Raw genomic sequence first — 57,370 nt, forward strand, 5'->3', positions numbered from 1 at the left:
CAGGTGAAGGCCTGGCGTATTTTGCACACGGGTTTCCGGCGACCGTTGGGCTCGTATGGGCGGGTGTTTGCGGTGGTGCGGGGGTTGGTGTTTTTGGCTGCTGGTCACCCCTTATGAATAATCCTCACTGGTCGAGCATCTCACGAACCATTGGAATAACCTGGGTTCCGTACAGCTCAATCGCACGCATCGAATACTCATGCGGCAACGGACCATTAGAGAACTTGAGATCAAAACGATTCAAACCCAAATCCTTAACGGTTTGCGCAATTTTAGTTGCCACGGTTTCAGGTGAACCCACATACAGCGAGCCGTGCTGAGCTTCGTTTTCAAACTCCACAACACCGGTGTTGCCCCAGCCGCGCTCGCGTCCAATCCTATTTCGGTTGGTAATCCAGTGCTCACGTAGCTGTTCTTTCGCTTCTTCATCGGTATCAGCAATGTGACCAGGTGAATGCACCGCAACGGGCAACTGGTCCTGCCCCAACTGATCATTCGCGCGCTTATACAAATCAATAAAAGGCTTAAAGCGGGAGGCAGGGCCACCGATAATCGCAAGCATCAACGGAATTTTGTACTGCGCCGCGCGAACCACAGATTCAGGGCTACCACCCACAGCAATCCACTGCTTCAACCCGTTTTCAGTACGCGGATAAATCTCTTGATTTTTCAGCGGAGTGCGGTCACCGGGATTCCAGGTCAAAGGTTCTTCAGTGACGATGTGGCTAAAAAGCTCCAATTTTTCAGAGAATAGCTTCTCGTAGTCGCCCAAATCGTATCCAAAAAGCGGGAAGGACTCGGTGAATGAACCGCGTCCTAGAACCACCTCGGCACGCCCGCCACTCATCGCGTCGATGGTGGCAAAACGCTGGTAGACACGAATCGGATCATCGGAGCTCAGCACCGTAACGGCTGAGCCCAAATGGATGCGATCGGTCGTGGTGGCGAGCCCCGCCAAGATGGTGTCGGGCGCGCTGACAGCAAAATCCGGGCGGTGGTGTTCTCCAATACCAAAGAAATCCACGCCGACGCGGTCAGCAAGTTGCCCCTGCTCCACCACGTTGCGGATAACCTGCGCCTGGTGCAACGGATTGCCGTCGGTATCAACGGTGACATCGCCGAAGGTATCTAAGCCCATCTGCAGCGGCATCTGATCGACCGGCGGCAGGTTTTTATTGTGTTCTGACGTAGACATTTTTCTCTTTCACCGAATGCTTTATGTTTCTACATTTACCAGAACACTCAAGACAATTACTTTATTGCGAAAGTTTTTTGGGCGTGTTTTAGCGCAAAAAACTACCCGATTCCGTGCTTTTTATCCGATTTTTTCGGGTAATCTGCACAGAACCGGGTAATTTTTTGAAAGTTCTAACGCTCCGGGCGGTACAAGACCACAGCCTGCGAACGCTTACGCGCAGGCGGACGCTTGCCGCGAGTAATACGCACAATATCGCCAGAAAGCCCAGCAGCGAAAATACGCGAGGATTCCTGCAAACGCATATTCAGCCGCTCAACCTCATCCATGAGCTCTTCGTTGCGCGATTGCAGAGCATCCACCTGATTCTCCAGCTGCATAATGCGCTTGATCCCCTCAAGCGAAACACCGTTCTGTGAGAGATCCTGAATCTGCTGCAGTTTATCAACATCGCGCTGCGAATAGCGGCGGGCGCGACCGGATGCACGCGATGGCTGAACCAAACCTAGACGGTCATACTGACGCAGAGTCTGCGGGTGCATGCCCGCTAGTTCAGCCGCCACCGAAATGACAAATACCGGGCGGTCTGATTCGTAAGCCATAGTTTACTGCCCCGCCTTCCGCATCAGCTCTTCGCGAGGATCACCCTGCGGTGCGAGTTCCACGAACTTCGCAAAAGCCTCCTGAGCTTCATCGCTGAGGTCGGTGGGAAGCTGAACCTCGGTGATGACCAGCATATTGCCGGTACCGGTCTTGGTTTTGAATCCGCGTCCTTTTGCGCGCAACTTCTGCCCCACGGGTGCGCCAGCAGCAAGACGCAACTTCACGCCCTGACCATCAAGTGTCGGTGCCTTGATAACAGCGCCGTTGATAGCTTCTTCCAAAGTCACGGGCACACGCACAATGACATCGTTTTCATCGCGCTCAAAGACTGATGATTTCTGCACGTTCACGGTGACAATCAAGTCACCAGCGCCGCCGGGGCCGGGCTGGCCTTTGCCTCGCATACGCACCTTCTGACCGTCCTTGATGCCAGCAGGAATCTTGACCTGCACACCGTTGCCGTCGCCACCACGCACATTCAGAGTGTGACCGTTGTATGCCTCTTGCAGAGTGATGCTGGTCTGTGCAGTAAGGTTTGCGCCCTTCGGCGGTGCCTGCTGGAAGCCGCCGAAACCACCACCACCGAAGCTTCCCCCGCCGAACATGCCACCCAGCAGATCGTCGATGTTGATGTTCTGGCCACCACCGGTGGAGAACCCACCGGGGAACCCGCCGCCACCGAAGCCACCTGCACCGCCAGGGAAGCCCCCGCCGCCAAAGCCTGCAGCACCGTACTTACGAATCTGATCGTATTCCTCGCGCTGCTTCTTATCGGAGAGCACATTGTAAGCCTCAGCAACCTCTTTGAACTTAGTCTCAGCGGTCGTATCGCCAGGGTGCTGATCCGGGTGGTACTTACGTGCCAGCTTGCGGTATGCCTTCTTGATGTCAGCATCTGAGGCGTCCTCGGAGACGCCTAGTGTCTTATAAAAATCTTGGTTCAGCCAGTTTTCACTTGCCATGTTGTAGCGTCTCCTTACGCCTCGTAGGTTATCTCTTTTAAAATCTTGGTATTTATCTTAGTTTTTGGTTTATTTGCGCGGGCAAACACCTGCGATCAACATCCCTTTATGCCAGACCCGACCAGTTAATCGCAGGTGCCTTGCCCACACAGACAGTACGTCTAGTCAACAAACACTGCTACCCAGCTCGCGACGCGTGTGCATCAGCAGTCATGCTCGCTCCAGCAACAACTTTATCTTTCAACAATGGGCGGGCTCGAATACTCGAACCCGCCCACCGTCTTCTATACGCCCAAGCCGTGCGATGCGGGAGTTCCGCAAGCCAGCTGGCTCAGGGCTGGCGTTCAAGGGATGCTGGCGACGCGGGACTCCCGCATCGGCATTGCCCTCTCACCGCCCATTGAGTTGTCGCTTACTCAGCTACCGCCACAGCCACCTGAGCGGTGCGTACTACACGCTCGCCCACTTTGTAGCCGTTGCGCAGAACCATTGATACCTGATCGGGTTCAACTTCTGAGGTCGGCTGCTGAAGCACAGCTTCGTGAACCTGCGGGTCGAAGTTCTCACCCACGGTACCGAATCGCTCAAGGCCCTGTTTTTTGAGGGTTTCTTCGAGCTTGTTGGCGATTGAAGCGAACGGGCCGTCTTCAAGGTCGCCGTGGTTGCGTGCTGCATCGATATCGTCAATGACGGGCAGCAGGGCTGCTACAACGTCAGCGATTACGTGAGTGCGCAGCTGCTCTTTTTCGCGTCCGGTACGGTTTTTGAAGTTAGTGAATTCTGCCTGAAGGCGTCGGAGGTCTTCAAGACGCTCAGTTGCAAGCTGTGCATCTGCAGACTCGGTGTCTGCGGCTTCCTCCTGGGCTTCCGCCTCGGGTGCAGCGTCTTCTGCTACACCCGAGTCGGTGACACCTTCGGCCTCGGGGTGACCTTCAGCGGCGGGTGCGTTGAACGCTTCTTCAAGCGGGTCAACGCCCTCAGGCTGGTTGTCGGTGGGCTCGTTGGTGTTTTCAGCCATGATTAGTTCTTCTTTTCGTCTTCGTCGTCGATTACTTCAGCATCTACTACGTCGTCGTCTTCAGCCTGTGCGCCTTCTGCGGTTGCGGCGTCAGCCTGAGCCTGTGCGTAGAGTGCTTCGCCGAGCTTGGTCTGTGAAGCCTGCAGCTTTTCGAATGCTGACTTCACTGCATCGTCGTCATCGCCTTCAAGTGCTTCCTTCAGCGCGTCTACGTCGCCCTGAACTTCGTTCTTGACGTCCTCAGGCAGCTTGTCGCCGTTTTCCTTGAGGAGCTTTTCGATGGAGTATGCGGAGTTTTCAGCAACGTTGCGGGTTTCAGCTGCCTCGCGGCGTGCCTTGTCCTGCTCTGCGTGTGCTTCTGCGTCCTTGACCATGCGCTCGATGTCATCCTTGGACAATGAGGTGCCGCCGGTGATGGTCATTGACTGCTCGGTGCCGGTGCCCTTGTCCTTAGCGGAGACGTGGACGATGCCGTTTGCGTCGATGTCGAAGGTAACTTCAATCTGGGGTACGCCCTGGGGTGCAGGTGCGATGCCGGTGAGTTCGAAGTTGCCCAGTGACTTGTTGTCGCGGGTGAAGTCGCGCTCGCCCTGGAATACCTGGATGGATACTGAGGGCTGGTTTGCTTCAGCGGTGGTGAAGGTCTCAGAGCGCTTGGTCGGGATTGCGGTGTTACGCTCGATCAGCTTGGTCATGATGCCGCCCTTGGTCTCGATACCCAGTGACAGCGGGGTGACGTCGATCAGCAGAACGTCCTTGCGCTCACCCTTCAGAACACCTGCCTGAAGTGCTGCGCCCATTGCTACAACCTCATCGGGATTGACGCCCTTGTTGGGTTCGCGGCCGCCTGAGAGTTCCTTGACAACTTCGGTGACTGCGGGCATACGGGTTGAGCCACCAACGAGCACGATGTGCGCGATGTCTGAAACTGATACTCCAGCTTCCTTGATGACGTCGTTGAAGGGCTTCTTGGTGCGGTCGATCAGGTCTGAAGTCATGTCCTGGAACTTAGCGCGTGAGAGCTTTTCGTCCAGGTGGATGGGGCCTTCAGGGGTTACTGACAGGTACTGCAGTGAGATGTTGGTTGAGGTAGCTGAGGAGAGTTCCTTCTTAGCCTGCTCAGCTGCTTCGCGCAGACGCTGCAGAGCGATCTTGTCCTTGGACAGGTCAGCGCCGGTCTTGGACTTTACCTGCTCGAGCAGGAAGTCAACGATGCGCTGGTCCCAGTCGTCACCACCGAGGCGGTTGTCACCTGCGGTTGCGCGTACCTGAATGGTTGAGAAGCCGTCTTCGTCCTTGCCAACTTCGAGCAGTGAGACGTCGAAGGTACCGCCACCGAGGTCGAAGACGAGAATCAGTTCGTCTTCGTTACCCTTGTCCAGGCCGTATGCCAGTGCTGCTGCGGTGGGCTCGTTGACGATGCGCAGTACGTTGAGGCCTGCGATTTCGCCAGCTTCTTTGGTTGCCTGACGCTCAGCGTCGTTGAAGTATGCGGGAACGGTGATAACAGCGTCAGTGACGGTGTCGTTCAGGTATGACTCTGCGTCACCCTTGAGCTTCATCAGGGTACGAGCTGAGATTTCCTGAGGGGTGTACTTCTTGCCGTCGATGTCGGTGGTCCAGCTGGTACCCATGTGACGCTTGACGGATGCGATGGTGCGGTCAACGTTGGTGACTGCCTGACGCTTTGCAACGTCGCCTACGAGTACGTCGCCGTCCTTTGAGAAGGCAACAACTGAGGGGGTGGTGCGAGCGCCTTCAGCGTTCGCGATAACGGTGGGTTCGCCACCTTCGAGTACTGATACAACTGAGTTGGTAGTACCGAGGTCAATGCCTACTGCACGTGCCATGGTGTTTATCCTTTCGAGATATTTTTTCTTTTCTAGAACTTGTGCAAGTTTTCTTGAGCCGTCTTAGCTCAACTTCGCTTGCTTCGATATCCAGTCTGCCACTTTTTGAGCGAATGTCAATAGATTTGAGTCAACTTAACTCAACTTTTATTCAATATATCGACTCAAGAAACACGATTTGAGGTTTCCTGAGCGCCCACAAGCCCTGATTTGGCGGGGTTTTAAGGTTCAGCGGATTAACAGGAAAATATTTAAGGACGCGTGTTGCGCCGCAGGTGAACAGGCGGCGTCTTACACCTCCGTCTTCGCTGGACACGCGGAGAAAAGGGGCGCTCCCGCGCCCTGACGCGAAAGCACCCCTTATCTTTAATGGCGAAAAAGTACGCCCTTACTTCTTGATTTCTTCACCGCCGAGCTCGTCCAAGAGCTTGTTCTTGACGCTATCGTCGGCATCACCCACGATGCCCCAGTTATCGCCGCGAAGTGCCCAGCCGTCATTAAAACCTTCGTTCTCAAGTTCCTTGAGAAGATTGTTGTCCGACTCAGCTTTCTGGTCGCCTGTGTAAACTCCCATGACCATCTTGGGCTCGGCTTCTTGAGTTGTAGCCGCTGACATCAGTGCCTCCATAGAAGTGAAGTCAACGTCTGAACACAGGTAGACGTTTGAGGGATCCACGTTGTTCTTCTTGAGGTCTTCTTCCATCGATTCTTTAAGAATGGTGTCTGAAATAGTGTTGCACTTATCGGCGGAAGTATCGCTTACAGATTTGTCCATGGCAGCTTTAAACTCATCCATGCCTTTAACTTTGTCGCCGCGGCCCAAGAAGAACCAGAGCGCGAGGGCAAGTAGCGCTAGCAACAGAAGTAAGCCCACAAGCAGTCCGATAAGAAGACCTGTTTTCTTTTTCTTCGGTTGCTGATCATCATAGGGAGCGTGCGAGCCGTGCTGTGCGCCTTCAAACTGATGCTGATCGTCAAATGGCTGGTGACCCGCAGGAGCTACACCACCTTGAACAGGTTGCCCATTCTGCTGGTTGTATGGGGCACCATTGCCAGTTGCCGCCTGAGCATTGTGCTGGAATTGCTCGGGATTTTGATTGCCTTCTCCATGCTGCGGAGCGGAATTCTGCAGGTAATCTGCATTATCAGGATGCTGGGGGTTCAGAGGATTCTGAGACATGATGAACTTTCTAAGTGGGGGATTATGCCTGCACCGGTTACCCGGCAGGGCATGTATACGTATGTATGTTTTTAGTAAATCATGCTTGCTTTTCCCACCAAAGAGTCCATAGGACAGAGTCTGGTTTATGACGCCCGCGCTCCCCTGACTGCGGCAGCGTCTGGGAAAAATTAAAACTAAAGCCCCGCTTTCTGCTGAATGAAAGCGGGGCTTCTAGTTACCTTCGAGAGCTGTATCGAAGCATCGGGAGACATAAGGCGTAGCGCAAGGCACATGTGTGAGTGCCGGTTGTGCGTATGGGTGCTACGCGCTCCCGTTATAAAAGTGTGTGCCTTGTTAGGTTACACTCAGCCGGAGCAAATTGCACGCTCAGCTTGCCGTGCACGCATAAAAATTTACATTACTGCATATTGTTCAACAATATGCTCGTTATGCTCTATTCGCCGTGTTTCTCGTCCGTATCAACCGGCGCAGAGGCATCGAGCCCCAACCGCTTACGCTCTTCTGCAATAATCGCGTCAATAGGCCAGGTACCGTCCACCTAGAGGCGAGCGCCGTCGTAGGTCACGATGGCAACGCCGCCTTCAGCCTTCCATCGCGCCACGTTTTCTTCGCGAGCAACACCGTGCGCGATAAACACAGCTAGGTCAGAGAATTTCTCAATCTCACGCCCCCAGTTGATCACCACGGATGCTGGACAAACCACCACAAAGTGGGTCTTGTCCTTAGCCTTCAGGTGGGCCAGCGCGGCAATGGACTGCATGGTTTTGCCCAGCCCCATTTCGTCGCCCAAAATCATTTTCTTTTGCGCCAGCATGAATTTGGCGCCGTAGGTTTGGTAGCCGCACAAGGTGGCGTGCAGGTGGGTGGTGTCTAGCGGGTATTTGCGGATGCGCTCCACCGTGCGCGCATCCAGTAAGCCGTCGTCCTAAAGCAGGTCGTTGTCGAGATAGCGCGCTAGAAGGGTCTGGTATTCGGCGGGGTTAGCGGTGTACTGTGCCCATGCTTGATCGGGAGTGAGTCATTGAGCTCCGGCGACGCTGAGATTCTGGTTTGCTTCGCACCAGGCGAGGTCGTCTACAAACTGTTGCAGGTCGTCGGTGTCATCGCTGTAGGCTACGTAGAAGGGTGAGGACGCGGGCACGGGTTGGGCGAGCAGTGGCTGGTAGGAGCGCAGGCGGGCAAGCAGGTCTGAATCTGAGAAGGTTGCGTCAATATCGCGTAGACGGTGCAGTGCCACCAGCATGCGTTCGGCATCGGGAGTGCGCACTTCACCGACGGCTTCTTTCTCGTAGCTCATGGATTCATCGAGCAGGCGGTGGGCTACCGCAATAATTTGAGCGGCGGTTGATTCGCCTACGCCAGGCACCTGTGTGAGGCTGTGAACATCGTGAGATAGTACGTCGTTGACGGTTGCAATGCCTGCCTTAGCCAGCGGGGCTGTACGCACCGATCCCTGCGTTAGTTCACGCAGTTTGTCCACGGGCACATCGCGCAGGGTCAGGCGAGCGCGCTCTTCTTTGAGGGCGACCATGTCGCCTCTCATACCACCGATAAGATGTTTGCGCTCCTCGGTATCGATTGTCGCCACCACGCGATGGAAAGCCTGCACACGATAGGTGGGAATTTCTGTCCAGTTGACCTTCGGCCACTGCTCCCCCGCAAAACGCGCAAGTTCTTGACCGGTAGCGTCCTTGAGTCCAAAGGCGTTTGTGGCAAAAATCTGTGCTGGGTCAGAAGTGCCGATCTCTACGTTGGCTCGGGCAACGAGCTGTCGCATGGTTTGCACAGTAGCGTCTGCCTCGGCAAGACGCGTTTGAAGGTCGAAGGACGCCGCGTCCGCCGCTTTCTTTTTCTGCCCGCCAAAGATGCGGGTCATAAATCCGCCTGAGCCGGCACGGATGGCGTCCAGCATAAACTGCACGTTGTGGCCCATGGATGCGCCCGCACTCAGCGCCTGTATCGCGGGTTCTCCTTGCTGCTGCCACCACGCTTTTCAGCGAACGCGTTGGCGTTATCAACTATCTCGGGGTCAAGCGGGGCGAAGGTCAGCATGGAACCTGCATAGTCACGCGATAGCGATGAAAAACCCAGCGGTACAGGTCGCTACAATACATTCAGAACATAGCGGCTTCGCTGAGCCAAGTCGATGAGCTCTTGTCCGGCATCAAGCAGGGGCTGATTCATGGGGACTCCTGAATAAAACGGTGTGCCCTTATTATGCCTTCCCTGAGTGCCGGCAACCATGCCGCGACGCCCTAAAACGTGTCAAGATAGAAACATGACATATAAAGTAATGACCGTATGCACCGGCAACATTTGTCGCTCACCCACCGGCGAGTTCTTACTGAAGGACGCCGCTAAGAAGGCAGGTCTGGATGTAGAGGTTGACTCTTCAGGTATTTCCAATGAAGAAGAAGGCAATCCTATTGACCGCCGTGCAGGCAAGGTGCTCACTGAACTCAATATCAACACTAGCTCTCACACCGCAAAGCAGTTCAAGAAAAGTGATTTTGAGTCGCACGACCTGCTCATCGCTATGGATCTGAACCACTACCGCTCTTTGCAGCGCATGGCGCCCACCGATGAGGCCGCGCAGAAGGTTCACTTGATGCGCGAATTCGACCCCGCAATGGAGGGCAAAGACCACGGTGATTTGGGCATCTATGATCCCTGGTACGGCGATGAAAAAGATTTTTACATCACCTACGAGATGATTCGCGACGCGGTTCCCGGTGTTATTGAGTACATCAAAGCGCAGAGTTAGAGCTGATGAAACTATCTGCAACACACACTGCACATTCGACCCACCAGTTTTGCACAATTCTGGTGGGTTTAGTGCGTGAGCTGATGCGGTCACGCAACGGGGGTGCGCCGCTGATTATTGCTCTTGATGGGCGTTCGGGTTCGGGTAAAACCACGCTGACGGAGGCCGTGAGGCAGGCTCTTGTACAAGAGGGAATCAGCCCCGATATTTTTAGACTCGATGACACCTACCAGGGGTGGACGGGGCTCTCCCCCGCTATTACCCAGTGGCGCGGCAACAGCACAGCACTCAAGCAGGGTAAAGCTGTTCAATGGAATGGTTGGGATTGGTCAAGCAGTCAGCCTACCGGCCCGTTTACACTCACCATCGAGGCGTTAGTAGCACCACGCGTCCTTGTGGTCGAAGGTGTTGGTGCACTTGCCGGTAGCGCAGATATTAGATGCTGGATCGAGCAAGATACCACCAGCCGCAAGCGCGATGCCCTACAACGCGACGGCGACACCTACCGCCCCTTTTGGGATCTGTGGGCAGAACAAGAAGAGCAGCTCTTCGCCCATTACCGAAAGTGCTACCAAAAATGTGACATATTATACGAGCGCTAATTTAGGTATTTTCACTGTAAAATAAACAGGCACGTTTTCAAGAATTTCCCGAATAAAGGACAGCAGTGAGCACCCACGCGCATCATAAAATTACGCCCCTCGTTTTGGTAGTCCTCGCATCGCTGACCGCTGTAGCGCCGCTTGGTATCGACATGTACCTCGCAGCGCTACCTGCAATTTCAACAGACCTAGGAAGCACCGCGTCCCGCGCGCAGCTGACCCTCACCGCTTTTATGGTGGGCATGGGTATCGGCCAGATTTTTATTGGCCCCATGTCTGACAAAATTGGACGCATCCGCCCGCTCTATGTAGGCGTTGTGCTCAGCACCCTCTCGGCCCTGGCATGCTACTTCGCACCCACCGTAGAGTTCCTGATCGCCGCGCGTTTTCTCATGGGCGCATCCGGCTCATTCGGCATGGTGCTCGCGCGCGCTATCGTCACCGATTCCACCCGCGGGCTGCAAACCGCAAAACTCATGGGCATCCTCATGATGATCAACGGCTTCGCGCCCGTCCTCGCCCCGCTCATCGGCGGCTTTGTGCTCTCTTTCGGCACCTGGCGCACCATCTTCATTGTGCTCACCGTCTTTATGGCGCTTTCTGCCCTGTCAGTTTTCATCTTTGTGCGAGAATCCCTGCCTGTTGAGCGCCGCCAAACCGGCAGCATTCTCAGCACGTACAAGGGCATCGGTCAGGTTATTAAAATCCCGCGCTACCGCGGATTCATGCTCACCATGGTGCTCGGTTTCGGCACGCTCTTTGCGTATGTATCAGGATCTACCTACGTTCTGCAGAACGTTCTGGGACTTTCTCAGACTCAGTTCACCTGGGTCTTCGGCGTGAACTCACTCGGCATTGTGGGTATGAGCTCGCTGGTAACCTACCTGGTAGGACGCGTCTCCCAGCGCAAGATGCTGGTCTTTGGCGTGCTCATGCTGCTACTGGTCAGCGTCGCCATCACCATCTTGTTCAGCATTAAAATCATGCTGGTACCGACCCTCATTCTGCTTTTCTTGACCACCTGCTCCGTAGGTCTGATTTTCAGCAACGCGAGCGCCCTTGCCATTGTGCAGGCACGCCATTTGGCGGGTTCAGCATCATCACTGATGGGTGCTGTGCAGTCCGTTGTCGGCGGTATCGCATCCCCGCTGGTCGCTCTAGGCGATGCGGACGCTTACATGCCCATGGCATTCACAATGCTCGGCTTTGCCGTTTTGACTGCGCTGGCGCTCTTTACTACTCCGGTAGCTCCCGGCGACTGGACCAAGCAGGGAGCAGAAGAATACGCGCGTCGTGCAGGAGAAAAGCTGTAAGTCGCATCGGCTCTTATCCGGGCTAAAAAGTACTCCCACAGTGCGAAAGTACTGACGCTAGTGTCAGTACAAACGCATTGTGGGAGTAATTTTTATATCTGCCGGTAGTCTCTGAGCACTAGAATAAGGTCATGAGCACTACCGTAGTTTTACTCTCAGATACTAACCCGGCGGGCGTCATTGCCGACGCATCAGCCCCGCTGATTAACATTGAAGATCAAGGTCTTACCCGTGGTGACGGCGTCTTTGAAACCATGCTCGCCGTCAACCGTAGCGTCCGCAAAATTGATGCTCACCTCACGCGTCTTGCCGGTTCAGCTCGTCTTCTTGAGTTGCCGATGCCTTCTGAGAAGCAGTGGCAGGACGCGATTGCCACCGCCTTGAAAGAAGCAGAGGTCGGTGCGCGCACACCTCTGGGCGAAGAGCATACCGTCAAGCTGATTATCTCGCGCGGAACCGTTGAAGAAGGCCCGCATGCATGGGTAACCGTAGCTCCTTCCTCTGCCAAGGTCCTTTCGCAGCGTGAGGAAGGTGTGAAAGCCATGTTGCTACCGCGTGGCCACGACCCGGCTGAAGATTCCGCCTATCCCTGGCTGCTGGCAGGTGCAAAAACACTCTCGTACGCCGTCAATATGTCGGTACTTCGCTACGTTAAATCCCGCGGCGCAGACGACGCTATTTGGGTCACGGACGAGCGACGCATCCTTGAAGGCGCAACCAGCTCAGTGATTGTTGCAAAAACAGTGAACGGCGTGAAAACCCTATACACTCCTGAGCCGTCCCACGGTATTTTGCCGGGTACCACGCAGGGAACAATTTTCAACGGCGCTCGTGAGAACGGCTGGGAGCTAGGCTTTGGCCCGCTCTACCCACAAGATCTCTTAGAGGCGGACGGCGTGTGGCTGGCGTCCTCCGTGCGTTTGCTGGCTCCGGTGACGCACCTTAACGGCACAAAAATTGCCGTTGATGCCGACACTACTCACGAGCTATTAGGCTACCTCGCCAATAACTAAGCCCATTTAGCATATGGCGAAAATACTGCTCCCACCAGATATTTTTCCAGCTGGTGGGAGTAGCGTTTTAAGTACACAGATATAACCGCATGAAGGAGACTCATGTCTATCACCGTTAAAGCTCTGCAGAAGACCGGCCCCGATCAGCCGTTCCAGGTTGCTGATATTGAGCGTCGTAACCCTCGCGAAGACGACATTGTTATCGACATCAAAGCAGCAGGTATCTGCCACTCCGATATTCACACCATCCGTAACGAATGGGGTGAGGCACACTTCCCGCTGACCGTTGGTCACGAGATCGCGGGCGTCGTTGAGTCCGTGGGCTCCAAGGTCACTAAGTTCAAGGTGGGCGACCGCGTAGGCGTTGGTTGCATGGTTAACTCCTGCGGCGAATGCGAACAGTGCCAGGCTGGCATGGAGCAGAACTGCCTCAACGGCAACGTTGGTACCTACAACTCCAAGGACGTTGACGGCACCATTACCCAGGGTGGCTACTCACAGAAGGTTACCGTCAACGAGGATTTCGCGGTTACCATTCCCGATTCCATCGATTTTGATGTTGCAGCTCCCCTGCTGTGCGCTGGTATCACCACCTACTCACCGCTGGCACGCTGGGGCGTCAAAGAAGGTCAGAAGGTTGCTGTTCTAGGCCTTGGCGGTCTTGGCCACATGGGTGTTCAGATTGCCGCTGCGATGGGCGCTGAGGTCACCGTTCTTTCACGCACCTTGAAGAAGGAAGAGGCAGCGAAGAAGCTCGGTGCAACCCGCACGCTGGCAACCACCGAAGACGGCTTCTTTGAAGACCACAAGGGCGAATTTGACCTTATTCTCAACACCATTTCAGCCCCCGTTGATTTGGATGCCTACCTCGGTTTGCTCAAGCCCCGCGGCATCTTCTCAACCGTAGGTCTTCCCCCCGAAGCCCTTGAGCTTCACATGGGACGCCTGATTGGCGGTGGCAAGGTGCTCACCGGTAACAATATCGGCGGCATCGAAGAAACCCAGGAAATGCTGAACTTCTGCGCTGAGCACGGTATCGCATCCGTCATTGAAAAAATTTCAGTGGATCAGGTTGATGAATACTACGACAAGGTAGTTGACGGCGACGTCATCTTCCGCGCGGTTATCGACACCGCAACTTTCGAAAAGTAAACCTTTTCGTTAGCGCTATCTAGGGCTTCGAGACTCATCTGTTCAGGTGGGTTTCGGAGCCCTTTTGTGTGCGAGCTAGCAACGGATAATGTAACGCTTTGCTGGGGTTCCAGCTGTTTTTCTAAGATAGAAAGTACATCAATTCAGCACACTGACACGCAGGTAGTAACAGGCACTCACGTATGTATAACCTTCTACTTGCCATCATTTATCTCGCCTTTATTGGGTTGGGGCTTCCCGATTCTTTGCTCGGTGCGGCCTGGCCTGCCATGTATAAGGATTTCGATGCGCCGCTATCGCTAGCAGGCCCGATCGCCATGATTATTTCGGTGGGTACGATTGTCTCTAGTTTGCAAAGTGACCGCCTCACTAAGCTCTTTGGTACGGGCAAGGTAACGGCGCTCAGTGCCGGTTTGACCGCCATTGCACTCTTTGAGTTTTCAGTTTCTGATTCGGTGCTGGAGCTGTGTCTGTGGGCGATTCCCTACGGGCTGGGTGCTGGCAGTGTGGATGCCTCCATTAACAACTATGTGGCGGTGCATTACAAGAGCCACCATATGAGCTGGTTGCACTGTATGTGGGGACTGGGCGCGGCTGTTGGCCCCTACATTATGGGTGCTGTTCTTGCTGGCGGCGGTAGCTGGAATTCCGGGTATCGTGCGGTGACACTCATGCAGGTAGCGTTGACTGTCATTTTGCTCCTGAGTGTTCCGCTCTGGAAGGATTCTCGCGCAGCAGTTGCTAGCGATGAGGCATCGGCTCCTCCGGCAAAGCCGTTATCCCTGCGTCAGGTCATTGCTTTGCCCGGCGCCAAGGCCCTTGCGATTTGTTTCTTTTGCTACTGTGCCGTTGAGACCACCGCGATTTTGTGGGCTAGCAGCTATTTCTCTTTAGCACGCGGCACGTCTGCCGATACCGCTGCCACCTACGCGGGCATGTTCTTTGTGGGCATTACGATAGGACGCGGTGTAAGCGGCTTCGTGACGATGAAGCTCAGCGACGCGTCTATGATTCGCTTAGGCCAGGCAATTTTAGGTGCGGGTATTTTCGTGATGATGCTACCGTTCAGCGATGCGGTGTCATTGGTTGGTCTGGTGCTGATTGGTTTGGGTTGCGCACCCATTTACCCCTGCATTATTCACGCGATTCCCAGTATTTTTGGGGCTGATAAGTCGCAGGCAGTGATTGGTGTGCAGATGGCGAGCGCCTATGTTGGTCCGCTTCTGATGCCGCCGCTATTCGGTGTGATTGCGAATAATGTGTCGGTGGTGCTTCTGCCCGCATTTTTGTTGGTGTTGACGGTGCTCATGGTGCTTATGCACGAGAAACTCTTGCGCGGTACAAAAGCGCTCGAGAGCTAGACTCGGGGGCTTTTAGAAAGAGCCGAAGACCAGTTTCAGAGTGCCTGCGTACAGTGAGATTGAGTAGGCGATGACTGGAATAGCCAGCCAGGTGAGAGCAAACACTAGGTCTTTTGACGAATGAGTCGGTACTCTCGCCCATGTCCTTTGGCCTGCGCCAAAGCCACGGGCTTCCATGGTCATGGCTAGTCGGGTGCCGCGACGTATTGCTTGAACGAGCAGGGTGAAGACCTGCCCGCACACGCTTTTCGCGGTTCCCAGTACACCGTTGCGTGCCCCTACGCCGCGGGCGCGTCGTGCAGCTCCTAGCGTGTTCCATTCGCTGAACATAATGCCGACCAAGCGCAGTGCAGCCAGTGCCGCCAGCACAAATCGGGCGGGCAGTTTATAGGTCTGCGCCAGTGAGTCGCCCAGGTCGGTGGGGTCGGTGGTAAGCATCAGCATGAGGGCGGGCATGGTCATGGCGAGCCCGCGCATCATAATGCCCACACCGGATGCGAGTGAGCCGGTTGTGATGGTGATATAGGCAAAATCGAGCAGAACAGTGCCGGTTTTCTCTGCCAAAATGGCGGTGCCCCAGCCTGAAAGTAGCGTCGCGAGAAGAATCGGCCAAAAACGCGCCAGGAGGTTGAAGGGTTTAAAACCTGCGATCACCAGCGCAATCATCTCTAGAACCAGCGCAACTGTGCCGGTGACCGCGTCCACGGTGAAAACCAGCAAAAGCGTGACGACGGTGGCCACTAACAACTTGATACCGGGATTGATCTTGCCCAGCCAGGTGTTGTATTCGGGGCGAGCGTCAAAGATATTGATGCTCATGAATGAGTTCCTAGGTAAAGGGTACGACCGCCGAGAGCTTCAACGAAGTCCAGGTCGTGGGTGACTGAGACGACGGCTGTTCCCTGCGTCATGAGTTCGTGGAGCAAATTCACGAGCTCTGCCCAGGTGTTGGCGTCCTGTCCGAAGGTTGGCTCGTCAAGAATGAGGATGCGCGGTGCAGTTGCCAGCGCGGTTGCCACGGACAGTCTGCGTTTTTCACCGCCGGAGAGCGTGAACGGGTTGGCATCTGCTACGTGGTCTAGGCGCAACCGGCGCATGAGCGCCTCGGTACGTTGTGCCAGGTCTTTTTCGTCAACAGCTTGTTTGCGTGCTTTTGCGACCTGGCGCGGCCCGAACTCTAGTTCGGCGCGAACATTTGCCGTTAGAAACTGGTGCTCAGGCTCTTGGAAGACGAGGCCGATGCGGCTTACCAGCTCTTCGGGTGACCAGGATGCGACGTCCCAGTGAGCGCTGTCGCGTAGCTCATCGGTGGCGTAGAGAATGCCGTTGGCAGCTAGCTGTAATCCGGCAAGGGTGAGGGCCAGCGTTGATTTTCCGGCGCCGTTCACGCCCATGATGCTCAGGTGCTCCCCGGCGTTCACGCTCACATCGATACTGTCGGTGACAGGACGCAACGGTAACGGAAGGCTGACTGGCTCAGGTGAACGAGCTAATTTCTTGCGCGCACGCATCATCTTGCGGGTGGGCTGTTCACGCGTTACCGCTAGGGCGCGTCCGCGCAAAAGCTCGGCGCCTGCACCGGCTCCACTGTCAGAGGCACGATGCGCGGTTGAGGCCTGCGGTGAGTAGTCCGGCACCCATACGCCAGCGGCGATGAGCTCATCGCGCGCGTCCACGAGCACTTGGTCAGGCGAACCGTCATGGCTAATGCCACCACCGGGGCTCAGCACAATCACACGATCCATGAACTGTGCCCACACGCTCACGCGGTGTTCGATAACGATCATGGTTGCACCTATAGCGCGCTGGGCAGCTATCACGGCATCGCGGACTTCAAGCACGCCTTCGGGGTCGAGGTTAGCGGTGGGCTCATCCAGCAGGAGCACGCGCGGTTGCATGGCGAGAATACCGGCTAGACCTAAGCGTTGTTTCTGGCCGCCAGACAGCGCCGATGTAGAGTGCTCCAGCAAAAGCTCGCCCAAACCCACCGCATCAAGCGAAGCTCTGACACGAGGCCAAATCTCATCGCGCGGCACCTGCAGATTTTCCGGACCGAACGCAACATCATCGCCCACTTTCGCAAGGATCACGGATGACTCCGGGTCCTGTTGCATCATGCCAACGGTACCGTGCGAATCCTCAGCGGGAACCCCATCGACCAGCAACTCGCCCAGGGCTGTCTCACCGTCATCATCGTGAATAACGCCCGCAAGCGCGTGCAAAAAAGTAGACTTGCCCGCGCCCGATGGCCCCAGCAAAAGCACTTTTTGCCCCGGTTCGATGACAAGGCTGAGCCCCGAAACAGCCGGAGAATGACGGCCGGGGTGATGCCACCCAAAGTCTTTGGCCTCTACGCGTGCCCCGCCCATGTGCGTCCTTACCTTTGTCAGAAAAATTTAGCGGCGTGACTGACGGCCGGATGCCAGTGATGAGAGCACCCCGGTCTTTGCCAGCGCGCCGGTCAGTAGCCAAGAAACCAGACCCGCGAGGATGGTTCCAGAGATAACACCGCAGATGACGTAAATGATTTTGTTATTCAGGGAGTATTCGGGATTCCAGACGATGACCTCGTAAACACCCATGAAAAGACCTGAGACTGCGCCTGAGAGCAAAGCGGTGGGCAGACCCCAGCGCTTGTACATGAACAAGAGGAAGACAAGTTCAGCACCGATACCCTGAACCAAGCCGGAATAAACAACGGTGATGCCGAATCCGGCGCTACCAATAAATGCAGAAATAATCGCTGCCAGCAGTTCCGTATACAGTGCGGCACCGGGCTTACGGATAATGAATCCACCCAGCACACCGGCGATCAGCCACGCGCCTGAAATCAGTGGCGTGAACTGTGGTGCGGCAACGGTTGCTGCGCTCACCGCGGGGTAGACTGCGTTGTTCCATACCCAGAAAATCAGGGCGCAGGCAACAGCAAGAACAGATGCCACCACAATGTCGTTGACGCGCCAGCGCAGTGAACGCGAACGCGCACCATGCTTGGGCGCGCGGCCAGAATCTGCTCGGTTAGAGGTAACAGACATAAAAAAATCCTCCCTAGTCTTAGGAAGGGGAAGGACGCGTGTGCGCACGCGCTCTTGAGATACTCGACTCCCTAGCGCCGGTACTAACCGGATCAGGTTCGAGGGTCAGCCTTCTATGGCACTCTCAGCACCGCGGTGGTGCTCCCCTGTCGATGCGCGCGTGGACGCGCGAGACGTGGTTTATCTTCAAACCACACCCAGTATAAGCACGGTTTTCTTGCTCACCAACTTATGACGGGACTTCGCTAACAGACAAAACCGCAGCAGACTGTGCATAAAAGAGCCTAAGCCGTTATTGTTATAAGCAACACTACTTATCAAAGGAGTAAACAATGAGCACTCTCGTAAAGCTCGGCGGCACCGCAGCATCACTCGGTGGCGTTGCACTGTCCAACAAGGTTTTGGCTGCTACCTGGAAGAAAATCACCGGCAATGAGCCCCCCGCAACCAACCCCGATCCCGATGAGCGCTGGCGCGACATCATCATCTGGTCACTGGTTACCGGTCTTGTAGGCACCATCATCAAGGTCGGCATCTCACGTGCGCAGGTAAACCTTGAGGCAAAGGACAAGTACAAGCACGGCGGTCAGGCTGAGGTCTAAATCTGCCTGAACTTTCAAAGTTTGCAAAAGCACCCGGAGGGAAAACCTCCGGGTGCTTTTGTATTGCTCTATAGAACCTGAGTATTGTTCAGTTTCGCTTTGATGGGATGCCGCCAATCAACATCCCTAAACGCCAGACCCGACCAGTTGATTGGCGGCATCCCATCTCAGCTACAGATCTCAGCAGACTTTAGTATCTTACGTTTTAGAAGGTACTTTCCTCATTCTGCAGACGCGGTGCTGGCTTAAGCGGTAGCACCATCGCTAGCCCTAAGGCAATAACGACCATGATGCCGATGACGCCCCACACCTGTGCGCCTAACAAACCAACGAACAAGCCAAAGAGTGCAGGAGCGAGGAAGCTGGCGGCGCGTCCTGTGGTGGAGTACAGACCAAAGAGCTCGCCTTCTTCACCGGGAGGTGAAACGCGTGCTAAGTAGGTGCGAGCTGCTGACTGTGCTGGCCCCACGAAGGCGCACAGCGCTAGACCGCAGACCCAGAAGACGGGTTTACCGTCAAGAAAGAGAATCGGTGTTGCAGCGATGAGCACGCCGATCAGTGAACCCAGAATAACGTTTTTTGGGCCGAGCTTATCGTCCAGTGATCCGCCGATGAGTGCGCCGGCGCCAGCCACCACGTTGCCTGCGATAGCGAAGATAATGATTTCATTAGCGCTAAACCCGAAGGACCCGGCTGCCAGCACGCCACCAAAGGTGAATACGCCGTTGAGACCGTCTCGGAAAATTGCGCTGGTGACCAAGAAATACAGGGTGGACGGCGTGGTGCGGTACAGGCGTTTGACGGTGTTGAACAGGTGTTTGTAGGCGTTAATAATCCCTGCAAGACCACCGGGGCCAGCGTCCTTCACCGATGTCTGACGCGTCCGTGCGGATTCACCGCGAAGGCTGAGCAAAAGCGGTAACGAGAAAACCACGCACCAGAGCGCTGAGAACAAGGCGATACTGCGGTAGATCAAAGAACCGTCGCCTTCAGGTAGCGGCAGGATGCCCGGCTTGATAAACAGCACCATGACAAGCACTAAAGCGATGATGCCGCCAAAGTAGCCGCAGGCCCAGCCGATGCCGCTGATTTTGCCTACGGTTGCCGGGGTTGAGATGCGCGGCAGAAGAGCGTTGTAGTTGACAACCGCGAACTCGTTGACCACGTTGGCGAGCGCAATGAGGGTTACACCAAACCACAGGAATTTGGGGTCCGGGTACACAAAGAAGCACAGTGCCATCAGGATTGCTGTAGCAAAGGTATTGATGCCCAACCAGAATCCGCGTTTGCCCGTGGCGTCAGCGTGCTGACCGCTAATGGGCGCCAAGAGCGCGATGAAGACGCCAGCGATGGTCAACCCGGCAGATAGCACCTGCGTGGTGTGGGTTTCTGAGCCGAAGACATCGCTGGTCAGGTAAAGAGCGGTGAAGATGAACGTTGTCATAATCGCATTGAAGCTAGCTCCACCTGCGTCCCACAGCGTCCACGCGAAAACTTTTTTACGGTCGGGTAAGGTTGCCATGTCACCTATGCTAACGGGCTTTGAGCTGCTTCTTTGATGTGACAGACAACTTTATACTCTAAGATTTTGCGTAAATTTATGAAGGATGCGGGGCGCTGTGATGCGCTCAATAGGATTACACGGGTGCCGGCTCGCGGTTGGCTTGGCTAAATACCGATACACTGTTAGGCATGTACAGCTGCCTCCGTACTCGATGGGCAGCTATTTTTATTGAGCACTATCACCTTCATTCACGAAAGATACCGGTTTGAAAGATCTCACCCGCGGATCAAAAGCGGCAGGTTCTGCCCCAGATTCAGATGCAATGCTCTACGGCATGGAAGATTCGCCCCCGTACGCTCTCTCAGTACTCTTGGCTCTTCAGCATATTTTGGCAGCGTTCGCCGGAATCATCGCTGTTCCCCTGGTAGTTTGTAACGCTCTTAATCTCGATGTCGCGCAAACTTCTCTCATGGTCAGCGCAACAATTTTTGCGGCCGGCATCACTACCTTCATTCAGTCCAAGGGCATTGGTCCCGTGGGTGCACGTGTGCCGGGCATGATGGGCACTGACTTCACCTTTGTTAACCCCACTATTAACGTGGGTAGCCAGTTCGGCATTGCAGGCATTGTGGGCGCGACCATCGCAGGTTCGCTGGTTGAAGTAGTGCTTAGCCGCTTTATCAAACCTCTCATGCGTTTCTTCCCGCCGCTGATTACCGGTACGGTGGTTGCGCTGATCGGCATTACCTTGATGCCGGTGGGCATGGACTGGGCTGCCGGTGGCACAGGTGCTGCTGATTATGGTTCTCTGCGAAACTTGGGCGTTGCTGGCCTGGTTCTAGTGATTACTCTTGTGCTCAACTACTTTGGTAAAGGCATCGTTAAAGCATCCGCTGTTTTCTTCGGCATGGTAGCGGGTTACCTTATTTGCATTCCGCTGGGCATGGTCAACCTCGACGCTGTTGCACAAGCATCCTGGTTCGCGCTACCTAACCTGTTTACCTACGGTATCCACTTTGATCTTGCGTCCACTCTAGCTTTTGTGCCCGCTTACATTGTTTCTGCAATCGGTACGGTGGGCATCATGATAGCTATTGGTCAGGCTTCTCACGCTGAGGTCTCTAGCAAGCGCATTGGCAACGGTGTATTAGCTGACGGTGTTGGCTCAGCAATTGCCGGTGTCTTTGGCGCCGGACCCAACACTGCTTTTTCGCAGAACGTCGGTCTTATTACCCTCACCAAGGTAGCTAGCCGCCGCGTCATGATGCTAGCCGGCATTCTGCTTGTAGTGCTGGGACTTTTCCCTAAGCTCAGCGCACTCATTTCGATTATGCCCTCCCCCGTTTTGGGCGGTACTGGCATTATTCTGTTCGGACTGATTGCTGCTCAGGGAGTAAAAACTCTTTCAACGGTAGAGATTTGTGATCGCGAACTGCTGATTATTTCTGTAGCGTTCGCTCTTGGCATCGGCGTGACCGTTCGCCCCGAAATGCTGTCTCATTTGCCCACCGCGCTTCAAATGATTTTCTCTTCGGGAATTTCAACAGGTACGCTGGTGGCACTACTACTCAACATTGTTCTTGTGAAGAAGGATAACCATGGAACTGCTTGAAGATCGCATTCGGCGTGATGGACGCATACTGCCCGGCAATATTCTCAAGGTGGATGAGTTCGTCAACCACCAGGTTGATCCTGAGCTTATGGTGGCTATGGGTAAAGACTTCGCGGAACACTTTAAAGATTTGGGCATCACCCGCGTGCTCACCCTTGAGGTCTCGGGCATTTCAATGGCGCTCACCGCGGCTTTAGAGCTGGGTGTGCCTATGGTTTTCGCTAAGAAAATCTCGTCCAAGACACTGTCGAACGATACCTACCACTCCAAAGTATTTTCTTTCACCAAGAAGATTGAGTATGACATTCGCGTTGATAAGCGTTTTGTAACTCCCGATGACAAGATTCTTATTATCGATGACTTTCTTGCAGCTGGCCAGGCCCTTCACGGTTTGATTGATCTGTGCGAGCAAGGTGGCGCTGAAGTTGCCGGTATTGGCATTGCTATCGAGAAGGTATTCCAAGGTGGCGGCAAGATTTTCCGCGATCAGGGCTATGACGTGTATTCGCTGGCTATGATTGATCACTTTACCGATGACGGTGTGGTGTTCTCTAACGAAGTCACCCAGTAATCGCTCAATACGCTAAAAGGCGGGGTCAGGTAAGTTTTTACCCGACTCCGCCTTTTGTTCTAGGACGCTGCAACGGCCCGCGCGCGTCCTTGATCGATAACGCCCAGTCCCATGAGTTCGCTCAGGTTCTTCTCGAAGGCGTCATAAGGGATTTCTTCTTCGTATAGCTCTTCAAGACGACGGTGTAAATCCTGCGGGGTGCGCGGTGTTTCCAGCTCAAACCACAAATCTCCGGCGAAGAAAGAGACTTCGCTGAGCTGGGTTTCTTGCATGAGCAGAACACGGTCATCAATGCGGTACCCGCTTGTGTCAGCAGCACGCGCCAGTTCACCGTGAGCGGGCTTGGTGTTATCGGCGTAGGCAATGTCGATAGGTTCGCGAGCCTCGGTAGGCGTTGGTTCGTTCAAGAGTTTGACCAACAGCGGCAGAGACTCTGAAATCTCCGAGTACTCCAAACGCAACACACCGCCGCACGCCACAATCAGATCAATGAGCTTTTCAACGCCGCGGTCGGTAAAGCCAAGCCCAGAGGTCTGTGCAGAAATCTTCAGCAACGCATCCGCCAAGTGCACCTTCTTCAACACAGGAGCAGTGTAACCCTCGCTCTTATCGCGCGTTAGAATCACCATGGCAGTGAGCTTGAATTGCGCGTCAGGCTCTGGCAGGTTGAGACCCATTTTTTCCGGCGAAATCTGCTGCTTAGGACGCGCCGGGTCAGTAATCACCGACAGTGGCTTGAGGTAGGGAGTGACCGTACGGTCCTCATCTACGATGACGGTCTCATCGGTGAGGTAGGTAAACCGCTCCCCCAAAAAATGCGAAGCGGTGGTCTTGCCCGTACCCGACTCAGCAATCAACGCTACCGCACGCTTATTCTCAGCATTACCTAAAGCCGCGGCGTGGAACATCTGACGCTCACCGATCAGCCCGTGAATCATCATCACCGTAATCTGGGTGACGAGGCTTTCGTGAAACTGATCTTTTTCTCGATAGCGCAGGCGCTCTAATTCTGCGTATTCCTCGCGAGGATAAGCGGTGTGCTCATATTCTTCGGTATCTTCAACCAGAAGGTAGCGCGTGTTCTCATCGTCGAGGTTCACCTCAGCATCCTGAATAATCTCAGGGTGCAGGGCTTCCCACGATTGCGCAATTTCACGCGCAATCTCTTGCGCGTTCTTCATCCGCAAAACAACAGCGATATTTACGTTTGCTGGGCGCAGGCATACACCTACAGTCATATAAAAAATTACCTCTTCATCGCGTTGCTAGCGTTCTCTAGGAATCTGTCGCGATATCAGTTTTGTGAAAGTTCAGGTAGCTTCGGGACGCGGTGGGGCCGCGCTGTCCCTGGTAACGGTTGCCGTATGCACCGTCGCCGTAGGGGTGTTCTGTAGCGCTGGTGAGCTGGAAGAAGCACAGCTGTCCCACCTTAGAACCGGGCCACAGCATGATGGGCAGGGTTGCCATATTGGAAAGTTCTAGGGTGACGTGGCCAGAAAAGCCGGGGTCAATAAAGCCCGCGGTGGAGTGGGTCAGCAGTCCCAAGCGTCCAAGCGATGATTTGCCTTCAAGGCGAGCAGCAATATTATCGGGCAACGTCACTTTTTCGTAGGTTGCGCCCAACACGAACTCGCCAGGGTGCAGAATAAAGGGCTCATCGGGTGCTACCTCCACAAGGCGAGTCAGCTCAGACTGATCTTGTGAGGGGTCAATGTGAGCATACTTGTGGTTGTCAAAGAGCCTAAAGAAACGGTCAAGACGCACGTCAACGCTAGCCGGCTGAATCATTGCCGGGTCGAAAGGATCTAGCTGGATGCGTTCGTTCTCAATTTCTTGGCGGATATCGCGATCTGAAAATAGCACTCCTTAAACCTAACGCACACAAGGGGGTGCTTTACAGGGGATTTCCCATTTGGCGAGGAAAAAGCCTAAAATATTAGATGTTTGCGGCTGTAGCTCAATGGTAGAGCGCACGCTTCCCAAGCCTGATACGCGGGTTCGATTCCCGTCAGCCGCTCGCTAGCAAGGCTCTTGAGCGATGGCTCGAGAGCCTTTTTCTTTCCCTTGTGTTGCTACTGCGGCTTCCAGGGCTTCCTCTTTATTTGCATTTAGTTAGCATTGCAAATTACAGTGTGGGGTGTGACCTCATCGCATCATTTTCAACCCCACGACCTTGTCTTCACCTCAAGCGTCTTTGCGCGCCACGCCGCAAAACTCGCCGATGTAGGCGTCTCATCCGTCTCATGGCGCGTCATCGCAGCTATCAGCCGGCGCGGCCCGTTGCGCCCTCGCGAAATCGCATCCTTAGAGCAGGTTAGCCGCCCTACCGCCACCATTTTTCTTCAGAGACTCGAAAAAAAGGGGCTCCTCCAACGAGCCGTAGACCCCGAAGACTCACGGTCAGTACTTTTCGACCTCACAGACCAAGGACGCGAGGCACTGTCTACCTGGCGCGTATCCCTTGATGGCGCGCTAGCACCGCGTCTTCAAGAATTAAGCGAGAAAGACATCACAACCCTCATAGAGGCACAGAATCTGATGCAACGAATTATCGCTGAGGAAAACTAACCACCTTCAACCCCACGACGAAAGGGCCCTTTATCTTTCATGTCTAACCACAGCGCGCCCAGCATCAAAGAAGCATTCACCCAACCCACATCAGTGTGGGCTATCGCTTTTGCCGCCACAGTCTCGTTCATGGGCATCGGCCTTGTTGATCCCATTCTCCCTGCCATCAGCGTTGAACTACACGCCACGCCCGCGCAGGCGATGCTTTTGTTCACAAGCTACCTCTTTATCACCGCAATCGCCATGCTCTTTACCAGCTGGGTTGCCAGCCGCATCGGAACCCGCTCGACGCTTCTTACAGGCCTCGCACTCATAGTGATATTTGCGGGCCTAGCAGCATCTGCCGGTTCAGTAAACGGCATCATTGGCTACCGCGCCGGCTGGGGACTAGGCAATGCCCTGTTCATCTCAACAGCCCTCTCGGCCATCGTTGGAGCAACAGCCGGGCCCAGCGCCGGCGCCATCATGCTCTACGAAACCGCCCTAGGCGTAGGCATGGCCATCGGCCCGCTCTTGGGTGGGCTACTCGGGTCCATATCTTGGCGCGCGCCTTTCATCGGCACAGCAACCCTCATGGCTATCGGTTTCATCGCAATCCTTAGCATGCTCACGCCCGAGAAAAAACCAGCGCCGGTGCATCCTTTAGCGGCAATTCACGGACTCAAAGACCCCGCTCTACGAACCCTGTCCGCCACCTCAATTTTCTACAACTTCGCTTTCTTTATCTTGCTCGCATACTCACCCTTTCCACTAGAGGCAGCGGGCAAAGCTCGCGGCATCCACGTTGGCGCCATGGGAATCGGCTGGGTTTTCTTCGGCTGGGGCCTAGCACTTGCCATCACATCAGTGATTGTTGCACCCGTGCTCACCCGAAAGCTCGGCTTAATTCGCACACTCTTGAGCACCCTGGCGGGCCTCACCGTGCTCATGGTTCTACTGGCAGTTTTCCACGCATCCTTTACCGCCGTCATCGTGCTTATCATCTGCGGCGGCCTATTCTTAGGCGTCATGAACACCGCTCTCACAGAGACCGTCATGGAAGCCACCGCACTCCCCCGCAGCATCGCCAGCTCAGCATACTCAGGTGTGCGATTCTTCGGCGGCGCCATCGCACCTGCCGTAGCAGGACCACTCGCCGCATCCGCTGGCGCAGCGTCCCCCTACATCCTGGCGGCACTCAGCCTAATCGTCAGCGCTGTCATGCTGGTCCTCGGACGCCAAACCCTGCACCGCGTGACGCGCCCGCACCTGCCTGCAACAGACGAAGCAGAGGCAATCGCAGCTGGTGACCGATAAAACAAAGATCAGCCAGAACACACAACGAGAGGCGCTTTCTTCGAATAGAAAGCGCCCCTCGTTATATCCGCCTCTGCCCACAAAACCGTAGCCTCAGGTACACAGAAGCCGTGTACATCTCCGCCAGAAACAGTTTCAGCAAGCAGTCCCTCTCGGTCGGTTCGCTTCGCTCACAGACCGATTCATGCCAACCCCAATGCCAGCTCGCTGAAACTTTTTCTGTCGTCGCCATGCGTTGAAAACCAGTTAGTGGAAAGCGTTAGCCCAGCCGTTGTCCTTGGTAATAACTTTGCTAGCGGCACCCGATGTCACTGTAATGTTCTGCGTGTAGTGGTAGGTGGCAGTAGGTAGCGCACCCGGCTGACACGAGGAGACAAAGTTCATGAAGCTGGTGCTGGGCATCGTCCAGCTAGTTCCAGTGAAGATAATTGCGCAGGTGTAAGTGGTGACGTATTCGTAGAAAGTGTAGCCGTTGCGCACTTGGGAAGCACCGGTAGCTGTGGGAACAGACCAGCAGGTTGAACCGCCCGTTACACGAGAGAAAGTTGTTCCCTTCGCTACCGGCAGCCAGACGTGCGTAGCTAAATTTGAGAGCTTATAGGTGGATTTGAGGTTGTTAACGGTCAGGTAAGAGTTCTGTGATGTGAGCTCTTGGATATACACGCGGTCGTGATAGCTACAAGCGCTCACAGACTCTCGCAAGAAATACGTGGATGACGTCAGAGTCGCAAAAATAGTAGATGCCGCATACACGGGTGTTGCTGCGGTAGCGATTACCACAGGAGCTGCCTACGCTACACCGCGAGCAAGGTGGCGTCGGCTCACCTTTGATTGATTATTCATTTATCCCCATACAATGAAAATACTGTTCGGTAATAAATCCACATTTTTACAGCAATCACCACGCAAGCCCCTCCCCACAGGCTTCTCAATAGTGGATTTACTGTAAATTGCTGAGTCAACCAAACCGAATTAAGAATTTTAAAACCTAAAATTCAGAATAAAACTATACACCCATTTTTTAGCCTTCATTCACGCAACCCACATAATGATAGAAAGAATGAAAAACTCAAAAATTGAGCACTCTTAAAATGATGAGGCTATTCGCCATCCTGATAACTCATCAATGCCCTCACTACCTGATAGCTCTTTTCAAAAGAGCTCAGCGGCAAGAACTCACAGTTTGAGTGAAAGTTATGCGCACCGGTAAAGAAGTTCGGGGTAAAGATTCCCTGGCTTGAAAGCCACGAGCCGTCGGTACCGCCGCGCATGGAAAGGTCAATTGGCTCAATCTCTAGCTCGGCAAAAGCATCGCGCAACCGCTGAGTTGCCACGACATTCTCATTAGTTTTCGCATCCTCAATGTTGCTGTAAATATCGCTGATATCAATATTTACCTGCGCACGCGGATTCTCTTCTTGAAGTCGCATCGCGCTCTCAAGAAGATACTGCTTTTTGCGCTCCTACCCCGCACGGTTGTGATCGCGGATGCTGATATCGATAGTTGCTGTCGACGGGTTACCCGTCATGCCGTTCACCCGCAGGTAGCCTTCGCGTCCTTCGGTGCGCTCGGGCGTCTGGTTGCGGTCTAGTTGTACCACGAAGTCGTATGCCAGCAAGATGGGGTTGACCAAAATATTCTTGGCGTTCATCGGATGCGCCGTCATACCCTGGATCGCAATATGCGCGTGGCCCGCGTTGAAAGTTGCCTCAACGATTTCACCCAGTTCGCAGAAGTCGAGAGTGAAGGCGTAGTCCACGGGAAAACGCGCGAGGTCCATAGTGCGCACGCCGAGCAGGCCGATTTCTTCATCGGGCACAAAGGAGAGGTAGATATCGCCGTGGGGTTCTGCTTCATCGGGGTCGGCAGCGTCGGCGGCCAGCAGGCGCACAGCAGCTTCCATGACAGAGGCCACTCCGGCTTTGTCATCGGCGCCGAGCACACTGGTTCCGTCGGTTACTAGGATGCGGTCGCCCACATAGCGCGCAATGGCGGGGTGCTCGCTTTCTCGCAACCATATATCGCGTGTCTAGTTCAGGCAGATGTCTCCGCCGGTTTAACCAATAACCCGTGCATGCACGTCCGGCGAGAGACTGACGTCTACTGTATCGAGGTGCGTGCAAAAACCAAGGGCGGGGGCTTTTTGCCCCTCAGGCAGATTCGAGGGAATGAGAGCGGTCAGCACGCACGTTTCGCTCAGGTGTACATCCGATGCGCCGGCTTCAGTCAATTCATCACGCAGTAACCGGGCGAGCTCCCACTGGCCGGGACTGGTCGGAATACCGCTGGCGGACGCGTCGCTTTGGCTACTGATGGCTGAGTACCTCAAAAAACGGTGGGCAAGGGCGTCCTGAACTTCGGTGCGTGTGAAAGTGACCATCCACAAATTCTAAAGCGCGCAGATGTGTCTCAGCGATAGACTAAAAGAAGATTTCATTGTTTGTGCGATTGGTAGTTTTGTGTCCCCCCTCCTTATTGTTTCGCTCATTTGTAGCGTGACGTTGCTGGTAAGTGGCGTTGCTAAGGCACGTGATTATGTGCCGACAGCAACCGCTATTTTTAATCTGAAAATTGATAAGTGGTTGCCGATTCGCGTGAAGACTGCCGCGAAGATCTTGCCCTGGGCAGAGATCGCTCTCGGCGTCTCTTTGCTGATTTTGCCCGGTATTTTTCAGGTTCTCGCCGCTGTTGTTACGCTGGTTCTTTTTGTTTTTTATTGGGTGGTTATCGCCCGTGCGTTGATGTCTGGTAATGATGCCAGCTGTAACTGTTTTGGTGGAGCTTCTACGGCACCTATTTCGCGGTGGACGCTGGCTCGCAATACTGCCCTGGTATTGGCAGCTGTGGTGACGGTGGCGGGTGCTCTGGCATTCGACGTACCCGCGTTGGCCCTGTTCTTCGCTCTTGACGCCCGTGACTGGTTCTGGCTGCTGGGCGCGGCACTCGCGGTGGCTACACTGTGGTTTATTCACCGTGCCGATGCTTCTCCCGCTACCGCGGCTCAGACTTCTTCAGCTGTTGGTTCATCCCGCGTTGCCGCGTCCGCGACTTCTACGCCTTCTACAGCAAACGCGGGTAGCACCGCCGATGTTGAAGATTCCAACGGTGCCACAGGCGCTGTGCTCGATGAGGCGCAAGAACTCGACGATTACGTTCGCCTGCCTATTCCTTTTGGAGCTTTGAAAACGCGCAGTGGTAGCGTGCATAACCTGCGCGAGCTAGCGAGTTCGCAGGCACGCCTCCTGCTGTGGGTCTCCCCTACCTGCGGCCCGTGTATTGATGTTATTGAGCAGATTCCCACCTGGCACGAGAAACTTCCGATGCTCGGTGTGCACCCTGTCGTTGCCAGCGAAGAGTTCATTGATCAGATGAATCTGCCCGCTCACATTACCGTGTTTGTTGATGAAGGCTACGCGACGCAGGCGTCCTTCGGTAACGGCACTCCTATGGCTATCGCATTGGGTGTTGACGGCCTCATGGCAGGTGGCCCCGTGTTTGGTTCGGGCAGCGTCAAAGAGTTCATGCGCGATCTCATGTTTGAGTTCGATATCGAAGAGAACAAGGAGTAAGCAGTGGTTGATAAGTCCCTGTGGCAACTGAAAATTGAGCAGGATCCCTCGCATTCGCAGTGGTACATTCAGCGTTTTGAGACCATGCGCGCCAACGGCCAGGATTTGTGGGGTGAGGCTCGCATGATTGATGCTATGGTCCAACGCGGCTCGCGTATTTTGGATGCTGGCGCTGGCGCCGGGCGCATCGGCGATTATCTGCAGCATGCGGGGCACACGGTGACGGGCGTTGATATTGACCCTGCACTGGTTGAGGCGTCGCAGGCTTTGAATCCTGATGTCACGTGGTTGCAGGGCGATTTGACGCTGCTGCCCGAGGTTCTGGATGTGAGCGCTCAGTTCGATGCGATTGTGTGCGCCGGCAATGTGGTTGGGTTCTTGGCGCCGTCTACTCGCACGCGCGTCCTTGCTAACTTTGCTTCTGTTTTGGCAGAGGGCGGACGCGCCGTGGTGGGTTTCGGTGCTGGCCGCGGTTATTCGTTTGATGATTTCTTTGCGGACGCTGAGCATGCCGGTCTACAGGTGCAGGGCAAGTTCTCAACGTGGGAGCTGCACCCGTTCGCTGAGGATTCCACATTCCTCGTGGCTGTGTTGGCAAAAGCTTAACTTCCCGCAGACACAAAGTGGCCCCTATTTTCAGTGAAAATAGGGGCCACTTTTGAGCTTAAGCCAGTTCTACGGAATCAGGTGGTACTGGCGCAGTACGTCATCGGGAACCAAGAATCCCAGCGCGATTGCCAGAATAACGATGGCGGTTACTACCGCGATCAGCGCGCTACGCCAACCCGGGTGTAGCTCATTGAAAGTTACAAGACCGGGCCACACTTTCGCCATTTGCGTCACGTTAATTTTGGGGTAAACCGTGGTCTGCGGTGCAATGTCAGAGGCAATGGTGCGCAGGTTTTTCGCGTCCCAAATGCGGCCGTCAAGACGCAAAATACGCTTGCGTTTGTCATTGATAGCCCACATGGCTGGCACGCCTTTAGAGATAAATTTTGCACCCTGCTCTTCTTGCTTGACTACCTTTTTAGGGGTGAGGCGCTCAGCGAAAACAGTGTGTTCAATATTCGCAAGCGGCACCGCCTGCCAGCCAAACATTTTGCCGCGCAGAATATGGGTATTAGTGCGCACCACGATAGCGGGCTTCAAGAACGAGTAGACCGCGAAGAAGGTGCCCACCAGAATGAGCAAGAGAATCATCATGAACGGAAGCAGCGGACGCTTGTAGAGAATGAACGCAATGATGCCTGCCGCCAGCAGAATGGGCGGGAAGGCAGCCATCAGGCGTCGCCCGTAGGAGTTCATGCGCGGGTGATAGATCGCGGTAACATCGCCGTATTTATCTGGAACCTGGTGTGCGTGTTCAGCCATAGATAACACTGTAGCGGGCATCCGTAAATTTCGTCCGCAGTTAAGCGCACAGGGCACACGTGAGTTAAATTAAAAGGATGCGCAAATTCTCCAGTGTTGACCGTGTTTTGGCGGGGTGGGCTATCGGCATGTGCTGTGCCGTGGTGCTTGCTCTGGTGTCTTTGGACGTCATTAACCGGCTGGTGTACGGCCCGACGGGTGAGGTTCGCGCGTATTTTCAGGCGTTGAAGGACGGCGATGGTTCGCGTGCGCTGGGTATTTTGAACGCGTCGGTGCCTGAGAAGAGCGGAGCTGCGATGCTGGACGGGTCTGCGCTGGCTACGTCCGTTGATACGCTCAAGGATTTAGAGCTATCTACTGAAGAAATTGATGGTGACCACGCCACGGTGAGAGCCAGCTACACGCTTGATGGAGAAGCGCAGAGCACCGATTTTCCTTTGCATAAGGTGGGTTCGCACTGGGGTGTTTTTGATGTGTGGGCAATGGACGATTCCGAACTGCCCATTGTTGAGGTCACCGCACCGGGAGTTACCGGTGCGACCTTGAATAACACTAAGGTGTCGGTGCCTGCCGGCGACCGTGATTTCGCGGTGTTTTACCCGGGAACCTACACCAGCGCCTACGAGTCGGCGCTCTTTAGCGCGCAACCGCAGCACACGAGCGTCCTGAATGCTGATGACCAGAAGAAGAAGCTGAAGCTCTCGCTTAAGGCATCTGAGGCAGCTACGAACAGTATTACCAGCAGTGTTCAGCAGCATCTTGATGCGTGCATTACGCAGAACACTCTTTACCCGGCGGGTTGTCCATTTGAGTACCCGTTTGCGGGGCGCGTGAATGGGGATGTCACGTGGAGCGTCAAGAAGTACCCCGAAACACAGGTGAGCGCGAGCAAGAAGGGAACCTGGGCGTATAAGGATTCTGCGGGTACAGCCCATGTTTCGTTCACTCAGATTGATTTGTACACGGGCAAAACGTCAAAGGTCGAGAAGGACGTGCCGTTCACCTATAAGGCTGACCTTGATGTTGACGGCGATACGGTAACGGTTACACCGAAAATCTCTTAACCGATAAAAATCTAGCCCGACTGTTCTGCAAGTCCCTGACCGCCCGGGCTAGATTTATGTTCTTGATGTTTCTCGGAATTAATTAACCCCGCGCAAATCCAGCACCAGCTCAGACTCATCACTGTCATCACCAGTGACAACTACGGGAATGCCCCAGTCCTGCTGGTACAGGTGGCAGGCTGCATGGTCAGGAATCTCGCCGCCAGGCTCGCCATCGCACGCCGCAGCTCGCGCAGTAATGTGCAGTACCGCGTCCTTAACCTCGGGGTTAAGCGTCAGCGAACGCGTCAGCCCCTGGCTTGTTCCAGCGCCCTCGACAATAAAGTTCTCTGGTGTTGATGAAATCTTGAGCTGCGTGGGATCGCCCCAGCGAGTATCAAGCTTCTGTCCCTTGGGCGCGCTAAACCGAGCAATAAATTCCAAGCTCTCCCCGCGCAGGCGCGTTGCCGGGCGAGCAGTTTGAGAGGCACCCTCGTCCACGCGCTGTAGCTTCTCGGGAATAGCGACGCGGGTAAGCTGGTGCGCGTTAGCTTCCACCACAATCAAGCGGGCGCCGTCATCGGTTGTTTCTACCAGGATGTCGGAAGGCTCTTCAAGACCGCGAGCCAGCGTTGAAAGCTCCCCGGTTTCTTCGCTGTAATGGCGAATCGCGCCGTTATAGGTATCGGCAATCGCAATGGAGCCGTCGGGCAGCTGAGCCAGTCCCAGGCAGTGTTGCATACGGGCGTCCTCACGTGAACCATCGACAAAGCCGAAGTCGAAAAGACCGATGCCCACGGGGCTGGTCACCTGCACGCCGGTTTCAGCGAAGGTAATTTTGCGCAGCGCGGATGTTTCAGAATCAGCTACCCACAGTGAGCCATCAGTTGCCTCAATCAGGCCTGAGGACTGCGCGAACCAGGATTCTTCGACAGCGCCGTCCTTGAGACCTTCAGCGCCGGTACCTGCAAAAACAGCGAGTTGTCCGCTCACAGGGTCAAAGCTGAACAGCTGGTGGGTTCCAGCCATCGCGATAATAAGGGCGTTCGTTTGGCGAGAGTAGACAACGTCCCACGGCGATGAAAGCGCAACGCTCAGAGGATCAGCACCCTCAGCAATAAAGTTCGGGTCGGCATTTCGCGCGTTTTCGCCGTCAATCAGACGCTGTACACCGCTACCAGCCACGGTTGCTACGTCGCCGGTGGCAAGGTTCAAGGAGCGTAAACGGTGATTCACAGAATCAGCGATAATGACGTCGTAGCCCAGCTTCTCACGTAGCTCTGCCGGCAATAGTGCAAGCCCCTGAGGCTCGTTAAACTGAGCAGTTTCAGCGGTGCCATCGCTGTAGCCTTTAGTACCGGAGCCAAACGTTGTCACCGCGGTTTCAAGGTCTTCTTGAACCTGCACCAGACGATGACGCGCGGTATCAGTCACCAAATATGTCGTTGCCCCGCCACCAAATTCTACTGGTAGCTCCAGTGCTTTACCGGGGAAAGCGAAGGTTCCCTCGGGCTTAGGACGCGGCACGTACGGTCCGTTGCCGCGGTGCAAGGTGCCCTTGGCATCATGTTCTTCAACGAGCTCTCGTACCAATGAGACCAGACCCTGAACGTGCCCCTCCCCCGAAAGATGCGCGACAATGTAGCCCTCAGGGTCAATAACCACCAGGGTAGGCCAAGCACGAGCCGTATACGCCTGCCACGTTTCAAGATTGGGATCATCCAGCACGGGGTGCGTAATGTCGTAGCGATCAACCGCCGCAGCGAGTGCATCCCGATCAGCTTCGTGCTCAAACTTAGGCGAGTGCACACCAACCGTCACCAGAACATCAGAGAACTCTTCTTCTAAGGGACGCAGCTCATCAAGCACGTGCAGGCAGTTCATGCAGCAGAAAGTCCAAAAATCCAGAATGACGATTTTGCCGCGGAGTTTCTCCAAGCTCAGCTGCGCATCACCGGTGTTGAGCCAGCCGCGTCCAACAAGTTCGGACGCGCGCACGCGAGCAGTCTGACGGATATTCTCGGCTGAGGTTTCGTAAGACATGAAGTAAGAACTTTCTGCTGTAAGGTCTACCCTGTGTAGGGCTGAGGATTCCAACCCAGACTAACAATTCGTGCTTCTGCAAGCCCGTTTGTTTCGATGTGGGCGATAAGTGAAGACTTCGTGACTTTTAGGCGTAATATTTCGTAGGAATTATTTCAAAGATTAATGAGTTCTTATCGTGCAGTGGCAACACAGCCGTCGACGGTAAAACATGCACTTTCAATGAAAGGTCGCGTAGTGATTGATACTCAATCGCGTTCTGCAGTTTCAGCGCAGAACACTGAGCCTCAGCTGAAGAAAACGCTGAAGGCTCGTCATCTCTCAATGATCGCTATGGGCGGTGCAATCGGTGCTGGTCTGCTGGTGGGCTCATCAACGGCTATCGCAACTGCTGGCCCCGCGGTGATTTTGACCTATCTTATTGCCGGTCTTGTTCTCTTTGTGGTGATGCGTATGCTCGGCGAGCTCGCCTCCCTATCACCCGAAACGGGCTCATTTTCTACCTACGCCTACCGCTACATCGCGCCGTGGGCTGGATTCACAGTTGGCTGGTTGTACTGGTGGTTTTGGGCGGTCACTGCCGCTATCGAGGCAACCGCCGCCGCCGTCATTATCACCGGCTGGTTGCCAGGCCTCTCTCAGTGGGTGGTTGCAGCCGCCCTCATGGTATTTTTTGGGGCCGCTAATCTTTTGTCCGTGAAGTCCTACGGTGAAGCCGAATTCTGGTTCTCATCCATCAAAATTGCCGCGATTTCGACCGTCATGATCATCGGCGTCGTTGCCCTAGCAGGCGGTTTTCCCGTCACACACGCGTCCTTCACCAACCTCACCGTAGGAGGCGGATTCTTTGCCCACGGTATCGGTGGCGTCTTCACCGCTCTGCTGGCAGTTATTTTCTCCATGTTTGGCGCGGAAATAGCAACCATCGCCGCCGGTGAGTCTGAGAACCCCCGCGAAGCGGTAATCAAAGCCGTGAACTCCGTGGTTTTCCGCATCCTACTCTTCTTTGTGGGAGCTGTAGCCATTACGATTACCGTCGTGCCGTGGACGTCCATTACCCCCGGAATCTCCCCCTTTGTCACCATGTTGCAGTCGCTACATATCCCCTACGTTTCGACGGTTATGAGCATCGTGGTACTCACCGCGCTGCTGTCTTGTCTGAACGCCTCCATCTATTCATCGTCGCGCATGGTGTATTCGATGTCGCTGATCAAGGACGCGCCTGCCTCCTTCAGCGCCGTCTCGCGGGCGGGATCGCCCCGCGTGGCTGTGTTAGCCACCGCTGTCGTTGGTCTTGCCGCCACCATGTTGAACTACTTCATGCCGGAGCAGGTTTTCTCATTCTTGGTCAATACCACCGGTGCGGTCGGTATTTTTGTGTGGCTCATTATCGCGGTGTCGCACCTGCGTAGCCGTCGCATCCACCCGCTGTCAGAACAGGATGCCGGTGAGGTTTTGCGCGTACGCACCTACCCGTACATTAACTGGGCGCTCATTGTGTTCTTGGTGGGACTCTTGATTTTCATGGGCGTCACCGAGACCCACCGCCAAGAAGTGCTGATCTCAACGGGTGTGGCTGCCGTCGTCGCGCTGGTGGGAGTGCTGAGGCACCGCTAAGCCCCAGCCGCTATCCGCGAGGGGTCAGGTACCGTTCAAAAACTAGGGTTCTTTGAACGATACCTGACCCCTCGCGTGCGTCTAAAACCTATCGACGCTCATCCCGTTCAGCGTACTGCGCGAACATCTCGTTGTAGGCGTTCAGTTCAGCATCGCCATCGCGATCTGCCTGACGGTCCAGACGCTTGGACAGTTTCTTATCCGCCGCTGCCCACTGGATAGCAACAATAATTGCGACCACCATGGTGGGAATTTCACCCATGCCCCACATAATCGCGCCGCCCAGTTGCTGGTCTTCCAGCGCGGTGCCGCCCCACGTGCGTCCGAGATTACCGAACCAGGACGCCAGTAGCAGTGCCTTGCCGTGCATAATCGCAATGCCCACAAAGGCGTGATAACCCAGCGTCACAATCAGCAGAACTAAACGCATGGGGTACGCAGGACGGTGCGGGATAGGGTCAATGCCGATGAGGACCAGCACAAAGAGGTAGCCGGTGAGCAAGAAGTGAATCAGCATGAATTCGTGGCCCACGTGGTAGCGCATTGAGATGCCAAACAGCGGGGTGAAGTACATGATGATCAGAGATCCCGCGAAGTTCATACCGGCGAAAATCGGGTTAGTAATAACCTTTGACCAGGTGGAATGTACAAGACGCAAAATCCATTCACGAGGTCCGCGGGTGCCGTCCTGGCGCGGTTCAAGTGCGCGAAGTAGCAGCGTAATCGGTGCGCCCATGACTAGGAAGGTCGGGATAATCATGGTCAACGACATGTGCTCCACCATGTGCGCTGAGAACAGCACCTGCGAGTAGACCGCCAGCGATCCCGAGGTCACAAAGTGCAGCAGGAAGAGCCCCACCAGCCATGACGCGGTGCGCAGGATACTCCACGTGCCGCCCACACGCTTGACGCGCGCGAACGCCCAGAGGTAAACAAATGCCAAGAAAATAATGAGAGCTACCCAGAACCAGTCGATACGCCACTGGGTGAACCATTCTGCAACGTGCGGCTCCGGCGGCATTTCGTAGTCGGTGATGATGCGTACCGGAGACGCGTCCACCGGCAATTCTTCGGGCTTAGGTGGAGCGGTGCGCGAGAGCGAAACAGCTAAGCCCATCACGCCACCCATAATGATTAGCTCCGCGATAATTGCCTGCCAAACGCCGGCGAGACCAGAAACCTTCCCGGTTTCCATCTGCGGAATCAGACGCAGACGATGAGTTGCACCAATCGCACCCAACACCAGGGTAAGGGCGAGCTTAAGAATCAGCAGGGTGCCGTAAGCAGTGGCAAGGTTAGCCCACGAGTACATGCGCAAATCACCGTTGATAATGCCCGAAATTGTTACCAGCACAAAGCTGAACAGAGCAACCATTGAGTAGCGTTTGAGAACCGCGACGGCCATCGGTGCACGGCGTGAGGATGCGGTTTTTTCACCGCGCGCGCTTTCGGCGACGGTGCCGGTGCCAGCGTCCTTACCGGAGATACTGCGAGCAATAAACGCCAGCGCAATCAGCCCACCGCACCACAGGCTCACACCCAAAACGTGCAGGCCCAGCGAGTTGACCGCCGCCATGTGGTCGTCGCCGCCTGATGAGTGACCGGTCAGCGCCAGCGTCACGATGCCCAGTAGGGACAATCCGCAAGTCACTAGCAGGCCTGTCAGCGAGCGCACCGCAAAGGTCAGGGTAGAGACAACCGCCGCAACAATGACGGTGGTTGCCTGCGCCTGACCTGCGGTAATGGTGGTGATATAGCTGACGAGCTCGTCGGTGTAAGAATTAGAGGTGCTGACGCCGCGTCCTGAAATTTCAGCGTACGAGAGCACGAGCTGGGCGATTGCCGCAAGCGTCCACACCACGGATGCTGCCGAGGCTAGAGTCATCAGCCGCGTGAAACCTGGGTATTCGTCGCGGCCGATGTTCTTGAGGCGTTGCTCTTTGTTGTAGGCGTGAGCCATGTTGTAGGATGCGCGTCGGCGGGTGTCATCGGCAAAGCGCGGCACAATGCCGATAGCAAAAACCAGCGAACCGATGACTGTCGCCATCGCAAAGTTCTCAATGATTTCTGCAATCGGCAGCAGCCAGCGCACTACCGGGCCGGCATCGGCTAGTTCGGTGCCAGCGTTCGCGCCGGTCACCACAAAAGAAACCGCTAAGAATACAAGTGCGGCAAGCGGAAACGACCACACCCACAGCGGTGACAGTGTTTTAGCAGGTGCTACTGATGTACTCATGCGTGTTCCTTGTGGTGGTGATGTTAGCTAAAAAGCGCTTGGCCGATGAACTGGTCTTCACGGCATCCGGCGGGGATGGCAAAGACAGCTGAGCCAATAGGAGTAGTCCATGTATTGAGCATATCTAACTCCGCAAGGCGTTGCTGAATGGGCACAAACTGCTGGATGGGATCCGCTTGGTATGAGCAGAAAATCAGGCCCGTTTGTGAGATACCGCCGGTGATATCCCCGTGTTGCGAGATGCCGCTGGCGTGGCTGACCGGCAAATCATAGTTGTAGGGGCGGCGCAGGATGCGTTCGACCTCTTTTTCTGGGGCAGCACGGCGAATATGGGCGTAGGGTGCGATAACGGTAAGGCCCAGCTCGTTGGTGGCGCCAAGGTCGGCAACGTCGTGCTCGTTGGTGCCCGTGAGTGGTGCACCGTTTGAGAGCTTGCGCCCCACAGCGTCCTCGCGTGCTGGTCTGTCCGATAAATCCCAGGTGTCCATGTTCATGTGGATGCGTCGAATCACTAACGATGTACCGCCCGGCTCCCATGCCTGCACGCCTTCAAGATTCTGGCCCCACACATACTGGTTCATGGTGTCATCAGCGCTGGTGGGGTTGATTGTCCCATCAATCTGGCCGAACAGGTTACGGGTGGTTTCTCCCGGGTTCTCGCTACCGTACGAGCGTCGAAAGCCTTCTTGCACCCAGCGGATAGAGCCGAACGAGCGCAGACCTTTAAGCAGGGCACGCTGCGCGTGTGCGAGCGTCACGCGGTCATCGGCACACAGCTGAAGTAAAAGATCACCGTCGTTCCACGCATCGTCTAGCCTGTCGATCTGTTTGAAGGCGGGAAGCGGTTTCAGCCAGTCAGGTTTTTTCTCCGGCGCCACAATGTCGAAGATGCGTTCACCAAAGCCGACAGTAACCGTCAGGTTAGCTGGCACAGCCGCTAACTCGGGTTCTTGGTCCACGATAGGCGCTTGACCGGCAGTGAGCTGGGTAGCGTCTTGGGTGAGGATTCTCAGCAGGCGTGCGACAGCGTCCTTAGTGGTATTTTCCGCTAAGTCAAAAGCAATAAATTGCCCGTATGCCGGTGGCGGTGTGTCAATTCCAGCCTGCTTATCGCCGTAAAATCCCACCGTGGCGGTCGAAAGATTCGGCGTATATTCAGGGGATTGGGAGGACGCGTAGGCGTACGCTGACCCCGCGCCGGCAACTACTCCTGCACCAGCTCCTAGACCCGCCGCGATGGCGGTCCGTCTACTCCAGCCAGTGGGGGTTTGCTCCCCCGCTGCTGGTGTTACCCGGGGTAAAGAGCTGTCGTCGGGTAGCTTTTGTGTATCGTGCGCCTGCCGAGAATCACTCATCTCATTCACACCTTAGTGAGAGTGGCACTCGGGCAGTGCTGACTCGCTGGCAGAAGCTGAATGCGACATCGCAGAGTGGTCCATGGATGAATGATCCATGTTCTCCATATCGCCCATCTCCTGGTCACTGTGTTCAGCTGACTCCGATGCAGTAGCCGATGCACTCTCACCGGGGGCGTATTTCTCTTGAGCGCCCTGGTAATCGCGCACCTCAAAAGTGAAAGTCTGCGATGAGCCGTCCTCGAGCTTCACGGTAATCTCAGCATTGTTGCCGGTTTTCAGCGAGCATCCTACGTTCATGAGCATAATGTGGTCGCCACCGGGCGCCAGTTCGTGGCTGGCACCGGGTTCGATGGTGAAGCCGTCTGTTGCTTCTTTCATCTGCGAGGTGCCCGTATTGGGATCAATTTCAGTCACGTGCAACTGCACGTCGTCAGAGATATCGGTGGTGGCGCCGGTGATTTTAACCGGCTGGTCGCTATTGTTGGTGACAGTGCCAAATGCCGCCGTCATACCGTTGTCTGCGGCTTTAATCCACGGCTGAGAAATGCTCAACGCGCCTTCAGATGAGGCGCTGACAGAAGCGCTAGAATCCCCTGCGTTAGTGGATTGGTCCGCCGCCGAGCAACCGCTCAGGGCAAGAACAGACAGGGACGCTACCGCCATGAAGGCACGCAAAGATGAAGTTTTCAAGAGTGTGTTCCTTTTATGAAAAATGTTGTGTTTAACGCTTGCGGTTCTTAGCCAAGACGGTTGCCAGCACGCCCAGAACAGCAAGTGCTGCTACCGCGAAGATGCCGATGTTCAGCGGGGTGAAGCCGGTCTTCGCATCCGCGTTTTCGGATGCTGCTTCGGCAGGTGCTGCAGTTTCTGAGGGCTGCGCTGAGGAACCTGCCTGTGCACCGTTACCAACAGTGAACTTGTACTCGCCCTGAATGGGGTGACCGTCAGATGAAACGACGCGCCAGGTCACCGTGTAGGTCTCATCGGTTGCGTCACTCGACTTAATGTTCTGAACGACGTCGCGTCCTTCAGTTTTCGCGTCGCCGTCGCTTACCACGTCACCGGCTGAGTTCGTCACACGAACTTCGTTACCGATTTCCATGATCTCTGCACTGTAGGTCAGGGTGATTTCTTGCGGGGTGCTCTGCAATGACGCGTCCGCAGCCGGATCGGATGACACCAGCTCGTCGTGTGCCTGTGCAGGGCTCATGCCCAGCAATGCGAAAAAAGCGAAGAAAAGAGCAAGCAAGATGTTACGGGGTTTAGTCTGTGAAGACATCACAATTTATCCTTATAGAGTTGAAAATGAGTGGGTTACAAAAGGTCCGCAAGGAACGGGCGGCCCTCTGCTTCCACAGGCTTTCACTAAAAGATAAAGACGAGATGTCGGCGCATAATCGATGCACAGACGGATAACCTTGGCAGGTATACGTAGCTGCACGGTAACAAGCTGCCACAGTCGCTCAATGGACGCGCTAGCAAGGTGCGCGCAACGTATCAGAGCTTGCTCGCCACGGCTCAGCACCGCAAAGGTGAGAACGGCTGCCACAAGGTGGCTAGCCCACATGCCCCATGATGCCGGTTCGTGAGCAACGGTAACGACATTCAGCTGCTGAACCGCAGCATGATGCGCGTGCCCGGCCCCGGCGACAGAACTCAGATGAGCGCCGTGATGCCCCGAGAAAATCAGGTGGTAAATCCCCTGAGATGCAGCAACCGCAAGCGCCAAGGGCAGGCGTCCTAGCCCGCGTCCAGCAATAAACACGCTAACCATCGCAGACAGCGAAGTACACAAAGCCCACACAAGCGGATGCGGAAGCTCACCGCCTGCCAGACCGTGCGAGGCAGCACCCAGCATGGTCGCGCAGGTAGCAACCGTCCAACCACGCACCAGAGCAACAACGCGCGATACAGCCACGGTGATACTCCTTTACAGCGGGTTGGATGCGTTCATCACGCAGGACAGATACACACCATTCTACAGCGTCTGCTCACCGCATAAGATCCAACTTTTAAACAAAAAAGTCGCCTCACCAACGATGGTGAAGCGACTTTTTACGAGGGAATCCCCGTTAGAGCTTAGAATCTCAAAGAATTACTTCTTTGAAACAGCAGCTTTCAGCTTTGAACCAGCGGTCAGCTTAACGCCGTGACCTGCCGGAATCTGAATGGTTTCGCCGGTCTGAGGGTTGCGGCCGGTGCGTGCTGCACGGTCAGTGCGCTCGATTGCCATCCAACCGGGGATGGTGATCTTTTCGCCCTGAGCAACTGAAGACTCGAAAACCTGGAACAGTGCGTCGAGCACACCGTTTACTGCTGCCTGGCTGGTGCCAGCCTTGTCTGCAACCTCTGCAACGAGTTCGCTACGGTTCTTAGCCATTAGATGTCCCTCCTGAGACGTAATACATGAGGTGAGGTTTTTAGCTTAGCAAACCTCACGTCACAATTTACCAGCTTGACTTGGTGATGCCGGGAAGCTCGCCGCGGTGCGCCATGTTACGGAAGCGAACACGTGAGATACCGAACTTCTGGAAGGTACCACGGGGACGACCGTCGATCTGGTCACGGTTGCGTACGCGAACGGGTGAAGCGTTGCGGGGAAGCTTCTGCAAGCCTACGCGCGCTGCTTCGCGCTCCTCGGGTGACGCGTTTTCGTCGATGAGGGTCTTCTTGAGCTGTTCGCGCTTTTCAGCGTAGCGAGCAACGATGACCTTGCGCTGCTCGTTGCGAGCGATCTTTGACTTCTTAGCCATTGTTTAGCGCTCCTCTCGGAAGTCAACGTGCTTGCGCACTACGGGATCGTACTTCTTGAGAACCATACGATCAGGGTTGTTACGGCGGTTCTTACGGGTTACATAGGTGTAACCGGTGCCCGCAGTGGACTTGAGCTTGATGATAGGACGAACGTCCTTAGTCTTTGAAGCCATGCTTAGATCTTCTCCCCGCGTGCGATGATTTCAGCTACAACTGCATCGATGCCACGAGCGTCAATTACCTTGATGCCCTTAGCTGATACGTTGAGGGTTACGTTGCGACGAAGTGAAGGTACGTAGTACTTCTTCTTCTGTACGTTCGGGTCAAAACGACGCTTGTTGCGACGGTGTGAGTGCGAGATGCTGTGTCCAAAGCCGGGAACAGCTCCGGTCACCTGGCAGACAGCTGCCATAGTAGTCTCCTCCAAATGTTGACGAAATGACGGTACGCAGTGTGCTTTTTAAACCGGTAAGCGGCCGGTAAAAAACAGTGAAGGCGTCCCGCCACCAAGGTAGAGCACCGGGTTATTCTCCAAGGCTAGAGTGTCTAGAATCTGTCAATTCGGGTGAGAGGCCGAAGCAGATTCTCGCCGCGGGAAAAACGGTGAAGCTTTGTTAGTGGTCGAGAGGTGTTGCCACCACTACGAACAGCCTTAAAGTCTAGGTAAATAGCGGGCTTCTTGCAAGCTGCACAGGTTTAAATCCGTTGATTTTTCGCGGTTTTATTAGCCTGTGACGATGGCGAACATTGAAGCGCGCTTTCAAAATCTTGCTTTAAGGCACTAGAAAATTATAGTTCAGATGAAGTATTTGCACAAGTCAGAAAGGCTTTTAGCTGTCGATCCGACAGCCTTTCAATACCAACCAGCTCCCCTAAATTACACGCGTGCAATTTACAGTGTGACTTTAACGGCTTAACCAAGTGAAGACGGGCATACTCCTCTTAAAAATCAAGGGTTCCACCTTCTCTCAGAGGTGGCTTTACCGCCCGTTAGACACCTCAGGCTCAATATCAAAACGCATCAGTTGAGAGTACTTCGGCTCAAGCCCATCACCCGAGCTTGTTCCGCGCAACCGGCGACCAATCCACGGCATCACAAACTCACGCGTCCACCGCGCATTCTCACGAATAAGCTGCATCCGCGTATAGTTCAGAGCCTCCGGAATAGGTGCTTCCATCAAACTACCGCGATCATGGCTGAGCGTTTCTAAGACGCGTCCTGCCATCTTGATATGACCCGCAGCATTCATGTGCAGACGGTCGCTGCTCCAGTAACGCCAATCCGAAAAATCACGCATACGCCAGTAATCCACCAGAATAAGCTCGTGCTTATCAACGATTTCACGCAACAGCTCGTTATACAGTGCGCTTCGCTGACGCGTGTGCTTGAAAGTGTTGAAATCTCGCACATCCATGTTAGTGAACGTGAAAACCTGAATACCAGCAGATCGCAGTTTCTCAATAGCGGTATCGTAACGCCGCATCAGGGCATCAATATCAACGTTGGGGCGCAGAATATCGTTACCGCCACCGTAGATACTCACCAAGTTGGGTTTAAGTTCTAACGCCGCGTCCACCTGCTCATCGAGGATCTGCCCCAGCAAGCGACCGCGTATAGCCAGGTTCGCGTACTGCGCCTGCGGGTCAGCGAGCATAAACTGCTCAGCCACACGGTCTGCCCAACCTCGCACGCCGTTAGGACGCGCCTGGTCGACATCACCTACGCCCTCCGTAAACGAATCGCCTAAAGCGACATAGCGAATACTTTCATGAGAACCCAGCGAAGACACCAGAACCTACCTTCCATGCGAACTGAACAGTCTAAATTACTCTACTCTTCACTGTGAAAGGCCTAAAGGCACAAAGCTGTCTTGTCTCTCACGAGCTAGCCTTCAGCGCGTCCTTCTTTCCAGTAGCCCATGAAAGAAACACTCTTCTTATCAATACCGGCCTCGTTCACGCAGATGCGACGCAAAGACCGCACAACGCTCGATTCTCCGGCGAGAAAGACGTAGGTATCGCCAATATCCTCCGCAACGTTCCACAGCACCGGCCACATACCTTCAGGTTCAGGTTCTTGCGCTGTGAGGCTCTTTCGTTCCACATCGAGCACCGAACGCAGGCGCGAGCACAGCTGTTGTCCGCGCTCTGTCTGCCTGTTTCGCGCTAGCCAGTGAATACTCACAGAGTTACGGTTGAGCACTTCGTCATTAATAAGAGTCAGCCGTTCCTCGGGAATATCGGTATCGCTAGGAACCTCTAGCAAAATATCGGTGGTCACGCCCTCCGGCAATGAACCGGCGATAGAAAGAGCTGCGGGTACACCTGTTTCATCAACACAAATCAGCGCGCGGTTCGCGTGCTCTGGGTTCCAGGTTGTCCATAGCGGCTCAGGATCCAGAGGACCAAAGAACGAAATCATATCGCCCACCTGCGCTTGGGCTGCCCACGCGGAGCCGGGCCCCATTACACCGTTTTCGTCCTCATGCAACACAAAATCAATATCAACTTCGGGCTGCCAATGAGGCAAACTGGTGCGCAGAGGAATTTGGGAGCACAGCATCGTTGAGGTACGCAAGGACGCGGTGACCTCCGGGGCGGTAGCAACGTCTACGCGACGCACGGCGCGCAGAGTGTAGGTTCGCATCCAGCCGCGTTCGTGTTCGGGACGGCAGAACCACTGAGAGCGCCAGTCTTCGTTTAGCTCAATGTCGGTGGGCTTTGTTTCACCAGGTGGCGGAATCAGCAGTTTGATGTAGGCATCGTGCATGAATCCCTGTCCCGCATTTACCGGGCCAGCGAATGCGTGCAACGCGGGGCCGGTCAGACTGATGCGCAGATAGTGCTCGGAAATTCGTTTAACCGCTGACACCGCGACCGGAAAAATTGCAAACCGGTTGGGGTCGCTGATTTTACGTGTAGCTGCCATGAGCAGTTATCTCCTTCCCTCTCGAGCATCAGGCACAATAACGATCGATCCATCGTCAGCAGGATCGTGCACCGATGCGCGCAAGCCAAAGATTGATCGCAAATTCTCTGAAGTCATCACTTCAGCGGGGGTTCCCGCACTTTCAATGACGCCGTCGCGCATCGCCACAAGGTGGTGGGCAGCGCGGGCAGCGAGATTGAGCTCGTGAAGAACCATCACCATGGTGGTCCCCCGCTCTTCGTTTAGCTCGCAGAGCAGATCGAGAAGCTCAACCTGGTGCGCTAAATCCAAATAGGTGGTGGGCTCATCAAGTAGCAGGATGTCTGTTTCTTGAGCCAACGCCATAGCAATCCATACACGCTGACGCTGACCACCGGAAAGTTCAGTCACCTGTTTTTCAGCCAAATCCATGGTGTGGGTAGCCTGCAATGCCCAAGCCACAGCTTCATCATCTTCTGCGCTGTTACGTTTGAAAAGTCCCTGGTACGGAAAGCGACCGCGAGATACAAGATCTGCAACAGTGATTCCGTCCGGTGCAATCGGAGCCTGCGGTAGCAATCCCACCGTGCGCGCAAACTCTTTCGAGGGGTAGCTGTGGATGCTTTTGCCATCCAACAAAATCTCACCGTTTTCAGGCTTTAACAGCTTAGAAATACCGCGCAGGAGCGTCGATTTTCCGCAACCGTTCGCACCGATAATAGCGGTCATTTGCCCGGCAGGAATCTCTAATGAAAGATCCTTGACAATAGTTTTTGCGCCGTAGCCGAGGCTCACGTTGTTGAGGGTAAGTTGTCTGTGCTGTGCCGTTTTCACTAGCCTGCCTCTTTCTGAGCGCGAACGAGTAACCAGATAAGAATGGGGGCGCCAAAGACGCCTGTCAGAACTCCTACAGGCATGGAGCCTGAGGCGATGTAGTTTGACGCGATGAAATCGGCAAGAAGGACGATGAAGGCGCCAACCAGTGCCGATGCGGTAAGACTATGAGCGCCGCCTATTAGCCTTCGCGCAATGGGGCCAGAGACAAAAGCTACAAAGGCAATAGGGCCTGTAGCAGCGGTAGCTACTGCCGCCAACAAAACACCCAGAACAATGAAAATCCACCGCGTGATCGCAACGTTGAGCCCCAGGCTATGGGCGAGTTCCTCCCCCACCGCTATCGCGTGAAGACGAGAATGCAGCACCACCACAAATGGAACAATCACGGCTAACACCAGGAGCAGAATCGAGATTCGATCCCAGTTAGCTGACGATAAGGAACCCGTCATCCACAGAGCAGCCGACGACGCCGAGTTCAGGTTCATGCGAGAAATCAAATAGTTGATGATAGAACCTGCTAAGGCCGAGACACCAATGCCCATCAAAATAAACCGGTGGCCCACGTTGCCGCGTCCTGACGACAGCGCCATAATTCCCACGGCAATCAGGAGCGAAAAAACAACTGCAAAGATAGAGAGCGAAAAACCGGTAGCTCCCCAATAGACAATGCCGAGCACAGCTCCCAAAGAAGCACCGGTACTAATACCGATAACGTCCGGGGAAGCCAATGGATTACGCAAAAGCAGCTGAAAAATAGCGCCGGATGCGCCAAAGGCCATACCGACCAGTAGCCCAAGGACAGCCCGCGGCAGCTTATCTTCCATAACAATAAACCGGGCACCGCGTGCACCCTCAACAGTGCCACCCTGGAGAATGGTCAAAAAATCAGGAAAAGTAACGGTGTAAGACCCTAAAAGGACGCGCATCAAAAAGACAGCGAGCACGGCAACAGCAAGCACCGCAATAGCCCGACGGGGGCGTCGATGCGACCTCGTGCGAAGGTCCTTGACACGCTGGGCGGGCGACGAGTTGTGAGTCGTGAAAGCCGGCATTAGAGATCAACCGCCTTCTGAAAACGAACAAGGTAGAGAAAGACGGGCACGCCTACCAGCACCATAGTGACGCCTACCTGAACTTCTTCAGGCGGCATAATGACGCGTCCTACGGTATCTGCAACCATCAGCAACACTGCGCCAAACACTGCAGACAACGGAATAATCAGACGATAATCGGGGCCAACCAACGCACGCAAGGCATGCGGTGCCATCAGCCCCAAAAACGCGATAGGCCCGGTCATCGACGTAGCGGTTCCGCACAGAAGCGTGATACCGATAAAAATGATGAAGCGCTTCAAAGCAACATTTTCGCCCAGTGACGCCGCCATATCATCGCCCAAAGCAAAGTTATTAATGGTTTTAGAACTGAACACCAGAATGAGTGCACCGGCAATCAGCATAAAAATACCCGGGAAGAAATTTTCCATCGATGCGCCAGCAACGGTGCCCAGCTGCCACATCCGCAAAGAATCCAGGGCGTCGCTAAACTGCAAAATGAAAGCCGAGGTAAAAGAGCCTAGACCGGCAGAAATAGCAGCACCCATCAGCGCAAGCTTAACCGGCGTTGCACCATCGCGCCCAATCGATGCCAGCGCATAGACAAGAACCGACGTCACGGCCGCGCCTACGAACGCCAAGATAGCAAAGGACGCGGGTGACTCCATCCCCAGAAAAGCAATGCCGAACACCACGGCAAAAGCAGCACCCGAGTTGACGCCGAGGATGCCAGGATCACCTAGCGGATTACGAGTGACACCCTGCATTCCAGCACCAGCCAGCGCTAGGGCAGCTCCAATTGTTGCAGCCCATAAAGTGCGCACTAAACGCTGATCAATAATCGCAGCTTCCATATCGGGCACAGGCCGCTTCAACAAGAAATCAGCGAAAACCCCCACCCCAATGGTTCGAGTGCCAATCAGCACCGATGCCACAACAGCAAGACCAAAGAGTAGCAAAAGGGTAAGCATCACCGGCACCTGCCGCGACTTAGCAGATGTTATTTTGCGTGCTCGCCGTTGTTGCTTCTGGCGGGTCAAAGATGAAATCACAAAGAGACCTTGAGAGAAAACACCAAGGCTACCGCTGGGGTAATCCGCGGCAGCCTTGGTTTTTAGAGTGTATAGTTACGCAGCTTTTTTGGTGTTTTCGACTGCCTTTGACATGTTGTCAAGCACGTCGGTTTCATTCACTGCCCACAGTAGTGACAGCGGTGACGTTGCAGAAAGAGCCAAGCCGAAAGTCTTGTCGCTTTCGAAGACTACCGCGTCGTTCTTGAGGGCAGGCATCTGAGCGAAGAGCTTGTTGTCTTTGGTCTTCTGAATATCTTCTTCAGTTTCGGTCCATGCCCATACAGCGTCAGCTTCTAGCTGGTCGATGACCTCTGCTGAGACGTTAACGAAGAATGAGTCAGCGCCGCCTTCGTGCTCCTTAATGTAAGGGGCTAGTTCCATGCCCATCAGGCTGAAGAAGCGAGGACGCGCGTCCGATGAGGTGTACGCACCGAAGGTATTCTGCTTGTTGTCAAAAGCGCCGGCGATGAAGGTTGCGCCCTGCAGGTTTTCGTATTCAGCGGCCTTGTCTTTGAGCTGCTTCTCGGTGTCTTCGATAACCTTCTTGGCGTCATCTTCCTTCTTTAGCATCTTGCCGGCCATTTCTACGGTCTGCTGCCATGATGCCGCCCAGGAGCCAACGCCTTCAGGTGCGGGAACAACGGGCGCGATTTCGGTGAGCTTATCGTAGATTTCCTGGCTCATATCGCCGTAAGGAGAGAAGATAGCATCGGGCTCGAGCTTTGCCAGCTCTTCGTAGTTGGGGCCATCAGTTTCGTCGTAACGCGTGGGCTGTTCGCCGCCGAGTTCCTCCAGCTTCTTATCGAACCATGGAGTTGACTGATTGTCATTGCCGCCCCAAGAAACGATGGGAGCGCCAACGGGAACAACACCCAGTGACAAAAGCGCATCGGGGTTCTGCCAGAACTGTACTACCGCAATTTTCTGAGGTACGGAATCGAACGTAGTCTCGCCAAATGCGTGCTTGACGGTGTAGGGGCCGCTTTCAACAGAGGAGTTTGAGGTGGATTCGTCGTTGGATCCGGTTGAGCAACCTGCCAAAATGGTTGCGGCAGCTGTTGCCGCTGCAGCTTTCAAAAATGCACCGCGTGAAATGACGACCATGTCTGGGGCTCCTTGTAAGAGGCTTAATGAGTACGAAGAAAGAGTGTGCTTAGGTATGCCTAATTCATCAACAAGGTTAGCCGCGGTGAGGGTATTTGGGCAAATTTTTATGACTAAATTAATTATTTTCTTGCTGACGACCTGTCACCAACCAGACCCTGCGAGTAAACGCCCATATCACAGCCGGTTTTGAGAGAAACAGAAGATACAAAAAGGGTGGGCGCACTTACTACAGTACGTCCACCCTGTGGAAGGAATAGGCTCTTATACTCCTAGTCCTTGCGCGTTCAATTGCTGACGCATCATCGGCGATACTGTCTTGGCGTAAGACTTAGAAATATGGTTGTGGTCGATATACACGTAAATATTTCCAATCAGCGGAGTACATACGCCATCGGGACAGTAGTATTCTGTCAAATCCACACCAAACACACCGGGGTTAGAGTCAACCAGCTCTTGCGCCGGGTTAGTTGCAGCAAGTTTCTCTGACACAGGAGCAGAACATACGCCTGTATCGTTGGCATGCAACTGAGCGCAGTTATACAGATCTTCTGTATACCGCGGGTTATCGCGCAGGGCAATCACATTAATACCGGCGTCCGTCAACTTTTGCACCGTCTCTTCAATTCCAGGAATCAAAACCTCCTGGTTAGATCCTGGCTGTGCAGCTGTTACCAGCATCAGCACGTTGTCCGGTCGTTCACGAAGAATTTCCTGCATAGCCTGTTTGCGGAAGGTGTTACAGTCTTGCTCCGGTGAATCTAGCACCACGGTGAAGTGGCATCCGCCAAGCAAGAAAGCGCGCATATTGCTCTGGTTGTCCTCAGCAATAGGGCGATAGGACGCCAGAGCCTGCTCGGCATGAGAGTCGCCCACCACTACGGTGAGAGGTTCATCTTCGCTTCCCCAGGAGTCTTCGGCACAGTACTTTTCCAGGCCCGATGGCATAGAAGATGCGTCGGAGCACTGTTGCGTCAGACCGTCGAACTGACTTTGAGGATTGGATGCGGGAATCGGCGGGTAGGCATAGAGAGCAGGCTCGCCGTTCTGGATAGCGGCAGCGCCGGGAAATTCGTCTGTTCCTGCACCGGTCTCTGCTAGCTGCTCCATTCTGGAGTCTCGGTCTGTCACCCAGTTCTGGGCAACAGCTATGGGACCGCCGATAAGGACCAAACAAGCGATCACAGTAATGATAGGACGAATCCACGGGTTATTGGTGCGCCATGAGGATGCGGGCTTGGCAGCCCATGGAGCGGTGGTGTCTTTTTTCTGAGCGCGGGTGGTTTTGCCGCCGCGTAGTGGTTGCTCCACAAACCGATGCAACACCCACGCCAAACCAACAGCCACACCAATAATCAACGCACCATCAACCACACCAGCATGCGGCTTATTCGTAAACACCATATACAAAATCAACAACGGCCAATGCACCAAATACAGCGCATACGCAGACTCACCCACCCACAACAACGCACGAGACATCAAAATACGATCCACACCAAAACGCGACTCAGTATTGCCGGCCAACATCACCAAAGCACCCGAAACAATCGGCCACAACGCCAAATACCCCGGAAAACCAGTCTCCACCGGCAAAACCATACCAGCAGAAACCAAACCAACAACACCAACCCAGCCCATCACAATACGCAAAACACGAGGAGCCTTCCACAACATCGACCCCATCGCAATCAAGGTACCAGCAGCAAACTCCCACAAACGAGCACGAGTATCAAAATACGCAAAAGCCTGCTGAGTCTGAGTCGAAATAACCGACCACGTCAGTGAGGCAACAAAGACCGTACCAAAAACCATCAGGGCAGAACCCATCAAGTTAAAACGGAACTTACGCACCAACAAAGCCACAATGGCAAAAAGAATAGGCCAAAGGAAGAAAATCTGCCCCTGCATCGACAGCGACCAAAAATGCTGAAACGGAGTCTTCAGTGTCGCGTTTTGCTGATAATAATCCACCGCACTAAACGCCAAATGCCAGTTCTGGTAGTAGAGCAAGGACGCTTTAGCATCAGCAACCATGGCAGCAAAACGTGAGGCTGGCATGATGAAATAGCTCGCCAAAAGTGTCAACAGTAGAACCACACCGGCGGTGGGCATCAGACGCTGGAACACATGCAACCAGTACTTGATCAGGTTCAGTGGTTTGTGTTCGTTGATTTTGCGTAGGTTAGATAGGGACAGGAGGAAAGCTGAGACGAGTAGGAAGACGTCGACGCCGCCGGAGACTTTGCCGAACCAGACGTGGTACATCACGACCAGGAGTACCGCCAGGGCGCGTAGGCCTTGGACTTCGGGGCGGAAGCCGCGGGTTTCGAGGTAGGTCCCCAGCGGCTTTCTACGCCTTGTTTTTTCTGCTGTGCTCATATCAATCCGTATTCCCCAGTAGGCTGATCTTGCAAACCCAAAATAAAAAATCCTGATATACGCCAGCTCAAAAGATGGGCATACCAGGATTCTTAGTGGTGTAGAAAACTTGTGCGCTTAACGTCTATACGTTGCAGTGCTCAAACGTTCTCTATCCTGCGTGGTTACTTTATCACGCAATTATTTTGTACTTCCGTGAATCGCAGTGCGCTTTTAGGCACACACCGCCTTCAACTTAGAGGACAAGCCCCTGCTCTTCTAGCTGCTGACGCATCATCGGAGCCAAGGTTTTTCCATATGACTTAGAAATATGGTTGTCATCCAAGTACATGTAGATATTGCCAATCAGCGCCTGACACTGACCGTCCGGGCAGTAGTAATCGGTCAAGTCAACGCCGAAAACTCGGGGGTTGCTTTCAATGATTTCCTGTGAAGGATTAACAGCCGCCATCTTGTCTTCTACACGACTCGAGCACTCCTGCGGGTTGCGCTCATTGAGCTGTGCACAGTCGTACATGTTCTGGGTTGAACGAGGGTTATCGCGCAGAGCTATCACGTTAATACCGGCGTCCGTGAACTGACGGATAGCAGCGTCCATTCCCTCAGGAACAATTTCATTGTTGCTTGCCGGGTCAGTCACCGTAGTCATCAGCAGCACGTTATCTGGCTGTTTAGAGAGGATCTCATCAACGACGTGCGAGTTGAGGTAAGCGCATTCCTCATCGGCATTGGGTTCATCAGGGAACCGGCAACCGCCCAGGTGGTAATCGACGACGTTGCTACCGGCGTCTTCAGCGATTTTGCCAATCATTGCAAGTGACTGACCGGTGTGTGAAGCACCTACAACAGCGGTCAGCGGCGCATCTTCCGGTCCATTGACTGACTGCTCGCATCCGGCTTGAAGCTGCGGGTCGGAGGACGCCAAGAAGTCCGTGCACTGCTCGTTGAAGTCAGCGTACTGGCTCAGCGGGTCAGCTGCCGGAATCGGAGGGTACTTATAGCTCGATGAGCCTTGACCTTCAAGGGCCAAAGCACCGGGGAAATCAGCGGTACCCGCACCGGTCTCTGCTAGCTGCTCCATGCGCGCGTCACGGTTGGTGACGTATGCTTGAGCAGCAGCGATTGGCCCACCAATGAGAGCCAGGCAGGCAAGCACGGTTGCAATGGGGCGCACCCAGGGATTGTTGGTGGCAAAACGTGAGCGGCGGGATGACGCACCCTTTTTACGTGCCTTGGAGTCGCGGCTACCGCGTAGTGGTTGCTCCACAAACCGATGCAACACCCACGCCAAACCAACAGCCACACCAATAATCAACGCACCATCAACCACACCAGCATGCGGCTTATTCGTAAACACCATATACAAAATCAACAACGGCCAATGCACCAAATACAGCGCATACGCAGACTCACCCACCCACAACAACGCACGAGACATCAAAATACGATCCACACCAAAACGCGACTCAGTATTGCCGGCCAACATCACCAAAGCACCCGAAACAATCGGCCACAACGCCAAATACCCCGGAAAACCAGTCTCCACCGGCAAAACCATACCAGCAGAAACCAAACCAACAACACCAACCCAGCCCATCACAATACGCAAAACACGAGGAGCCTTCCACAACATCGACCCCATCGCAATCAAGGTACCAGCAGCAAACTCCCACAAACGAGCACGAGTATCAAAATACGCAAAAGCCTGCTGAGTCTGAGTCGAAATAACCGACCACGTCAGTGAGGCAACAAAGACCGTACCAAAAACCATCAGGGCAGAACCCATCAAGTTAAAACGGAACTTACGCACCAACAAAGCCACAATGGCAAAAAGAATAGGCCAAAGGAAGAAAATCTGCCCCTGCATCGACAGCGACCAAAAATGCTGAAACGGAGTCTTCAGTGTCGCGTTTTGCTGATAATAATCCACCGCACTAAACGCCAAATGCCAGTTCTGGTAGTAGAGCAAGGACGCTTTAGCATCAGCAACCATGGCAGCAAAACGTGAGGCTGGCATGATGAAATAGCTCGCCAAAAGTGTCAACAGTAGAACCACACCGGCGGTGGGCATCAGACGCTGGAACACATGCAACCAGTACTTGATCAGGTTCAGTGGTTTGTGTTCGTTGATTTTGCGTAGGTTAGATAGGGACAGGAGGAAAGCTGAGACGAGTAGGAAGACGTCGACGCCGCCGGAGACTTTGCCGAACCAGACGTGGTACATCACGACCAGGAGTACCGCCAGGGCGCGTAGGCCTTGGACTTCGGGGCGGAAGCCGCGGGTTTCGAGGTAGGTCCCCAGCGGCTTTTTCTTCGGGGGGACGTTGGGTGATGTACTCATATGTTTGCTGCGTATCTCCACTGTTTTAGACCTGAGGTCAAAAAGCAAAAACCCTGATACTCATCTTTGGTGAAAGTGTGAGTATCAGGATTTCGACTATGAAAAGAGCCCCCTACCGGATTCGAACCGGTGGCCCCCTGTTTACAAGACAGGTGCTCTGGCCAGCTGAGCTAAGGAGGCGTGGGCAATGCATCATTCATCATACAGATTTTTGGTGCGTTGCGCATTATTGTGCGTATCACGCTCGATTTATGTGAGGGTAAAGACGCGCGCGTTGATATCGCGTATGAGCTCTTCATCGTGCGAGGCAACTACGAGCACACCGCCTGCTTGCGTAAAGCTGTTGAGCAACCCCACGAGCGTCTGGTAATCCTGGGGGCTCAACGATGCGCTGGGCTCGTCTAAGGCCAGAACAGATGGGGCGGATGCGAGTGCGCACGCGACTGCCAATAGTTGCTGAGCTGAGTTAGAGAGGTCGTAGGGGTTCTCTGCTGCAGAACTTTCAAGATCGAAAGACTGTAGTAGCTGGCGCCCGTAGTCCTTTCCTTCAGATGCCCCTGCAGTGATTTCGCGTTCCACGCTGGTGGTTAGAATCTGGTATCTCGGTTGTTGCGTTGCCAAGCTGATGAGTTGAGGTCGTCTCTTGGTTTTTGTCCGTGCTACGTCCTGCTCTCCTACCCGTACGCGTCCTGATTTCGGTTTCGCTATTCCTGCCAGTGTCTTAAGCAGGGTGCTTTTACCAGAACCGTTTGCGCCTGTCAGTGCCAGGCTTTCCCCCGGCGCCACCTCAAGTGTTACGCCAGAAAGCAAGGTTTGACCGGTGCGTTTGCTCCAGCGCGCCGAAGGAACGGGTACCTCAAGATTTTCAGCGACTAAAGCAGCGGGAGCAAGACGCCACTTAATGCTTTGCTGGTCGGCAAGTACGTGCTCAAAGACTTCTTCAACGATGCTTGTGGCGAGGGCTCGTTCATCCTCACCGACGCGGGCGGGATTGCTCCACATAAGTTCCCCGCGATACTGCTCCATCAGCGCTAATGCCCGTTGCCGCGCACTAGCATCCAACCCGACTAAGGGATTTTCGAGAAACAGAGCAGTGCTTTTGATCGTGAAGATGCCCGCTAGCGCCACCAACTGCGTCTGACCGCCAGAAAGCCCCAGCGGGTGCTTTCCCAGAAGATATGTGATTCCTAATTTTTCACTCACCTCGTGAACGCTCTGACGCATGGCATCTCTATTCGATGCGGTGAGCTCAACGCCGTAGGCAATCTCATCCTCGACGGTATCTGCCAGCCCGCTAATGTTGGCATACGGATTAGCTTGCAGAACCAATGCTTCAGGATGCTCTGCTAAAAACTCAGCGCGAGCGTCCTGTCCCTCGCCGAGAACCAGAACTTTTCGGTGCCTCATGCAAGAATCCCCCATATACATGTACAGATGCCGCACGCCCCCACGATCCAACGCAGAACACGTTGCAGTTGGGTGTCCGGGTAAGTCCGCAGGAAAACACGTTCGCCGGGCCTATCGAGTCCTCGTTGTTCTAACGACTGAGCACGGTCTTCATGCTCCAAAAGAATGAGATTGATGAGCGTACCGATGCTAGTGAGCGCCAGCTTGCTCCGTGAAAACACGGTAGAATCATCCAGCCCTCTCCGAACCTGGCTCTCCCTCACCAGCCCCACATAACGCGACAGCAAAACCGGCGCGTTCATTGAGGTCACCAGCAGATAGATGAGCCGGGAGGGCAGTTTCCAATCAGTAAGTGCCCACCGCAGCTCTCCTGCACTCACGGGTAAGAACGCGATAGCGCAGGCGGTACCGAAGTTGAGGATCTGCAGGCCGAGAGTTGCTCCGTAAAGAATGCCCTCTTTGCTCAAACGAAAATTTAGAAAGCTCGTAGGAGTCCACTGCGCATAAATAGTCTGTGCACCAACAAAGCTCACAGCTTGGATGCAAAACGCTGTTACAGCTACCGGGCCTACACCCAGTAGAACATAGCGCCCATAGGCGTGGAGTTTTCCGCTCCACGCCACAACGCATATCAGCAGTAAAAGAAGTACTGCCCGCGCTCCAATGTCTAGGGATATCAAAGCCAGCGGAACAGCAGAGAGGCCCAGAACTAGCCAGGTTTTAGGGTTTATCGAAAATCTATCGATTCTCATCGTGTAGTACTAAAGCGATCTTTCACGCGCTGGGGAATCCCACGCCCGAGGACCCACACAATAAGGAACACAGCGGCTTTATCAATGGTGTCTGAAAGAACTGATTGCAAGGTAGTTGCCGCGAAAAGCGATTGGCCGGTAGCTTGCAGGGTTGCAACGATTGAACCTGTGCCCACGCCCATACCGCCACCGTAGACGTATGCTGCAACAGGGGCTCCCACGAATCCAGCGATAACACCTACGAAAGCGCCGGCGATAAGAGCTTTCCACCAGCGCTGAAAGAATCCCGCGCGAGCCGCGTAGCCGGCCAACAAACCAATGAGGGCTGCACCGCCAGCAAAAGGAATGGTGGTGGGATTGATGGTAAGGCCCCACGCAATGTTAGTTAGTGCACCGGTCATAGCACCCGCGGCAGGGCCGGCAAGGTAACCGATAAGAACGGTTGCAATAGTGTCAAGATATAGCGGAATCGGAGAGATACCTACGATTTGTCCGAGCACAATGTTGATAGCAGCCGCAAAAGGAATCAGGGCAATGATCGAAAGAGGAATCCGTTTAATGTTGCCCAGGATAATAAGTAGCGCACCAATGAAATAGCCAAGCACTAGCGGCATTGCGATGTTGCCGGATGTTGCCTCTTGCTGACCTTGGTGGCTCAGTAATGTCCATCCGTAAGTTATCACCATCAGCAGTGCGCCGATGATAGTGAGTACGCGGTCTTTTACTGAAGTGGTCGAGTGATTACCGAGACCCGCCTCTGATGATGCGAGCCTCTGCCCAGACGTAGTCCGAGATGCCATAGTGCCTCTTCTTTCTAAAGGTTAGCGAGCGTACGCTGCTCGCACGGTGTGAATATAGTGGGCGAAAAACTTTTCTGGTTCTGTAGACGTAAGGACGCGTCCGTTAGGTTCTCTACCCCAGCGTCCTAGCCAGTCAGCGATAGTTTGCCCGCGTGTTAGTTTACCGTCTAGTTCAACGTCGAGTACTGTCTGCGTTGAGCTACCCAGTATGTGAGCATCCGCATCTCCAATATCTTGCAGGGCATCGTTGATTGCTAAAGCGGTGACGTATGGATCGTGGACGTGCGCAATATAGCCCAGCCCATCGCTTTCGTGGAATTGCATATAAAATTCCAGTGCCTGGTCTATTGCTTCAAGTACGGTGCCTCCGCCTGCTACGAGTGCTTGACGATGCCCTGGAGTCATCACTATAGATTCTGTGCAATCCAGGGGGCACAGAACAGGGTAATGCGAGAGTCCCGGTTGCGAGTAGGCTCGTAGGACGCTGTGCAGTGCTTCGGGATCTGAGTGGACGTTCC

Annotated in this window: 57 protein-coding genes, 2 tRNA genes and 1 riboswitch (1 of these 60 cut by a window edge); of the genes, 16 read left to right on the forward strand and 43 right to left on the reverse strand. The window is 54.5% G+C overall.

Features of this window, described 5'->3' with window-relative positions; all coding sequences use genetic code 11:
* Window positions 1-124: 124 nt before the first annotated feature.
* From HF984_RS08940 to HF984_RS08980, 9 genes are all read right to left on the reverse strand, one after another.
* A complete protein-coding gene (locus tag HF984_RS08940) occupies window positions 125-1,195 on the reverse strand; it encodes an LLM class flavin-dependent oxidoreductase (RefSeq protein ID WP_168615331.1) in 1,071 nt (356 codons plus the stop codon).
* Window positions 1,196-1,368: 173 nt separating this feature from the next.
* Window positions 1,369-1,797 carry a heat shock protein transcriptional repressor HspR gene (locus HF984_RS08945; RefSeq protein ID WP_168615332.1) on the reverse strand — a complete coding sequence of 143 codons (429 nt, stop codon included), beginning with the start codon at window positions 1,795-1,797 and terminating at the stop codon, window positions 1,369-1,371.
* A 3-nt stretch (window positions 1,798-1,800) separates the two neighbouring features.
* Entirely contained in the window at window positions 1,801-2,760 is a 960-nt protein-coding gene (locus HF984_RS08950) for a DnaJ C-terminal domain-containing protein (RefSeq protein WP_168615333.1), read from the reverse strand.
* 412 nt (window positions 2,761-3,172) lie between these two features.
* Window positions 3,173-3,778, reverse strand: a complete 606-nt coding sequence (locus HF984_RS08955; RefSeq protein ID WP_168615334.1) for a nucleotide exchange factor GrpE — start codon at window positions 3,776-3,778, stop codon at window positions 3,173-3,175.
* 2 nt (window positions 3,779-3,780) lie between these two features.
* A complete protein-coding gene (gene dnaK, locus HF984_RS08960; RefSeq protein WP_168615335.1) occupies window positions 3,781-5,628 on the reverse strand; it encodes a molecular chaperone DnaK in 1,848 nt (615 codons plus the stop codon).
* Window positions 5,629-6,016: 388 nt separating this feature from the next.
* Complete coding sequence (locus HF984_RS08965) at window positions 6,017-6,808, reverse strand: hypothetical protein (protein ID WP_168615336.1); 792 nt, start codon at window positions 6,806-6,808, stop codon at window positions 6,017-6,019.
* A gap of 541 nt (window positions 6,809-7,349) precedes the next feature.
* Window positions 7,350-7,709: an SNF2-related protein gene (locus HF984_RS11590; RefSeq protein ID WP_168615337.1), complete on the reverse strand. Its 360-nt coding sequence runs from the start codon at window positions 7,707-7,709 to the stop codon at window positions 7,350-7,352.
* Between the two features lie 120 nt (window positions 7,710-7,829).
* Window positions 7,830-8,744 carry a helix-hairpin-helix domain-containing protein gene (locus HF984_RS08975; RefSeq protein WP_168615338.1) on the reverse strand — a complete coding sequence of 305 codons (915 nt, stop codon included), beginning with the start codon at window positions 8,742-8,744 and terminating at the stop codon, window positions 7,830-7,832.
* A 170-nt stretch (window positions 8,745-8,914) separates the two neighbouring features.
* Window positions 8,915-9,055 carry a hypothetical protein gene (locus tag HF984_RS08980; RefSeq protein WP_168615339.1) on the reverse strand — a complete coding sequence of 47 codons (141 nt, stop codon included), beginning with the start codon at window positions 9,053-9,055 and terminating at the stop codon, window positions 8,915-8,917.
* A 34-nt stretch (window positions 9,056-9,089) separates the two neighbouring features.
* Here HF984_RS08980 and HF984_RS08985 point away from each other — a divergent pair, with 34 nt between their 5' ends.
* The 6 genes from HF984_RS08985 to HF984_RS09010 all read left to right on the forward strand — a co-directional run bounded on the left by HF984_RS08985 (window position 9,090) and on the right by HF984_RS09010 (window position 15,016).
* Window positions 9,090-9,575, forward strand: coding sequence for a low molecular weight protein-tyrosine-phosphatase (locus HF984_RS08985; RefSeq protein ID WP_247596567.1), 486 nt, complete (start codon window positions 9,090-9,092; stop codon window positions 9,573-9,575).
* A gap of 5 nt (window positions 9,576-9,580) precedes the next feature.
* Complete coding sequence (locus tag HF984_RS08990) at window positions 9,581-10,177, forward strand: nucleoside/nucleotide kinase family protein (protein WP_210729679.1); 597 nt, start codon at window positions 9,581-9,583, stop codon at window positions 10,175-10,177.
* Window positions 10,178-10,242: 65 nt separating this feature from the next.
* On the forward strand, window positions 10,243-11,490 hold the full coding sequence (locus HF984_RS08995; RefSeq protein ID WP_168615340.1) for a Bcr/CflA family efflux MFS transporter: 1,248 nt from the start codon (window positions 10,243-10,245) through the stop codon (window positions 11,488-11,490).
* A gap of 131 nt (window positions 11,491-11,621) precedes the next feature.
* A complete protein-coding gene (locus HF984_RS09000) occupies window positions 11,622-12,503 on the forward strand; it encodes an aminodeoxychorismate lyase (RefSeq protein WP_168615341.1) in 882 nt (293 codons plus the stop codon).
* 102 nt (window positions 12,504-12,605) lie between these two features.
* Window positions 12,606-13,655: an NAD(P)-dependent alcohol dehydrogenase gene (locus HF984_RS09005; RefSeq protein WP_168615342.1), complete on the forward strand. Its 1,050-nt coding sequence runs from the start codon at window positions 12,606-12,608 to the stop codon at window positions 13,653-13,655.
* 182 nt (window positions 13,656-13,837) lie between these two features.
* Window positions 13,838-15,016, forward strand: a complete 1,179-nt coding sequence (locus HF984_RS09010; RefSeq protein ID WP_168615343.1) for an MFS transporter — start codon at window positions 13,838-13,840, stop codon at window positions 15,014-15,016.
* 12 nt (window positions 15,017-15,028) lie between these two features.
* Here the strand turns inward: HF984_RS09010 and HF984_RS09015 are convergent, their stop codons facing one another.
* The 3 genes from HF984_RS09015 to HF984_RS09025 are packed head-to-tail and all read right to left on the reverse strand — an operon-like array spanning window position 15,029 to window position 18,051.
* Window positions 15,029-15,835, reverse strand: a complete 807-nt coding sequence (locus HF984_RS09015; protein ID WP_168615344.1) for an energy-coupling factor transporter transmembrane component T family protein — start codon at window positions 15,833-15,835, stop codon at window positions 15,029-15,031.
* Window positions 15,832-17,385: an ABC transporter ATP-binding protein gene (locus tag HF984_RS09020; protein WP_168615345.1), complete on the reverse strand. Its 1,554-nt coding sequence runs from the start codon at window positions 17,383-17,385 to the stop codon at window positions 15,832-15,834. Before HF984_RS09020 ends, HF984_RS09015 begins: the two co-directional genes overlap by 4 nt.
* Window positions 17,386-17,412: 27 nt before the next feature.
* A complete protein-coding gene (locus HF984_RS09025; protein WP_168615346.1) occupies window positions 17,413-18,051 on the reverse strand; it encodes an ECF transporter S component in 639 nt (212 codons plus the stop codon).
* A 51-nt stretch (window positions 18,052-18,102) separates the two neighbouring features.
* Window positions 18,103-18,209, reverse strand: a riboswitch (TPP riboswitch).
* 174 nt (window positions 18,210-18,383) lie between these two features.
* Between HF984_RS09025 and HF984_RS09030 the strand changes: the two genes are divergently transcribed.
* Window positions 18,384-18,653: a DUF4235 domain-containing protein gene (locus HF984_RS09030; RefSeq protein ID WP_168615347.1), complete on the forward strand. Its 270-nt coding sequence runs from the start codon at window positions 18,384-18,386 to the stop codon at window positions 18,651-18,653.
* 205 nt (window positions 18,654-18,858) lie between these two features.
* Here the strand turns inward: HF984_RS09030 and HF984_RS09035 are convergent, their stop codons facing one another.
* Window positions 18,859-20,175, reverse strand: coding sequence for an MFS transporter (locus HF984_RS09035; protein WP_168615348.1), 1,317 nt, complete (start codon window positions 20,173-20,175; stop codon window positions 18,859-18,861).
* 247 nt (window positions 20,176-20,422) lie between these two features.
* On the opposite strand from HF984_RS09035, the gene HF984_RS09040 reads away from it, so the two are divergent.
* Both HF984_RS09040 and HF984_RS09045 read left to right on the forward strand, forming a co-directional pair.
* Window positions 20,423-21,769 (forward strand): nucleobase:cation symporter-2 family protein, encoded by a 1,347-nt coding sequence (locus HF984_RS09040; RefSeq protein WP_210729680.1) that lies wholly within the window; start codon window positions 20,423-20,425, stop codon window positions 21,767-21,769.
* Complete coding sequence (locus HF984_RS09045; protein ID WP_168615349.1) at window positions 21,756-22,340, forward strand: xanthine phosphoribosyltransferase; 585 nt, start codon at window positions 21,756-21,758, stop codon at window positions 22,338-22,340. Before HF984_RS09040 ends, HF984_RS09045 begins: the two co-directional genes overlap by 14 nt.
* Before the next feature lie 59 nt (window positions 22,341-22,399).
* On the opposite strand, the gene HF984_RS09050 is transcribed toward HF984_RS09045, so the two are convergent.
* Together HF984_RS09050 and dcd are read right to left on the reverse strand one after the other, a co-directional pair.
* On the reverse strand, window positions 22,400-23,578 hold the full coding sequence (locus tag HF984_RS09050) for a hypothetical protein (protein ID WP_168615350.1): 1,179 nt from the start codon (window positions 23,576-23,578) through the stop codon (window positions 22,400-22,402).
* Window positions 23,579-23,615: 37 nt separating this feature from the next.
* Window positions 23,616-24,203 (reverse strand): dCTP deaminase, encoded by a 588-nt coding sequence (gene dcd, locus HF984_RS09055; RefSeq protein WP_168615351.1) that lies wholly within the window; start codon window positions 24,201-24,203, stop codon window positions 23,616-23,618.
* 83 nt (window positions 24,204-24,286) lie between these two features.
* Between dcd and HF984_RS09060 the strand changes: the two genes are divergently transcribed.
* From HF984_RS09060 to HF984_RS09070, 3 genes are all read left to right on the forward strand, one after another.
* A tRNA-Gly gene (locus HF984_RS09060) sits at window positions 24,287-24,357 on the forward strand.
* 122 nt (window positions 24,358-24,479) lie between these two features.
* A complete protein-coding gene (locus HF984_RS11765) occupies window positions 24,480-24,908 on the forward strand; it encodes a MarR family winged helix-turn-helix transcriptional regulator (RefSeq protein WP_168615352.1) in 429 nt (142 codons plus the stop codon).
* Between the two features lie 39 nt (window positions 24,909-24,947).
* On the forward strand, window positions 24,948-26,204 hold the full coding sequence (locus HF984_RS09070) for an MFS transporter (protein WP_168615353.1): 1,257 nt from the start codon (window positions 24,948-24,950) through the stop codon (window positions 26,202-26,204).
* A gap of 246 nt (window positions 26,205-26,450) precedes the next feature.
* Here HF984_RS09070 and HF984_RS09075 read toward each other — a convergent pair whose 3' ends face one another.
* The 4 genes from HF984_RS09075 to HF984_RS11605 all read right to left on the reverse strand — a co-directional run bounded on the left by HF984_RS09075 (window position 26,451) and on the right by HF984_RS11605 (window position 28,585).
* Complete coding sequence (locus tag HF984_RS09075) at window positions 26,451-26,984, reverse strand: hypothetical protein (protein ID WP_168615354.1); 534 nt, start codon at window positions 26,982-26,984, stop codon at window positions 26,451-26,453.
* A 320-nt stretch (window positions 26,985-27,304) separates the two neighbouring features.
* Complete coding sequence (locus HF984_RS11595) at window positions 27,305-27,634, reverse strand: zinc-binding metallopeptidase family protein (RefSeq protein WP_247596568.1); 330 nt, start codon at window positions 27,632-27,634, stop codon at window positions 27,305-27,307.
* Window positions 27,635-27,667: 33 nt separating this feature from the next.
* Entirely contained in the window at window positions 27,668-28,219 is a 552-nt protein-coding gene (locus HF984_RS11600; RefSeq protein WP_247596569.1) for a peptidase dimerization domain-containing protein, read from the reverse strand.
* A 42-nt stretch (window positions 28,220-28,261) separates the two neighbouring features.
* Window positions 28,262-28,585, reverse strand: a complete 324-nt coding sequence (locus HF984_RS11605; RefSeq protein WP_247596570.1) for a zinc-binding metallopeptidase family protein — start codon at window positions 28,583-28,585, stop codon at window positions 28,262-28,264.
* Window positions 28,586-28,664: 79 nt separating this feature from the next.
* Between HF984_RS11605 and HF984_RS09085 the strand changes: the two genes are divergently transcribed.
* Window positions 28,665-29,774: a MauE/DoxX family redox-associated membrane protein gene (locus HF984_RS09085; protein WP_168615355.1), complete on the forward strand. Its 1,110-nt coding sequence runs from the start codon at window positions 28,665-28,667 to the stop codon at window positions 29,772-29,774.
* 3 nt (window positions 29,775-29,777) lie between these two features.
* Window positions 29,778-30,380 (forward strand): class I SAM-dependent methyltransferase, encoded by a 603-nt coding sequence (locus HF984_RS09090; RefSeq protein ID WP_343947678.1) that lies wholly within the window; start codon window positions 29,778-29,780, stop codon window positions 30,378-30,380.
* Between the two features lie 69 nt (window positions 30,381-30,449).
* Here the strand turns inward: HF984_RS09090 and HF984_RS09095 are convergent, their stop codons facing one another.
* Window positions 30,450-31,145, reverse strand: coding sequence for a hypothetical protein (locus HF984_RS09095; protein ID WP_168615356.1), 696 nt, complete (start codon window positions 31,143-31,145; stop codon window positions 30,450-30,452).
* Window positions 31,146-31,222: 77 nt separating this feature from the next.
* Between HF984_RS09095 and HF984_RS09100 the strand changes: the two genes are divergently transcribed.
* A complete protein-coding gene (locus HF984_RS09100) occupies window positions 31,223-32,209 on the forward strand; it encodes a hypothetical protein (protein WP_168615357.1) in 987 nt (328 codons plus the stop codon).
* A gap of 78 nt (window positions 32,210-32,287) precedes the next feature.
* Here the strand turns inward: HF984_RS09100 and HF984_RS09105 are convergent, their stop codons facing one another.
* Complete coding sequence (locus HF984_RS09105; RefSeq protein WP_168615358.1) at window positions 32,288-34,231, reverse strand: NHL domain-containing thioredoxin family protein; 1,944 nt, start codon at window positions 34,229-34,231, stop codon at window positions 32,288-32,290.
* Window positions 34,232-34,468: 237 nt separating this feature from the next.
* Here HF984_RS09105 and HF984_RS09110 point away from each other — a divergent pair, with 237 nt between their 5' ends.
* Window positions 34,469-35,848 carry an amino acid permease gene (locus tag HF984_RS09110; protein WP_210729681.1) on the forward strand — a complete coding sequence of 460 codons (1,380 nt, stop codon included), beginning with the start codon at window positions 34,469-34,471 and terminating at the stop codon, window positions 35,846-35,848.
* Between the two features lie 88 nt (window positions 35,849-35,936).
* Here HF984_RS09110 and HF984_RS09115 read toward each other — a convergent pair whose 3' ends face one another.
* From HF984_RS09115 to HF984_RS09220, 22 genes are all read right to left on the reverse strand, one after another.
* Window positions 35,937-38,084, reverse strand: a complete 2,148-nt coding sequence (locus HF984_RS09115; RefSeq protein WP_168615360.1) for a bifunctional copper resistance protein CopD/cytochrome c oxidase assembly protein — start codon at window positions 38,082-38,084, stop codon at window positions 35,937-35,939.
* Between the two features lie 23 nt (window positions 38,085-38,107).
* Entirely contained in the window at window positions 38,108-39,439 is a 1,332-nt protein-coding gene (locus tag HF984_RS09120) for a Dyp-type peroxidase (protein ID WP_168615361.1), read from the reverse strand.
* 12 nt (window positions 39,440-39,451) lie between these two features.
* Window positions 39,452-40,132 carry a copper chaperone PCu(A)C gene (locus HF984_RS09125; RefSeq protein WP_168615362.1) on the reverse strand — a complete coding sequence of 227 codons (681 nt, stop codon included), beginning with the start codon at window positions 40,130-40,132 and terminating at the stop codon, window positions 39,452-39,454.
* A gap of 31 nt (window positions 40,133-40,163) precedes the next feature.
* Window positions 40,164-40,721, reverse strand: a complete 558-nt coding sequence (locus HF984_RS09130) for a copper resistance CopC family protein (RefSeq protein WP_168615363.1) — start codon at window positions 40,719-40,721, stop codon at window positions 40,164-40,166.
* Window positions 40,722-40,733: 12 nt separating this feature from the next.
* Complete coding sequence (locus HF984_RS09135; protein ID WP_168615364.1) at window positions 40,734-41,360, reverse strand: hypothetical protein; 627 nt, start codon at window positions 41,358-41,360, stop codon at window positions 40,734-40,736.
* Window positions 41,361-41,537: 177 nt separating this feature from the next.
* Complete coding sequence (locus HF984_RS09140) at window positions 41,538-41,822, reverse strand: HU family DNA-binding protein (RefSeq protein WP_168615365.1); 285 nt, start codon at window positions 41,820-41,822, stop codon at window positions 41,538-41,540.
* A gap of 67 nt (window positions 41,823-41,889) precedes the next feature.
* Complete coding sequence (gene rpsN / locus HF984_RS09145) at window positions 41,890-42,195, reverse strand: 30S ribosomal protein S14 (protein ID WP_168615366.1); 306 nt, start codon at window positions 42,193-42,195, stop codon at window positions 41,890-41,892.
* Window positions 42,196-42,198: 3 nt separating this feature from the next.
* Window positions 42,199-42,369 carry a 50S ribosomal protein L33 gene (gene rpmG / locus HF984_RS09150; RefSeq protein ID WP_168615367.1) on the reverse strand — a complete coding sequence of 57 codons (171 nt, stop codon included), beginning with the start codon at window positions 42,367-42,369 and terminating at the stop codon, window positions 42,199-42,201.
* A gap of 2 nt (window positions 42,370-42,371) precedes the next feature.
* On the reverse strand, window positions 42,372-42,608 hold the full coding sequence (gene rpmB / locus HF984_RS09155; protein WP_168615368.1) for a 50S ribosomal protein L28: 237 nt from the start codon (window positions 42,606-42,608) through the stop codon (window positions 42,372-42,374).
* A 568-nt stretch (window positions 42,609-43,176) separates the two neighbouring features.
* A complete protein-coding gene (locus HF984_RS09160; RefSeq protein ID WP_343947685.1) occupies window positions 43,177-43,986 on the reverse strand; it encodes an SGNH/GDSL hydrolase family protein in 810 nt (269 codons plus the stop codon).
* Between the two features lie 95 nt (window positions 43,987-44,081).
* The gene (locus HF984_RS09165; RefSeq protein WP_168615369.1) at window positions 44,082-45,125 is read right to left on the reverse strand and encodes a siderophore-interacting protein; all 1,044 of its coding nucleotides are present in this window, start codon (window positions 45,123-45,125) and stop codon (window positions 44,082-44,084) included.
* Between the two features lie 6 nt (window positions 45,126-45,131).
* On the reverse strand, window positions 45,132-45,938 hold the full coding sequence (locus tag HF984_RS09170; protein WP_168615370.1) for an ABC transporter ATP-binding protein: 807 nt from the start codon (window positions 45,936-45,938) through the stop codon (window positions 45,132-45,134).
* The gene (locus HF984_RS09175; RefSeq protein ID WP_168615371.1) at window positions 45,938-46,993 is read right to left on the reverse strand and encodes a FecCD family ABC transporter permease; all 1,056 of its coding nucleotides are present in this window, start codon (window positions 46,991-46,993) and stop codon (window positions 45,938-45,940) included. The genes HF984_RS09170 and HF984_RS09175 overlap by 1 nt, the downstream gene beginning before the upstream one ends.
* A complete protein-coding gene (locus tag HF984_RS09180; RefSeq protein ID WP_210729682.1) occupies window positions 46,993-48,045 on the reverse strand; it encodes a FecCD family ABC transporter permease in 1,053 nt (350 codons plus the stop codon). The genes HF984_RS09175 and HF984_RS09180 overlap by 1 nt, the downstream gene beginning before the upstream one ends.
* A gap of 75 nt (window positions 48,046-48,120) precedes the next feature.
* Complete coding sequence (locus HF984_RS09185) at window positions 48,121-49,170, reverse strand: ABC transporter substrate-binding protein (protein WP_168615372.1); 1,050 nt, start codon at window positions 49,168-49,170, stop codon at window positions 48,121-48,123.
* A 264-nt stretch (window positions 49,171-49,434) separates the two neighbouring features.
* Window positions 49,435-51,552: an acyltransferase family protein gene (locus HF984_RS09190; RefSeq protein WP_168615373.1), complete on the reverse strand. Its 2,118-nt coding sequence runs from the start codon at window positions 51,550-51,552 to the stop codon at window positions 49,435-49,437.
* Between the two features lie 235 nt (window positions 51,553-51,787).
* Entirely contained in the window at window positions 51,788-53,893 is a 2,106-nt protein-coding gene (locus HF984_RS09195; protein ID WP_168615374.1) for an acyltransferase family protein, read from the reverse strand.
* Window positions 53,894-53,999: 106 nt separating this feature from the next.
* Window positions 54,000-54,073, reverse strand: a tRNA-Thr gene (locus tag HF984_RS09200).
* Window positions 54,074-54,142: 69 nt separating this feature from the next.
* Window positions 54,143-55,300: an ATP-binding cassette domain-containing protein gene (locus HF984_RS09205; RefSeq protein ID WP_168615375.1), complete on the reverse strand. Its 1,158-nt coding sequence runs from the start codon at window positions 55,298-55,300 to the stop codon at window positions 54,143-54,145.
* A complete protein-coding gene (locus HF984_RS09210) occupies window positions 55,297-55,923 on the reverse strand; it encodes an energy-coupling factor transporter transmembrane component T family protein (protein WP_343947567.1) in 627 nt (208 codons plus the stop codon). Before HF984_RS09210 ends, HF984_RS09205 begins: the two co-directional genes overlap by 4 nt.
* Before the next feature lie 125 nt (window positions 55,924-56,048).
* Window positions 56,049-56,852 (reverse strand): ECF transporter S component, encoded by an 804-nt coding sequence (locus tag HF984_RS09215; RefSeq protein ID WP_168615377.1) that lies wholly within the window; start codon window positions 56,850-56,852, stop codon window positions 56,049-56,051.
* A 21-nt stretch (window positions 56,853-56,873) separates the two neighbouring features.
* Window positions 56,874-57,370 carry the final stretch of a nucleoside hydrolase gene (locus HF984_RS09220; protein WP_168615378.1) on the reverse strand. 505 nt of this gene lie beyond the right edge of the window, so only the last 497 of its 1,002 coding nucleotides appear in the window; the start codon falls outside the window, past its right edge — the gene reads right to left on this strand; it ends in the stop codon at window positions 56,874-56,876.

The sequence above is a fragment of the Rothia terrae genome (assembly GCF_012396615.1).
In the GTDB taxonomy this organism is placed as follows: domain Bacteria; phylum Actinomycetota; class Actinomycetes; order Actinomycetales; family Micrococcaceae; genus Rothia; species Rothia terrae.

Bases quoted from the DNA above. Each gene is read 5' to 3' on its own strand.
- HF984_RS08940 (WP_168615331.1), bottom strand. From the start codon at position 1,195: ATGTCTACGTCAGAACACAATAAAAACCTGCCGCCGGTCGATCAGATG.
- HF984_RS08945 (WP_168615332.1), bottom strand. From the start codon at position 1,797: ATGGCTTACGAATCAGACCGCCCGGTATTTGTCATTTCGGTGGCGGCT.
- HF984_RS08950 (WP_168615333.1), bottom strand. From the start codon at position 2,760: ATGGCAAGTGAAAACTGGCTGAACCAAGATTTTTATAAGACACTAGGC.
- HF984_RS08955 (WP_168615334.1), bottom strand. From the start codon at position 3,778: ATGGCTGAAAACACCAACGAGCCCACCGACAACCAGCCTGAGGGCGTT.
- dnaK (WP_168615335.1), bottom strand. From the start codon at position 5,628: ATGGCACGTGCAGTAGGCATTGACCTCGGTACTACCAACTCAGTTGTA.
- HF984_RS08965 (WP_168615336.1), bottom strand. From the start codon at position 6,808: ATGTCTCAGAATCCTCTGAACCCCCAGCATCCTGATAATGCAGATTAC.
- HF984_RS08975 (WP_168615338.1), bottom strand. From the start codon at position 8,744: ATGGGCCACAACGTGCAGTTTATGCTGGACGCCATCCGTGCCGGCTCA.
- HF984_RS08980 (WP_168615339.1), bottom strand. From the start codon at position 9,055: ATGGTTGCCGGCACTCAGGGAAGGCATAATAAGGGCACACCGTTTTAT.
- HF984_RS08985 (WP_247596567.1), top strand. From the start codon at position 9,090: ATGACATATAAAGTAATGACCGTATGCACCGGCAACATTTGTCGCTCA.
- HF984_RS08990 (WP_210729679.1), top strand. From the start codon at position 9,581: ATGAAACTATCTGCAACACACACTGCACATTCGACCCACCAGTTTTGC.
- HF984_RS09000 (WP_168615341.1), top strand. From the start codon at position 11,622: ATGAGCACTACCGTAGTTTTACTCTCAGATACTAACCCGGCGGGCGTC.
- HF984_RS09005 (WP_168615342.1), top strand. From the start codon at position 12,606: ATGTCTATCACCGTTAAAGCTCTGCAGAAGACCGGCCCCGATCAGCCG.
- HF984_RS09010 (WP_168615343.1), top strand. From the start codon at position 13,838: ATGTATAACCTTCTACTTGCCATCATTTATCTCGCCTTTATTGGGTTG.
- HF984_RS09015 (WP_168615344.1), bottom strand. From the start codon at position 15,835: ATGAGCATCAATATCTTTGACGCTCGCCCCGAATACAACACCTGGCTG.
- HF984_RS09020 (WP_168615345.1), bottom strand. From the start codon at position 17,385: ATGGGCGGGGCACGCGTAGAGGCCAAAGACTTTGGGTGGCATCACCCC.
- HF984_RS09025 (WP_168615346.1), bottom strand. From the start codon at position 18,051: ATGTCTGTTACCTCTAACCGAGCAGATTCTGGCCGCGCGCCCAAGCAT.
- HF984_RS09030 (WP_168615347.1), top strand. From the start codon at position 18,384: ATGAGCACTCTCGTAAAGCTCGGCGGCACCGCAGCATCACTCGGTGGC.
- HF984_RS09035 (WP_168615348.1), bottom strand. From the start codon at position 20,175: ATGGCAACCTTACCCGACCGTAAAAAAGTTTTCGCGTGGACGCTGTGG.
- HF984_RS09045 (WP_168615349.1), top strand. From the start codon at position 21,756: ATGGAACTGCTTGAAGATCGCATTCGGCGTGATGGACGCATACTGCCC.
- HF984_RS09050 (WP_168615350.1), bottom strand. From the start codon at position 23,578: ATGACTGTAGGTGTATGCCTGCGCCCAGCAAACGTAAATATCGCTGTT.
- HF984_RS09070 (WP_168615353.1), top strand. From the start codon at position 24,948: ATGTCTAACCACAGCGCGCCCAGCATCAAAGAAGCATTCACCCAACCC.
- HF984_RS11595 (WP_247596568.1), bottom strand. From the start codon at position 27,634: ATGCGACTTCAAGAAGAGAATCCGCGTGCGCAGGTAAATATTGATATC.
- HF984_RS11605 (WP_247596570.1), bottom strand. From the start codon at position 28,585: ATGGTCACTTTCACACGCACCGAAGTTCAGGACGCCCTTGCCCACCGT.
- HF984_RS09095 (WP_168615356.1), bottom strand. From the start codon at position 31,145: ATGGCTGAACACGCACACCAGGTTCCAGATAAATACGGCGATGTTACC.
- HF984_RS09100 (WP_168615357.1), top strand. From the start codon at position 31,223: ATGCGCAAATTCTCCAGTGTTGACCGTGTTTTGGCGGGGTGGGCTATC.
- HF984_RS09105 (WP_168615358.1), bottom strand. From the start codon at position 34,231: ATGTCTTACGAAACCTCAGCCGAGAATATCCGTCAGACTGCTCGCGTG.
- HF984_RS09115 (WP_168615360.1), bottom strand. From the start codon at position 38,084: ATGAGTACATCAGTAGCACCTGCTAAAACACTGTCACCGCTGTGGGTG.
- HF984_RS09120 (WP_168615361.1), bottom strand. From the start codon at position 39,439: ATGAGTGATTCTCGGCAGGCGCACGATACACAAAAGCTACCCGACGAC.
- HF984_RS09130 (WP_168615363.1), bottom strand. From the start codon at position 40,721: ATGTCTTCACAGACTAAACCCCGTAACATCTTGCTTGCTCTTTTCTTC.
- HF984_RS09140 (WP_168615365.1), bottom strand. From the start codon at position 41,822: ATGGCTAAGAACCGTAGCGAACTCGTTGCAGAGGTTGCAGACAAGGCT.
- rpsN (WP_168615366.1), bottom strand. From the start codon at position 42,195: ATGGCTAAGAAGTCAAAGATCGCTCGCAACGAGCAGCGCAAGGTCATC.
- rpmG (WP_168615367.1), bottom strand. From the start codon at position 42,369: ATGGCTTCAAAGACTAAGGACGTTCGTCCTATCATCAAGCTCAAGTCC.
- rpmB (WP_168615368.1), bottom strand. From the start codon at position 42,608: ATGGCAGCTGTCTGCCAGGTGACCGGAGCTGTTCCCGGCTTTGGACAC.
- HF984_RS09165 (WP_168615369.1), bottom strand. From the start codon at position 45,125: ATGGCAGCTACACGTAAAATCAGCGACCCCAACCGGTTTGCAATTTTT.
- HF984_RS09175 (WP_168615371.1), bottom strand. From the start codon at position 46,993: ATGCCGGCTTTCACGACTCACAACTCGTCGCCCGCCCAGCGTGTCAAG.
- HF984_RS09185 (WP_168615372.1), bottom strand. From the start codon at position 49,170: ATGGTCGTCATTTCACGCGGTGCATTTTTGAAAGCTGCAGCGGCAACA.
- HF984_RS09190 (WP_168615373.1), bottom strand. From the start codon at position 51,552: ATGAGCACAGCAGAAAAAACAAGGCGTAGAAAGCCGCTGGGGACCTAC.
- HF984_RS09195 (WP_168615374.1), bottom strand. From the start codon at position 53,893: ATGAGTACATCACCCAACGTCCCCCCGAAGAAAAAGCCGCTGGGGACC.
- HF984_RS09205 (WP_168615375.1), bottom strand. From the start codon at position 55,300: ATGAGGCACCGAAAAGTTCTGGTTCTCGGCGAGGGACAGGACGCTCGC.
- HF984_RS09215 (WP_168615377.1), bottom strand. From the start codon at position 56,852: ATGGCATCTCGGACTACGTCTGGGCAGAGGCTCGCATCATCAGAGGCG.